The organism is Paracoccus sp. KR1-242, assembly GCF_049446195.1.
GTDB lineage: Bacteria > Pseudomonadota > Alphaproteobacteria > Rhodobacterales > Rhodobacteraceae > Paracoccus > Paracoccus broussonetiae.
Genome location: NZ_JBMSED010000006.1, coordinates 1 through 55,663, shown reverse-complemented (window position 1 = coordinate 55,663; position 55,663 = coordinate 1). Strand labels below are relative to the sequence as shown.

Genomic DNA, 55,663 nt, shown 5'->3' with positions numbered 1-55,663 from the left:
GGGCCAAGGTCAAGCTCGACCGGCAGGCGCGTTTCGCGCGGGTCGGCCTGCATGTCGCCGAAATAGGCATAACCGGTCAATCCGCCCAGCAGCAGAATCACCAGCACGACCACAACCCACAAAAGCTTCATAGCCTGTCCTTCTCGCCTCGAAAGCGTTTTCTCTGCCGGTCTGACGCCGGCACGCGCGAAATATATATGGCATTTCCGGAAAGATCACGCCATTCAGTGCCTCCAATATCTTGTCCGGCGGCGATGCGGAACAGGCCGCAGACAAAACCAAGGGAAGATGTGGGGCAGGGAAGTGGCTGACGGGTGGCTGATGCGGCGGAATATCGTTCTGGTCGGGATGATGGGGGCGGGCAAGACCGCGATCGGGGCGGAGCTTTCGCGCCGGCTGGGTCGTCCGTTCTGGGACACCGATGCCGAGATCGAGCGCGCGGCCGCCATGACCATCCCCGAGATCTTTGCCCGCGACGGCGAGGAGTTCTTCCGCGCCCGTGAAACCGAGGTGCTGGCACGCGTGCTGGCCGGAGGGGACAGCATCGTCTCGACCGGCGGTGGATCGTGGATGCGCGAGGCGAACCGCAGCCGTATCGCCGGGAACGGAGTGTCGGTCTGGTTGGATTGCGATGCGGAGACGCTGTGGCAAAGGGTGCGCAGCCGCCCGACGCGGCCCCTGCTGCAGACCGCCGATCCGCGCGGCACGCTTGAACGTCTGCTGGCCGAACGCAGCCCGGTCTATGCGCTGGCCGACATCCACGTCCGAGCCCTGCGCAAGGACGCGGTCGAGGAAACCGCCACACAGGTGATCGCGGCGATCCAGGACCGGCAACCGATCATTCTGGAGGCGAAATGAGCATCGAGACCGTCCGCGTCGAACTGGGCGACAGATCCTATGACGTACGGGTGGGCCGCGGCCTGATCGCCCGTGCCGGTGCCGAGATCGTGGCTCTTGCAGGACGCCGCCGTGTCGCGATCGTGACCGACCGGACGGTGGCATCGCACCATCTGGCCGACCTGCAGGCGGCACTGGCCGCGCAGGGGATCGATGCCCCGGCGCTGGAGCTGCCGCCGGGCGAAGCGACGAAATGCTGGGCCGAGCTTGGCCATGCGACCGAATGGCTGATCGCGCAGCGCATCGAGCGCAAGGATCTTGTCATCGCCCTTGGTGGCGGGGTGATCGGCGACCTTGCGGGCTTCGCCGCCTCGGTCCTGAGGCGCGGAGTGCGGTTCGTCCAGATCCCGACCAGCCTGCTGGCGCAGGTCGACAGCTCGGTCGGTGGCAAGACCGGGATCAACAGCCCGCAGGGCAAGAACCTGATCGGCGCCTTTCACCAGCCTGCGCTGGTCCTTGCCGATATCGACGTTCTGGGCACGCTGACGCCGCGCGATTTCCGTGCGGGCTATGGCGAAGTGGCGAAATACGGGCTTCTCGGCGACGAGAATTTCTTCGAATGGCTGGAGGCGAACGGCTTGCGGCTTGCCTCGGACCCCGAGGCGCTTCAGCGCGCCGTGCGCCATTCGATCCAGATGAAAGCGGGCATCGTCGAGCGCGACGAGACCGAGCAGGGCGAACGCGCGCTGCTGAATCTTGGCCACACCTTTGGCCATGCGCTGGAATCCGCGACCGGCTATTCCGACCGGCTGCTGCACGGCGAAGGCGTGGCGATCGGTTGCACCCTGGCGTTCGAGCTTTCGGCACGGATGGGCCTGTGCAGCCAGGAAAGCCCGTCGCGCGTGGCTGCGCATTTCCGCGCCATGGGTCTGCCCGCATGCATCGGGGACATTCCTGGCGATCTGCCCGATGACGAGGCGCTAATCGCGCTGATGGGGCAGGACAAGAAGGTTCAGGACGGCAAGCTGCGTTTTATCCTGGCGCATGGAATTGGCCGCGCCTTCGTCACCGACCAGGTCGATCTGTCAGACCTGCGCGCCGTGCTGGCGCAATCGCGCGGCTAGGCCGGGGTCATTCGCGGGGCTCTGGATCGCGCTCGGGATCATGGGGCGGTGCCTTGCCCAGAAGGCCGCGATCGATCAGCCCCTCGCCATAATTGGACAGGTCGCGGGGCTGGATGGGGCCCGGATCCTCGTGCGGCAAGCGTGGCGGCACGACCTCGTCATGGCCCAGCTTCGTGTCCCGGTCGCGGCGCAATGCCGCCCGGCCCAGCATCAGCAGGCTGATGGGCGTGGTGATCAGCATGAAGACCCCGATGATGATCTCATGCACGACCGGGCGCTTTTCCAGAAGGGAAAACATCGCCATCGAGGCCAGCACGATCAGCAATGTGCCATAGCTGTAGCCCAGCGTCGGCGCGTGCAGCCGTTGGTAGAAGCTTTTCAGCCGCACCAGTCCCAGGCTGCCCAGCAGCGCCAGCGACGAACCGGCCACCACGAACAACGAGATCAGGATGGCGGCGACGGGGGGAAGTCCGGTGACCTGATTCATTCGACCACCTCGCCGCGCATCAGGAACTTGGCCGCGCAAACGGTGGTGATGAAACCCAGCACGGCGATGACCAATGCCGCCTCAAAGAAGAAGACGTTGCCATTTCCCATCCCGATCAGCAGGAACAGCAGCATTGCATTGACATAGATCGTCTCGCTCGCCAGCACGCGGTCCTGCGCGCGGGGTCCGCGTATCATCCGCCAGCAGGACAGCCCCACGGCCACGACCATGGCGATCTGGGCATAGCTCAGCGCGTATTCCAGGATCAGCATCGGGATCATTCGAATATCTCCAGAAGCAGGGCCTCGTACCGGTTGCGGATCAGGTGTTGCCAGTCGTCTTCGCTGCGCAGGTCAAGAACGTGCAGCAGCAGGCGGCCGTCGTCCCGTTCATATTCCAGCCAAGCGGTGCCGGGGGTCGAAGACAGGATGATCGCCAGCAGCGCCAGCGCGTTTTGGTCGCGCAGCCGCAGGTTCAGTTCTACGAAGCCCGAATGATAGGCCGGATGGTTCGGACCCAGCAGCAGGACGCGGGCGACCGTGATATTCGACTTCAGAATGTCCCAAGTGACGATCGCCACAAGTTGCGGAATCGCGCGCCACCGCCGGATACGGGGACGTGCGGGTTGCAGCCTTTCGACAGCCCAGCCAGCGACCAGCGCGATCACGGTCCCAAGGACCAGATGGCCCAGCGAAAAACGGGTCAGGATCAGCCACATCAGAATCAGTGCGGCGGTCATCAGGGGATGCGGAATCATGCGGCTCATTCTGCGTCCTCCTGTTTCTTGCTGTCTTCGGTCGCCACGGGCTCGAAGCTTTGCGGAGGCGTGGCGTCGAGACGTTCTGCGTCCCGCAGGACCGCATCGCGATAGATCGAGGGATCGATCAGCACATGCGCCGTCTGGCGGGTATAGTTCAACACCGCGTCTGCGCGGACAGTCATCATCAGGATCATGCCCAGCAGCATGACGACCGGGATCACCTCAAGCGCAAAGATGCGTGGGGGCGGGTTGTCATCCGCCCAGAAGCGGCGGATGCCGACCCGCACCAGCCCGATCAGCGCGCCAAGCCCTGAAAGGATCAGCATCGCGGCAAAGATCCACAGCATTACCGGCAACTGCCCGTTCAGACCGACATTGTTGCGGATCGCGCCGCTGAGGATCGCGAACTTGCCGATGAAACCGGGCATTGGCGGCAGCCCGGCCAGCATGGCGGCGATCAGCGAAAAGCAGATCCCCATGGTCAACCAGGACACGGTCCGCATGCCTGAGGGGCCGGGCGTGTCCTCGACGGAATCAAGGCCCATCGGGGTCCAGTCCCAACGCTCGGCCAGATGTTCGCGGGCAGCCTCCTCGGTCGGTTCCACCTCGCCGCGGTCATCGCGCGAGACGGGCTCTGCCATCAGGAAAAACGCGGAAATCGCGGCCGTCGACCCGATCAGGTAGTAAAGTGCGCCCCCCAGTATCTCGGGTCCGCCGCCCGCTTGCGCAAAGCCGATGGCCGCAAGCACGGTGCCCGACGAGACGATCGCCAGATACCCGCCCTTTCGCGCCAGTTCGGGTGAACCCAGCACGCCAACGGTGCCGAAGGCCATGGTCATGACACCGCCGATCATCAGCACGGGCGCACCGAACCCGGCCGAGGCCCCGGCCTCGGGCCCCAGGATCAGCAGCGACAGGCGCATGATGACATAGACTCCGACCTTGGTCATGATCGCCATGATCGCCGCCGCAGGGGGCGAGGCCGAGGCATAGGTCGACGGTAGCCAGAAGCACAGGGGCCAGGCTGCCGCCTTGACCAGGAAGGCAACCCCAAGGAAGCCCGCCGCGGCGTGGAACAGCAACCTTTGAGGACCTTGCAGGGTCGCGACTTCGCGCGCGATATCGGCCATGTTCAGCGACCCGGTCGTGCCATAGACCAGTGCTACCCCGATCAGGAAGAACAGCGAGGCGGCAAGGTTGACCGCGATGTACTGCAGCCCGGCCTTGATCCGGTCCGGTCCCGATCCGTGCAGCATGAGACCGTAAGAGGCGGCAAGCATCACCTCGAAGAACACGAAAAGGTTGAACAGGTCGCCCGTCAGGAAGGCGCCGTTGACCCCCGCCAGCAGGAACTGGAACATGCTGTGATAGTGCTGTCCCTTGCCGTGCCAACCCGCCGCGGCATAGATCAGTGACGGGATCGCCAGCAGGGAGGTCAGCATGACCATCATCGCGGCCAGCCGGTCCAGCACCAGCACGATCCCAACCGGCACCGGCCAGTCGCCCAGCCGGTAAAGCTGCACGATGGTCTTGCCCTCACCGGTCAGCGCCTTGGCATCGTTCATCAATTCGGTGGAGCTGAGAAACATCAGGCCCACGGCCACCAAGCCCATCAGCAGCTTGGTCTGGCGGTTGCGGTCGTTGTAGAACAGCATGATCGCGCCCGCGACCAGCGGGATCAGGATGGGCGCGATGATCATGTGATGGGGAAGGGTCTCGGGGTTCATTGGTCGCGCTCCTTCCCATCGACATGGTCGGTTCCGCTGATCCCGCGGGACGCGATCATGACGACAAGAAACAGCGCGGTCGTGGCGAAGCTGATGACGATGGCTGTCAGCACCAGGGCCTGCGGCAAGGGATCGGCATAGGCCGTCGGATCGACGAAGCCGCCTTTTGGCATGATCGGGGCCGCGCCGACGTAAAGCCGGCCCATCGAGAAGATGAACAGGTTCACGCCATATGCAAGCAGGCACAGCCCGATAATGACCTGGTACGAACGGGGCCGCAGCAGCAGCCACACACCGGAACCGGTCAGAACGCCAATTGCCAGGGCAAAGATCAACTCCATCAGGCTTCCCCCTCGCCATCGGTGGAACGGGGACGCGGCGCGACGCGCAGCGACTGGTGGGCGATTGCGATCAACATCAGCACGATCGCGCCCACGACCAGCGAAAAGACCCCAAGATCGAACAGCATCGCGGTCGAGGCAGGCACTTTTCCGATCAGCGGGATTTCCAGATACTGGTAATGCGTCGTCAGGAACGGGACGCCAAAGACCCAGGATCCCGCCCCGACGGCCGCGGCGACGATCAGCCCGGTGCCCATCCACCGCACCGGAAGGATGGTCAGACGCGCCTCGACCCAGCGGACATTTGCCGCGACATATTGCAGCAGGAGGCCCAGGGCAAAGGTCACGCCCGCGGCAAAGCCGCCGCCGGGCAGATCGTGCCCCCTGAAGAACAGATAGGCTGCCAGCGTGATGATCGGCGCGAACATCCATTGCATCAGCACGGCTGGCACGAAGAGATAGGCTTCCAGCGCCTGCTCCTCGGCCTCGACCTGGGGACGGGGACGCTCGGCGCTTTCAAGGGCGGGGCGGAAGCGGCGCAGCAGCGCATAGACGGTCAGCCCGACGATCGCCAGAACCGTGATCTCTCCAAACGTGTCGAAGGCGCGGAAGTCCACAAGGATGACGTTGACGACGTTGGTGCCGCCGCCCTCGACATAGGAATGGCGCAGGAACCAGTCCCCGACCGAGTTGCCGGGTTTGGTCAGAAGGACGGCCAGCGCGATGGCGGTCATGCCCGCGCCGCAGACCACGGCAAGGGCAAGATCGCGCAGTCGCCGCATGCGGGCGGCGCGGTTGCCGTCGCCGACGATTTCCTCATCCCGCTTGGGCAACCAGCGCAGACCCAGAAGCAGCAGGGTCGTGGTCGCCATCTCGACAAGAAGTTGCGTCACCGCAAGATCTGGGGCCGACAGCCAGACGAAGGTCGCGCAGGTGACAAGCCCCACCCCTCCCATCAGGATCAAGGCTGCAAAGCGGTGATACTTGGCCTGCCAGGCAGAACCCAGCGCGCAGCCGCAGCCGATGATCCACAGCAGGCCAAAGACCAGCTCGCGGGAATGGATCTCGGGGAAGGGGATGTTCCAGTCCAGCGGACCCAGCGCAAACGTGGACGCGGCAACGGACATCAGGATCATCACGCGCAACTGGGCCTGAAGGCCCGGCGCCGACAGGATGCGCAGCAACCTTCGCGGCAGGCGCAGGCTGAAGAATTGCAGCAGCCATTCGAAGGCGCGACCGAAATCCAGCGCCCTGATCCCGCGCAGGCCTTCCTCGCCCCGGTCGATCCAGCGCCGTGGTACGAGATAGATCAGGATGCCCAGCGATGTGGCGATGACGCTCATGATCAGGGCCGGATTGACGCCGTGCCAGATCTTCAGGCTGAAATGAGGAAGCTCGGGGCCAAGGATGGCAATGCTGGCGCTTTCCAGCCAGTTGCCCAGCGTGGCCTGCGGCGCTATGCCGACGCCAAGGCAGGCGACCACCAGCACGAAGACCGGCAGGCGCATCAGGGCCGGCGGCTCATGCGGTTCGCGCGGCAGGTCGGTCGCCACCGGGCCAAAGAACACGGTCACGATGAAGCGCAGGGAATAGGCGGCGCTGAACGCCCCGGCCATCACCGCGACATAGGGCGCGGCATTGTCGAGCGGGCTGCCGTTGTTCCAGACATAGGTCGCCTCGAAGAACATTTCCTTGGACAGGAAGCCGTTCAGCAGCGGCACCCCCGCCATCGAGGCCGAAGCGATGATGGCCAGCGCCGCCGTCACCGGCATAGCCTTGGCCAGACCCGACAGGCGGCGCATGTCGCGCGTTCCCGTCTCGTGATCGATGATCCCCGCGGCCATGAACAGCGAGGCCTTGAAGACCGCGTGGTTCACGATGTGAAAGATCGCGGCGATGATCGCCAGCGGTGTGCCGATCCCCGCCAGCGCGGTAATCAGGCCAAGATGGCTGATCGTGGAATAGGCCAGAAGCCCCTTGAGGTCATGCCGGAACAGCGCGACGAAAGCGCCCATCAGCATGGTGATCAGCCCCGCGCCTGTCACGATCTGGAACCAGGCATCCGTCCCGCCAAGCGCCGGCTGGAAGCGTAGCAGGATGAAGACCCCGGCCTTCACCATCGTCGCCGAATGCAGATAGGACGACACGGGCGTGGGCGCGGCCATCGCGTTCGGCAACCAGAAATGGAACGGGAACTGCGCCGACTTGGTGAAAGCGCCCACCAGGAACAGGATCAGGACGACCGGGTAAAGGCGGTGGCCGGTGATCTGGGCACCGGCGGCCAGCACGTCCTCAAGCTGATAGCTGCCGACGATCTGGCCGATCAGGATCATCGCGACCATCAGGCACAACCCGCCCGACGCGGTCACGACCAGCGCCATGCGCGCACCTTCGCGCGCGTCTTGGCGGTGGTACCAGTAGCCGATCAGCAGGAACGACACGAGGCTGGTCAATTCCCAGAACACCACCATCATGATGATGTTGCCCGACAGGATCAGCCCCGCCATCGAACCGGCAAAGGCCAGAAGGCAGGAATACAACCGCGGCACCGGGTCGTCGGCCGCCATGTAATATCGCGCGTAGACAAGCACCAGCATGCCGATCCCGGCGACCAGGATCATGAAAAGCCAAGCAAATCCGTCCAGGCGAAAGGTCAGGTCAAGCCCGGCACTGCTGGCCCATTCAACGGTCTCGACGATCTTGCCGCCTTCGGCGACCGCCGGATAAAGTACGGCAAGGATCGCAAGGGCGACAGCCATCGTCAGCCCGGCCAGCCAAGTTTCGGCATTTCGCGAACCCACGGGAAGCGTGGCTGCCAGCGCGGATGAAACGAATGGCGTCAGAACAAGTAGCAGCAACAGGTTCTGTTCGACCATCGGGATCCTTCGGGAGTTCGGGCTGTGCCCCATCATAGGGCGAGGGGGACGGGAAACACAACCGATCCGGTCGCGAATATCCGGCCTTATCCCACACAAACCAGAGAAAATTTATCGTGATTGAAATGAACTTGCCGCAGCCTTGCGGATCGTGCAGGAACGGATTTTCGGGTCACTCGCCGCGCAGGCGCGTGATGTCCCGAAGCTGGCCATTCGTCACCATTACCTCGACCGGCAAGGGGTGGCTGATGAAGTGAAGCGGGCTGGCGGTCGGGCCATAAGCCCCCCCGGCATGGATCGCGATCAGGTCGCCCTCTTCCAGCCGCGGCAGAAGCACTCCGCTGCCCAGCTTGTCGATCGAGGTGCAAAGCGGTCCGCTCAGGTCATGCTTTTCCTCGGGGCGGGAGCCATCGTCATCCTCGCCGATCCGGTGCATCGCGTAATTGCGCCGCATTACCATGCCGAAGTTGCCCGAAGCGGCAAGGTTGCCGTTCAACCCGCCATCGCAGATCGCGATGCGGCTGCCGCGAGAGGTCTTGATCGACACCACGCGCGTCACGAAATAGCCGGCCGGCCCGATCAGGTAGCGACCCAGTTCGAGCACCAGCCGCGTCCCCGCAAACCTGGGCTCGGCGCGAAAAGCGTCAAGTTCGGCCCCGATCCCGTCGGCGACCTGCTGAAGGTCAAGCTCGGTCTCGCCCGGATGATGGGGGATACCCAGCCCCGATCCGAAGATCAGTTTCCGGGGTTGGATATCGATTTGCGCACAGAGGCGACGGAAAATGTCGATGAAGATGCGCCAATTCTCGCAGATGGCGCCGGGCTTGAGGCTTTGGGTGCCGGAATAGATGTGCAGCCCAATGATCCGCAGGTTCGGCAAGGCGGCGATCCGGGGAAGGATGTCGGCCGCGTCCTCGATGTCGATGCCGAAGGCGCTGGGGCGACCGGCCATCTGGTCGCCGAAGCCCTTGGGCACGTGGTCTGGCGCGATGCGGATCAGGACAGGCTGGACCCGACCAAGCTCTGCCGCGATGGCGTCGGCCAACCGCGCCTCGCGCAGGCTTTCGATTACAAGCTCGCCCAGCCCGGCAGAGATCGCGGGTCGCAACTCGGCTTCCCGCTTGGCCGGTCCGGTGAAGCTGACAAGCGCCGGATCCCATCCGGCCTGCTGGCTCAGGCGGAATTCACCCCCCGATGAGATGTCCAGGTAGTCCAGCCGGTCCCGCATCCAGTCCAGCAGCGCCGGGTTGGGGTTGCTTTTCACCGCATAGCTGATTGCGAACCATTTCCCGAAGGCGGCGCGCAGATCCGACAGGCGCGCTTCGGCAATGTCGGTGAAATAGACATAGGCCGGGGTGCCAAAGCGTTCGGCAGCTTCGGTCAGTCGCAGATCGATATTCTGGGCGTCAGCCAAGTCCAGTGACATAGGCAAGGATCCTGTCCACGGTGTCGAAATTCTCAAGCGTGACATCCGCGGGCTGGATGGCCGAGCCGGTCTGCTCTTCGATGAAGCCGATCAGCCCGACCATCGAAACCGAATCCAGCAGGCCGCTGGAGAACAGTTCGGTTTCGGCCCCGATCGGTTCATGGATGTTCTGGTCGTCCCGCAAATAGGAAATCAGGTCTTCCCGGCTCAGGCTCATACGTCTTGCCTCATGACTGCATCGCAACGGCGGCGGCCCTGGCGGCTGCGATGATCGCGGGCCGGTCAAGTTTCCCGCTGGGCGTTCTGGGCATGAGGCCCTGCCATGCGTGGATCCGTCGAGGCCGCATATAATGCGGCATCGCGCGGGCACAATGCACGACAAGCCCGGACTCGGTCGCCTCTGGCAAATAAGTCACGGCGGCGTGAACGGCCTGGCCAAGATCGTCGTCCTCGACTCCATAGGCGACGACCTCGGCCACGAGGCCGCTTTGGGACAGCGCATCCTCGACCTCGGTCGGGGACAGCCGGAAGCCCAGCGTCTTGATCATCTCGTCCAATCGGCTGACGAACCACAGGTCGCCTTCCTCATCCACGCGGACAAGATCACCGGAATAGACCACGGGCTGATCGCCGATCAGGTGCGAAAGCTCGGGGCAGGGGCGTATCTTCTGAGCTGTCAGGTCGGGCTTTTCCCAATATCCCAGACTGACCAGCGGGCCGGCATGGACCAGCTCGCCCTGTTCGCCCGGACCGGCGACCCCAACGCCGTGCTTGATTGCAAAGACCTGTGCATTCGGGATCTGCCGCCCGATCGAGCCCATCTTCTGCGTGAACTTCCCCGGCGCGAGATAGGTCGAGCGGAACGCCTCGGTCAGGCCATACATCAGGTAGATTTCGGTATCGGGAAAAACCTTCGGCATCAGCGCCAGGATGTTGGGAGGGATCTTGCCGCCGGTATTCGTCACCCGCCGCAATTCGGGAAGCTCCATCGGGCTTTCGTCCAGCAGCCGCACGATCTGGTTCCACATCGGCGGAACACCGGCCATGCCCGTCACGCCCTCGGCCTTGACCATTCGCATGATCTCGGCCGGCATGGTCAGGGGCTGGTGGACGATGGTTCCGCCCTTCAGCAGCATCGTCGTCAACTGGTTCAACCCGGCGTCGAAACTGTAGGGCAGGACCGAGATCAGGCGGTCTTCCTCGGTCAGTTTCAGGTATTGCGCGACCGAGATCGCGCCGATGCGGATGTTGCGATGGCTCAGCATGACGCCCTTGGGCGCGCCGGTCGAGCCCGAGGTATAGATGATCATCGCCAGGTCATCCGGCGCGCATTCGTCGGGCGCGGCGTCCCGGTCCGCCGGAAGGTCGGACCAGGACGCCACACCCTGGACAAGTCCCTCGGACTTGCCCTGAACCAGGAAGGCGGTTTCGGGCGGCAACGCATGGGTGCCGACCAGCCCCTTCATTGCGCCCGCGCCCAGGATGACGGCGCGCGCGCGACAATCCGCGGCCACATAGGCCAGTTGCTGCGCAGTCCAGCGCAGGTTCACGTTCACCGCGACCGCGCCGATCTTCCACGCGGCCAGCATCGCGGCCACCTCGTCGATGCCCTTGCGCAGGTGGACGATGACCCTGTCGCCGGGCCGGATGCCGCGTGAGATCAGCCAGTCCGCCACCCGTCCGGCCTCGGCCGCGAGTTCGGCATAGGTGACGCGCCGGTCGGTGTCGATCGCGGCGATCTTGTCTGCCCGATGGGGCAGGTTGTCTGCGAGCAGCCGCCACATGCAGCGGTCGAAATCCTCCTCAGGCATCAGCCGTCTCGCGCTTGCGGGCGGTCGCGGTCAGGCTGGGATAGATCTTGGCGGGAGAGCCGACCACCACCGAATCCGAGGGCACATTCGTCGTGACCGCGGTATTCGCGCCGATGCGGACCCGGTCCCCGATGCGGATCGGACCCAGCACGGTCGAATTCACGCCGATAAAGACATCATTGCCGATCACGGGCGCGCGACCGCGCATATTGGTGCCGATGGTGACATTATGCATCACCCCGCAGCGATCCCCGATGACGACCTCCGGATGGATGGAAAGCGACCCTTCGGCGTGGATGATGTGGAAATCCTCGCCGATGCGGACCTGCGGCGGGATCCAGATCTTGGTCACGTTCAGGATCAGGAATTTCAGCAGGCCATAGAACCTGCTTGCCACCCGGCGAGCGACGGGATTGCGCAAGCTGACGGCCCAGCGGCCATAGCGATAGATGGCCAGCGAGACGAAGGCAGGTTCGGTCAGGGAACTTCCGTGCCTGTTGTAATCCCCCCGGATTACGTCAAACAACCTCATGTGAGTCACTCAATAAAACCCGGTTGAAACTGAATCTCGAATCGATGATCACGCGTAAGGCAAACAAGTGCAACCTGCCGTTTAAGACGAATTTTTCGCGCCGGACGTGTGTATCAAATCCACCGTCCGCACGAGGTCCTGCCAATCGACGCTGAAGCTGCTGCTGTTGCCATGGGCGATCACCATCGCGAAGCGCTGCTGCCACCGATCGGTCAACAATTTCATTGCAGTGGTCGCGCGGTCGGGAGGCTGGATCGTCAGAAGCGTGCTGCCTGGGGGCATGGCGACAAGCCCGTGGTTCAGCTGGCTTCCCTCGACCCCGGCGACGATAGGTGCGTTCGCGCAGGCGGCCATCAGATCGTCCACGCTGTGATCCTCTGGGAACAGGATGCGGAAGCCCAGGTCCCGCTCAAGCCGCTCGGCGATCTCGCGTTCGTTTTCCAGAATGCGATGATCGCCGGAATGACCACGCAGCAGAAAGACCGATTGCGGCCCGGCCACGGGCAGCGCGCCCAGCAGGCGGCTGCGCATGTCCTGCGCGCGGTCGATGCGATGGCCGTTGTTGGGATGGTCGTCGAACAGGATGGCTTCGTCCAGATGGGCATCGGTCATCCGTCCCGGCGCCATGGACAGAAGCTCCTCGTAGCGCGGAACATGGCCGGCACCGGCCTGCCGGGTGGTGATCGGCTGGCCCGCCGTCTCGGCAAGACGATAGGTCAGACAATCGTCGGTCAACCAGTTGCCGAACCAGCGGTTGCCGACCCAGGATTCGTACATGGCACCGCGGCCCATGTCCCTGAGCTTGCCAAGGCCCAGCTTGCTGCGCCGCTGCCGCAGGTGCAGGGTCATGCCGTTCGAATAGACGACACCGTCCACGACATCGACATCACGCAACCTGTATCCCATCGTCGGGCCGACAAGTTCGGCGGGATCGCCCTTCAGCGATGTCAACAGGTGGGGCATGGTGGTGAATTCCGCGCGGGTGATCCGCTCGGCCTGGCCCGGCAGGATGATCGCGGGCAGGACGCGCCGGATTTCGGCGGGCGCAATCTCCCATCTCTCCTCGGCGGCAAGGGCGATTTCGGGCGTACCCAGCCCCAGCATCAGGCCAAGGCGATAGGTCAAGGGACGCAGTGACAACATGACAAGGGGATTCCCTTGGAATACTCGTTACACAACGGCGGAAAGCATAGCTTGATCCGCCAAAAAGACTCAGGACTTTTTCAGGTCCCGGCGCTGGAGATCGCTGTGGCCAGCCAGTCCGCAATCAGCCTGTGATCCTCCTGCGAGGGATGCCAGAAGCAGGCGTCGCGCTTTAACTTGGGCAGCGTCACCAGAACGACCCTGACACCATCGGCGCGCAAGGCAGCCTCGGCCGCGCGATAGGGGCGCACAAGCCGGTCGCCATATTCGCCAAAGGCCAGCAGGACTTGCACCGCGCCGGGGTTCTCGCGCACGCGGTCGCGCAGGAAGGACAGCAGGGCCGTGCCGAAATCGCGGCTGAGGCTATCATCGTCCTGCCAGATCTCGTCCTTTGCGAATGCGGCGGCGAAGTCGTTCGAGCCGATCCCGGTGACAACCACGTCGGCGGCGCGTTCGGGCAGGCGCATCGCTGCGGGTTCGCTGGGCAGCGCAAGCGCATAGCGGCTGGTCATCGTGGCCAGGGGTGCGGCCCCGTCATAGTTACGCAGCAGCCCTATCCCCGAGCGCGCGATCATCCGGTAATCCGCCCCCAGACGCGACGCGACCTGCGGGCCAAAGCTGCGGCTGGTATCCGTGGCCGAAAAAACCTCTTCCTCGGTACAGTCGCGGGTCGAGGCGGTGTTGGCAAAACCCACCGTGTCGGAATCCCCGATGAACTCGATCATCCGGGGCAGGGCGCGCGGCGCGGGCAAGGGCTGAACGGTCGGGCCGATCAGGATGCCGCCAAAGCTGGCAGGCATCGAGGATTCGCTGATCTTCTCGACGCGGATCCGGTATTCGGCGGGCGCGAGGCCGCTGATATGCAGGTCGGACATGCCGGGACGCGCCACGTCGATCCGGCCAGTCTTGCCGTCGTTCAGCAGGATGCGCCAGCGGTTCAGCCCGTCCTGAAAGCGCACCGTCACCGAAGATCCGCGAAACCGCGCCTCGGCGTGAAACCCGGGCCATTCCTGGATCAGCATGTCCTTTTTCCCGGCCGAAGCGCGCCCGCTGGTCAGCAAAGGCAGCTGCGTCAAGCCATCCTGCGGTTGGACCAGTTCCGCAGCGAACCAGGATTGGCCTTCGTCCAGCGTGACATGGATCGGGGGGACGGGCACTTCAGGCCGTGCGGGTTCGGGCCAGAACCACAGCCCCGCCGCCGCGCAGGCGGTCAGGGCAAGCGAAAGGAACGCAAGTCTTCTCAGCAACCTGCGCATCGATTCCGGCTCCCCCCGCTGGCAGACGGCCGGGATGATGCGGCAGCAAAGCTTCGCCTGTCCACATCACCAAATCGACAGGTTTCGGCAGCGAAAAATGAAAGGGCCGGCGCCGCCATTCTGGCGGGCCGGCCCGGTCACGATGCGCGAGATCAGAAAGCGGCGGCGAAGACCGGCTGGTAGATCTCTTTGACGCGAGCGATGGCTTCCTGGGGCGACAGTTCCACCGACTCGCCGGTCCGGCGCGAGGTCAGCTCGACCTTGTTGTTTGCCAGCCCACGCGGGCCGACGGTGATGCGCCAGGGCAAGCCGACAAGATCCATGGTCGCGAATTTGGCGCCCGCGCGTTCGTCGCGGTCATCATAAAGTGCATCCAGGCCCTGCGTCTTCAGTTCGGCGTAAAGCGCCTCGCATGCGCTGTCGGTCCCGACGTCGCCTTGCTTCAGGTTGACGATGCCGACGTGGTAGGGGGTCACGCCTTCGGGCCAGATGATGCCCTTGTCGTCATGGCTGGCCTCGATGATCGCGCCCAGCAGGCGGCTGACACCGATCCCGTGGCTGCCCATGTGGACGGGCACGCGGTTCCCGTCCGGGCCGACGACGGTGGCGCCCATCGGCTCGGAATACTTGGTCCCGAAATAGAATATCTGCCCGACTTCGATGCCGCGCGCCGTGCGGCGGCGTTCTTCCGGGATCTGGCCGAAAATCGCCTCGTCATGGGTTTCGTCGGTGCGGGCATAGCGGCTGGTGAACTCTTCCAGCACGGCTTTGCATTCGGTGACGCTGTCGTAATCGATCTGGCGATCGCCGAATTTCAGGTCGGTGATCTGGCTGTCATAGAAGACCTCGGATTCGCCGGTCTCGGCCAGTACGAGGAATTCGTGGGTGTAGTCGCCGCCGATCGGGCCACCATCGGCACGCATCGGGATCGCCTGCAGGCCCATCCGCTCATAGGTGCGCAGATAGCTGACGAGGTGGCGGTTATAGGCGTGCAGCGCGTCTTCCTTGGTCAGGTCGAAGTTGTAGCCGTCCTTCATCAGGAATTCGCGCCCGCGCATCACGCCGAAGCGCGGGCGGATCTCGTCGCGGAATTTCCACTGGATGTGATACAGCGTCAGCGGCAGATCCTTGTAGGAGGACACGTGCGAGCGGAAGATGTCGGTGATCATCTCCTCGTTCGTGGGCCCGTACAGCAGGTCGCGCTTGTGGCGGTCGTTGATGCGCAGCATCTCTTCGCCATAATCGTCATAGCGGCCGCTTTCGCGCCACAGGTCGGCCGATTGCAGCGTCGGCATCAGCATCGGGATATGGCCAGCGCGCTGCTGTTCCTCATGCACGATCTGCTGGATGCGGTTCAGCACCTTGAAACCCAGTGGCAGCCAGGAATAGATGCCCGCCGCCTGCTGCTTGATCATGCCGGCGCGCAGCATCAACCTGTGGCTGACAATCTGGGCTTCCTTGGGGTCTTCCTTCAGAACGGGCATGAAATAGCGCGACAGACGCATGGCGTAATCCTCATCATAGGCCGGACGGAGTTACCGCAGAGCGCATGACGGGGCAACGGGCTTCCTTGCAAGCGCCGTCAGGACGTTCCAAATAGACCGTGACGCGCGGTAAAGGAGTTTCACGACCATGCGGCTGCCGGCACAGAAGCAGGTCTGGTATTGGGGTGTGGCGCTGTTGGCGCTGCTCCTGGCGCTTTGGACCCTGGGGAACGCGATCATGCCCTTCATCATGGGGGCCGGGGTCGCCTATCTGCTGGACCCTGTCGCCGACCGGCTGGAGCGGATGGGGCTGACCCGCACGCTGTCGGTCGTGGTCATCACGCTGGCCGTGATCCTGATCGTGGTCGTGGCCTTCCTGGTCGTGGTGCCGGTGCTGGTGCGCCAGACCACGGCGCTGGTCAACACCGCGCCCGAGATGGCCGAACGTCTGCAGCAATTCCTGATGGCGCGCTTTCCGCAGGTCTTTGCCGAGGGCAGCACCGTCAACAACGCGCTGACCGATGCGGCCAAGAACATCAGCGCCCGGGGCGGCGAACTGGTCAGCCGCGTCCTTGGCTCGGTCATGGGCGTCTTCAGCATGCTGGCTCTAGTCGTCATCGTGCCGGTGGTCGCATTCTACCTGCTGCTTGACTGGGACAAGATGGTGGCGCGGCTGGACGACCTTCTGCCGCGTGAACATGCCCCGACGATCCGCCATCTTGCCGGCGAGATCGACACGGCCCTGTCGGGTTTCGTGCGCGGGCAGGGCGTGGTCATCCTGATCCTCGGGACGTTCTATTCGTTGGGACTGGGGCTTGTGGGCCTGCCTTTCGGCGTGGCCATCGGGGTGATGGCGGCGTCCTTGTCCTTCATCCCCTATGTCGGCGTGGTGATCGGCGGGATGACCGCGATCGGGGTCGCGCTTTTCAGTTTCTGGGGCGAGCCATTCTGGATCGCAGCTGTCGTCGGCATCTTCATCGTCGGCCAGATGGTCGAGGGGAACTACCTGCAACCGAAGATCGTGGGCGGCAGCGTCGGCCTGCACCCGGTCTGGCTGATGCTGGCCCTGACCGTTTTCGGCTCGCTTTTCGGCTTTGTCGGGCTGCTGGTCGCGGTGCCGATGGCTGCGGCGCTTGGCGTGCTCGTCCGCTACATGGTCGGCCGCTACAAGGAAAGCGCGCTTTATACAGGGCGCGAGGTTCCCGCGCCTCCGGCCCCGGCGACGCTGATCGAGATCGTGCCGCGTGGAACCGTGGCGCACGAGCGGCGGCTGGCCCAGCTGTCCCACGACGTGCGTGTCGCCGAGCTGAGCCGGCAGGCCGACCTTGCCGACCTGCTGCATGATCGCATGGCCCGCGCGCACGCAGAACCAGCCCGGCAGCATCTGCCCGAAGGACCGCCTTCCCCGGCCGAATTGCACAAAGAGGCCCGGCTGGCCGAACAGCAGGACAAGCAACCCACGGGAAAGGGCGACTGACGTCTTGGCAAGCCAGATGGCCCTGGACCTGACCATTCCCCCCGCCTTGTCGCGGGAGGATTTCCTGACGACCTCGGCCAATCGCGACGCGCTGGCGATGCTGGACGAGCCGATGCGCTGGCCGGGCGGACGCCTGCTGCTGATCGGTGGTGCGGGGGCGGGGAAATCGCATCTGGCGCGGTTCTGGGCCGAGGAGAACGAGGCGCAGATCATCCGCGCCTCGGCCATTTCGCCGGCCGATGTCGATGCGCTGATCGGCTGGGGCGGCGCGCTTGTGGTCGAGAACGCGCACCAGATCGCTGGCATTTCCGAGGCCGAGGACGCGCTGTTCCACCTGTGGAATCTGGCCGGGGCACGGCGCGCCTTGCTGTTGATCACCGCGCGGATGGCGCCACGGGACTGGGGCCTGCGTCTGCCGGACCTGCTGTCGCGCCTGGAATCGGCAGCACAGGCGGTCCTGGGACCGCCCGACGATGCGCTGCTGCCTGCGGTGCTGGTCAAGCTTTTCGCCGACCGCCAGATCCAGGTCGCGCCCGATGTCGTCGATTGGCTTGCAAGCCGGATGGAGCGTGACCTTGGTTTGGCCCGCCACCTTGTCGCCGCCATCGACCGCCAGTCGCTGGCCGACCGCCGGCCCGTGACCCGTCGTCTTGCGGCCGAGCTGCTGGACAAGATCACGCCACCGGACGCATTCTCTGCCTGATGACCGCCTGACCCTTCGCCCGAACCGAGATTCCATGACGCAAGCCGATTACCTCCGGAACGCCTTTCCCACCCCGCGCGAGCTTGACGATGTCACGGCGGACGGGCCCTCGCGCTTCTTCAACCGGGAAATCAGCTGGCTCAGCTTCAATTGGCGCGTGCTGGACGAGGCGCGCAATCCGCGTGTGCCCTTGCTGGAACGCCTGCGCTTCCTGTCGATTTCGGCGACGAATCTTGATGAATTCTATACCGTGCGGGTTGCCGGCCTGCGCGAGCTGGTGCGCGAAGGGAACGCGACGCTGTCCGATGATGGGCTGACGATGGCCGAGCAGCTGGTGCTGGTCAATGCCGACGCCCGCCGCCTGATGGGCGCGCAGCAGGCGGTCTGGAACGGTCTGCGGCGCGAAATGGAACTGGCCGACATCTCGATCCTGTCCCGGTCGCGCGTCACCCGCGCCGAGGAAGAGTTCCTGCACCGGTATTTCCAGGACCAGGTGTTTCCCGTCCTGTCGCCGCTGGCCATCGACCCCGCGCATCCGTTTCCATTCATCCCGAACCTTGGCTTCTCGCTGGCGGTGCAGCTTGCGGCGGAAAGGGACGGGCGTCAGATGCAGGCCCTGCTGCCGATCCCGCAGCAGACGGCGCGCTTTATCCCGCTGCCGGGCGGCAAGCGGTTCCTGCGGCTTGAAGACCTGCTGCTGATGCATCTGCCCAGCCTGTTCCCCGGCTATCGCACCATCGGGCACTGCGCCTTCCGCGTGCTGCGCGACAGCGACCTTGAGGTCGAGGAAGAGGCCGAGGATCTGGTCCGCGAGTTCGAGACGGCGCTGAAGCGCCGCCGCCGCGGCTCGGTCATCCGGCTGAAGATCACCGCGGGCGCGCCCGATCGGATGCGCCACCTGATCATGCAGCAGTTGCACGTCGATCCCGAGGAGGTGGTCGAGGTCGAGGGGTTGCTGGGCATGGCCGATCTCAGCGAACTGGTGCTGGACAGCCGCCGCGATCTGCAATGGCCGGGCTTTACGCCGCGCGTGCCCGAGCGGGTGCAGGATCATGACGGGGACATGTTCGCCGCCATCCGGCAAAAGGACATGCTGCTGCACCACCCCTATGAGACTTTCGACATGGTGGTGCGCTTCCTGAATCAGGCGGCGGTCGATCCGAATGTCGTGGCGATCAAGCAAACCCTGTATCGTACCTCGCGCGACAGCCCGATCGTGGATGCGCTTTGCGAGGCTGCCGAGGCAGGCAAGTCCGTCACCGCGCTGATCGAGCTGAAGGCCCGCTTCGACGAGGCCGCGAATATCCGCCAGTCCCGGCGGTTGGAGCGTGCGGGTGCGCATGTCGTCTATGGCTTCATGCAATACAAGACCCACGCCAAGATCAGCGCGGTCGTCCGGCGCGAAGGCGACCAGCTTGTCACCTATACCCATTTCGGGACCGGCAACTATCACCCGATCACGGCCCGCATCTATACCGACCTGTCGCTGTTCACCTGCGACGCGGCGCTGGGGCGTGATGCGGCCAAGGTGTTCAATTTCCTGTCCGGCTATGTCCAGCCGGAAGGGCTGGAAAATATCGCGATCTCGCCCCTCGATCTCAAGGAACGGCTGGTCCATCTGATCGGGCGCGAGGCCGAATTCGCCCGCCGTGGCCGCCCGGCCGAGATCTGGGCCAAGATGAACAGCTTGATCGAGAAGGACGTGATCGATGCGCTTTACGCCGCAAGCCAGGCGGGTGTGCGGATCAACCTGGTCATCCGTGGCATCTGCGGCCTGCGCCCCGGCATCATCGGCCTGTCCGAGAATATTCGCGTCAAGTCCATCGTCGGTCGTTTCCTGGAACATTCCCGGATCGTCTGCTTCGGGAATGGTCATGGGCTTCCGTCGAAAAAGGCGCGGGTCTTCATCAGTTCCGCCGACTGGATGGGCCGCAACCTGAGCCGCCGGGTCGAGGCGTTGGTCGAATGCCACAACGAGACGGTGAAGGCGCAGATCACCAGCCAGATCATGGCCGCGAACCTTGCGGACGAGGCGCAAAGCTGGCTTCTGCAACCGGATGGCCGTTACCTGCGCTATCTTCCCGCGGGACGGGACGATCTGTTCAACTGTCACCGGTTCTTCATGGAGAACCCCTCTCTGTCCGGTCGGGGAAGCAAGGGCGCCAAGGATGTGCCGGCGCTGACCCATTCGGTGGATTGACGCAGAAACCCGAATCGCCCATGTCGAAAACTGCTGCCTGACCCAGACAACGGAATCGAGAGGAAGCCGATGAACGGTGTGATGACCGCAAGCGGAGAGACCATCGAGCCCTTCGGGCGATCGCTGTTCGAGCGCGCGTCCGAACGGGCGCTAAGCCGGGTCGGGGTCGTGGATGTCGGCTCGAACTCGATCCGCATGGTGGTTTTCGACGGCGCCGCACGGTCGCCCGCCTACTTTTACAACGAGAAGGTCATGGCCGGACTGGGGCAGGGCCTTGCGTCGACCGGTCGGCTGAATCCCGAAGGCGTTCAGCGGGGCATGGCGGCGCTGCGCCGCTTTGCGGCCTTGGCCGACGGCATGGGGATCCGGCCCCTGACTTGCGTCGCCACCGCCGCCGTGCGCGAGGCCGAGGACGGCCCCGAGTTCCGCAAGCGGGTCGAGCAGGAAACCGGGCTGAAGCTTTGGGTCATCGATGGCGAGGAAGAGGCGCGCCTCTCAGCCCAGGGCGTTCTGCTGGGCTGGCCGGACGCCAAGGGGCTGGTCTGCGACATCGGCGGCAACTCGATGGAACTGGCCGAGGTCAGCGATGGCAAGGTCGGCCGCCGCATCTCGACCCCGCTGGGACCGTTCCGGCTGCAACAGGTCAAGGGCGGGCAGGCGGGCCTGCGCGAATTCATCCGATCGGTGCTGGACGAGGCGGCCGACAAGCTGGGTCGGGAACACGACCAGATCTATCTTGTCGGCGGATCGTGGCGGGCGATCGCGCGACTTGATATGGAACGCGTGAACTATCCCATGACGGTCCTGCACGAATACCGCATGTCTCCGGGTGAGGTGGTCGAGACGGTCAAGTGGCTGAACGAGCAGAACCTGTCCGAGATGCGCAGCCAGGTCGGCATCTCCTCCAGCCGGATGGAACTGGTGCCCTTGGCCAGCCAGGTCCTGCGGCAGGTGGTGCTGAGCTTTCAGCCGAAATCGCTGGCCGTATCGTCCTATGGCATCCGCGAGGGGCTGCTTTACGAACAGATGCCGTCCAATCTGCGGCTGCGCGATCCGCTGCTTGAGGCGGCGCGTTTCGCCGAGCAGCAAATGGCCCGGATGCCCGGCTTCGGCAAGCGCCTGCACCAGTTCCTTGAGCCGATCTTCAAAAACGCGGATCCGCAGCTGGAACGTCTGATCCGCGCCGCCTGCCTGCTGCACGACACCACCTGGCGCACCCACCCGGATTATCGCGCGGACGCCTGCTTCGACAATGTCACCCGCGCCAATATGGCGGCGCTGTCCCATCCCGAGCGGATTTTCCTGGGGCTTTCCTTGCTGCACCGCTATCGCAACAGTCGTGCGAACTCGCCGATGGCGCCGCTTTTCGCCCTGCTGAACGAAGAGCAGATCCGCACCGCCGAGGTCCTGGGCAAGGCGATGCGCTTTGGGGCCATGTTCTCGGTCAAGGATCCGGCCGAGGCCGGAGAGCTGAAATACATGGCGAAGAAAAAGATCCTGCAACTGCGTCTGACCAAGGTCGGCGTGGCCTTGATGGGCGAGGTGGCCGAAGCGCGATTCCGGTCGCTTGCCGCCGCGCTGGGGGCCGAGCCGGTCGTCATTTCAGAATAAGCCGCAAAAAGCGGCAGAACCTGTCTTTTTGGATAGTAAGTGACTGTCTAAAAACAGAAAACTGAGCTCCGAACCTGACGGAACAGACAGGTTTTCCCCGAAGCGCTGTCATGGCATACAGGCTTCAAGGGGACGGAAGGTCAATATGTAGTGGTTGATCAGTTCCGTTGTACGGCCAGCCGTCCCCTTGACATCATCTGGATGCAAAGCGCCGGCTGACCCCAATTTCTGGTGGGGCGTCAGGCGCCCCAGGTGCGCTCCAGAACCCCCAGCCAGTTGCGCCAGGCGATCTTTTCGACCAACTCTTGCCCAAAGCCATGATCCAGCATCGCCTGGGTCAGTGATTGCAGCTTCGAGGCGTCGGACAGGTCCTCGGGCATCTGTGCCCCGTCGTAATCCGATCCCAGTGCCACGCCATCCTCGCCCAGCAGGCCGACCAGATGATCCAGATGGCGCAACATCACCTCGAACCCGTGCATCGGGTCGCGGCTGCCTTCGGGGTGCAGGAAGCCAATGGCATAGTTGAGCCCGACCAGCCCACGGCTTTCGGCGATCACCTGAAGCTGGCGATCGGTCAGGTTGCGCGAGCTGGGCGCGACGGCATGGGCACAGCTATGGCTGGCGACCAGCGGTGCGTCGGACAGCGCAGCGACGTCGTCGAAGCCCTTTTCGTTCAGGTGCGACAGGTCCAGCATGATCCGAAGCTGGTTGCATTCGCGCACCAGCGCCTTGCCTTCGGCGGTCAGGCCGGGACCGGTATCGGGTGAGGAGGGGAAGGCAAAGGGAACGCCGTGACCATAACGCGTCGGCCGCGACCAGACCGGCCCCAGCGAGCGCAGTCCCATCGCATGCCAGACATGCAGCCCATCCATGTCCGCGATCGGTTCCGCCCCTTCGATATGCAGGATCGCCGCGACCTTTCCGGCGGCAATTGTCTCGCGGATCTGGGCGGCGCTGCGGCAGATGGCCAGCGTGCCGCTGCGCTCCATCGCCATCAACTGGCCGGCCTGGGCCAGCGCATGGGGCAGGGCGTCGGCAAGCGCGACCTCTGGCGGAAGGGGCACGGAAAAGGGCGGGTTCTGCTTCATCAGTGTCGCCACGACATCGTCCGGGCTTTCGGGCGACGGCGTCCAGATCGCGAAAAAGCCGCCGACCATGCCGCCCGCCTGCATTCTGGGAAGGTCGAGATGACCTTTGCCGTTACCCTCCAGCCAAAGCCGGTCGCGGTTCGGTCCCGCCTCGACCATGCGTTGCAGAAAATCGTTGTGGCCGTCGAATACCGGAATCATGGATCAGTCCCCTTCAAACAGGGCCGCACCATGCGCCCGATGCGAAAGACCTTCAACCTCGGCAATTTCGCGCTAGCATGAATGTCACGCGAGGTAGAGGAGACCCAGCCGTGACTACGATCGCCAAGGAATTTCAGGGCCAGACCGTGATCTGCACCTTCGAGGTGACGCCGGGCACCGCGCATGACGTGCTGGATGCGCTGGCGGACGCCTATGACCAGGTGATCCGCCACCAGGCGGGTTATGTTTCGGGGGCCGTGCATCTGAACGATGCCCAGACCCGGATTGCCACCTATTCGCAATGGCGCGACCGCCGGGATTACCAGGCCATGCTGCGCAGCGACGAGATGCGCAACCGCAACCGCGCCATCCACGCGATGTGCCGCCATTTTGAGCCGGTCATGTACGAGGTGATCGAGACATGGCAGGACTAGGTCTGCCGGGCCTCGCGATGCCGATTTCTGGTGCATGGGCTGCGCGAACGCCCTAGTCTCGGGATCAAGAACGGGGCGGGGCAGCAGGATCATGGCAGGACGCATCATCACCGTTGCGCAGCAGAAGGGTGGATCGGGCAAGACCACCATCGCGGTCAATCTGGCCGTGACGCTGCGCCACCGCGGGCACCGTGTGGCGCTGCTGGATACCGACCCACAGGGCAGCATGGGGCGCTGGTTCCTTGAACGGCTGGAACGACTTGGCGAGGACGAGGCGCTGGATTTCAGCACCTCCTCGGCCTGGGGGGCCAGCTACGAATCGGAAAAGCTGAAGAAGCGCTTCGATTTCGTCATCATCGACACGCCGCCCAAGATCGACAGCGACCTGCGCCCGGCACTGCGCGTGGCGGATCTGGTTGTCGTGCCCGTTTCCGCGAGCCATCTGGATCTTTGGGCGACCGAGGGGGTGCTGGACCTTGCCCGGCGCGAGAAATGCGACACCCTGATCGTGCTGAACCGCACCCGGCCAAACACCCGGCTGGCGCAGGAAATCGCTGGAAAGGCGACCGAACTGGGGGCAGAGGTCGCCATTGCCCAACTCGCCAACCGCGTCGCCTATGCCGAAACGTTGGGGCAGGGGCTGGGCGCTTCGGATGATGCGCGCAGCAAGGCCGCGCGAGACGAGATCGGCGTCCTGACCGACGAGGTCCTGACCTGGATTCCCTGAGCCTTGGGCGGTTTGCCGCCGCAACGGCGCAACCCGGTCAGGACACAAGAAACTTTTCCGGAACTGCCGCGTTCGACCGGGATCCCCGGTCAAGGAGCGTCTCGGATGAAAGCCGTCCTGCCTGTCATGCTGATCGTTCCGCTTCTGGCATCCTGCGTGCCCGAGGCGAGCGATACCGAACCCGTCGCGCCGGCGGGACCGATTGCAGATGATACCTGCGGCGCCAACAACTTTCAGCCGCTGATCGGGCAGACGGCACCGACCATCACCGTTCCGGCCAATACCGCCTATCGCAGCTATCGGACGGGCGACCCGGTGACGATGGACTTCAACATGAAGCGCCTGAACTTCGAACACGACAAGTCGGGCAAGCTGGTGCGCGTCAGTTGCGGCTAGTGCCGGCGCTTTGACCGCTTGTTGCCGCCGCGTTGACCGGCGCGGCCTGCCGTGGAACGGCCCGACGACTTGACCGCTTCTTCGGCCGCTTCTTCGATCACCGATTGACGGGCAAGGGGATCGTCCGCCACTGCAAGCTCGACGGCCTCAAGCCGCTTCACCTCGTCGCGCAGCCGCGCCGCATCCTCGAACTCAAGATTCTCGGCTGCCTTCCGCATCTGCGTGCGCAAGGCGTCAAGATGGGCAGAAAGGTTTGCACCGACCATCGGGCGGTCCACCTTGGTCGTGATCCGCGACTGGTCGGTATCGCCCTGCCAAAGCCCGGCCAGCACATCGTCGACATTCTTCCGCACCGTCTGCGGCGTGATGCCATGCGCGCGGTTATAAGCCATCTGCTTCTCGCGCCGCCGCTCGGTCTCGGCCATGGCGCGTTCCATGCTGCCGGTGATGCGGTCGGCATACATGATGACGCGCCCATCCACGTTCCGGGCGGCGCGTCCCACGGTCTGGATAAGCGAGGTTTCCGAACGCAGGAAGCCTTCCTTGTCGGCGTCAAGGATCGCGACCAGGCCACACTCAGGAATATCAAGGCCTTCGCGCAGCAAGTTAATGCCAACCAGAACGTCGAACGCCCCCAGTCGCAGGTCGCGCAGAATCTCGATCCGCTCGATCGTGTCGATGTCGCTGTGCATGTAGCGCACGCGGATTCCCTGTTCGTGCAGGTATTCCGTCAGGTCTTCGGCCATGCGTTTGGTCAGCGTCGTGACTAGTGTCCGATATCCTGCGGCCGAGACCTTGCGGACCTCGTCCATGACGTCATCGACCTGCGTTTCGACCGGCCGGATCTCGATCACCGGGTCCAGAAGGCCGGTCGGGCGGATCACCTGTTCGGTGAAGACGCCGCCGGTCTGGTCCATTTCCCATTGCGCGGGGGTGGCGCTGACAAAGACCGATTGCGGCCGCATCGCGTCCCATTCCTCGAACTTCAGGGGGCGGTTGTCCATGCAGCTGGGCAGGCGGAAGCCATGCTCGGCCAGCGTGAACTTGCGCCGGAAGTCGCCGCGATACATGCCACCGATCTGCGGCACGCTGACATGGGATTCGTCTGCAAAGACGATGGCATTGTCGGGGATGAATTCGAACAGGGTCGGCGGTGGCTCACCCGGCGCGCGGCCGGTCAAATAGCGGGAATAGTTCTCGATCCCGTTGCAGACACCGGTGGCCTCCAGCATCTCCAGGTCGAAATTCGTCCGCTGCTCAAGTCGCTGGGCCTCCAGCAGCTTGCCTTCATCCGTCAACTGTTTCAGCCGTCCCTGAAGTTCGGCCTTTATCCCTTTGATTGCCTGCTGCATTGTCGGGCGGGGGGTCACGTAGTGGCTGTTCGCATAGATGCGGATCTGCTTGAAGCTGTCGGTCTTCTGTCCGGTCAGCGGGTCGAATTCGGTGATCGCTTCAAGCTCGTTTCCGAAGAAGTCGAAACGCCACGCGCGGTCTTCAAGGTGCGCGGGCCAGACCTCGACCACGTCCCCGCGCACGCGGAATCCACCGCGCTGGAAAGCGGCGTCCAGCCGCCGGTATTGCTGTGCCACCAGCTCGCCCAGAAACTCGCGCTGGTCATACATCTGGCCGACGACCATGTCCTGAGTCATCGCGGAATAGGTCTCGACCGAGCCGATGCCGTAGATGCAGGACACCGAGGCGACGATGATCACGTCGTCACGCTCCAGCAGCGCGCGCGTGGCCGAGTGGCGCATCCGGTCGATGGCCTCGTTGATCTGGGATTCCTTCTCGATATAGGTGTCGCTGCGCGCGACATAGGCCTCGGGCTGGTAATAGTCGTAATAGCTGACGAAATACTCGACGGCATTGTCCGGGAAGAAGCCCTTGAACTCGCCATAAAGCTGTGCGGCCAGTGTCTTGTTCGGGGCAAGGATGATCGCCGGACGCTGCGTTTCCTCGATTACCTTGGCCATTGTGAAGGTCTTGCCGGTCCCGGTTGCGCCCAGCAGGACCTGATCGCGCTCGCCGTCCCGGACGCCCTGCGCCAGTTCGGTGATCGCGGTCGGCTGGTCGCCCGCTGGCTGGAATTCCGACTGCATGACGAAGCGTCGGCCGCCCTCAAGCTTGGGTCGGGTGACCTCGGCAAAGCGCATGACCGGAGCGTTCGTGTTGTTGTGACCCATGGTTTCACCTTTGTTCCGGTGCTGAATCTGGCATGGATTGTTCAGGATGCAAGCTTTCCCGCGGGATTTGACCGCGCTTTCCGCCACATCTTGATCCTGCCCCGCGGTTGGGGGATAAGACCGGCAAGCAAGAACAGAGGTTTCCCGCCCATGCGCGTCCGCATTTACACGCCTGCCCGCAATGCCATGCAGTCCGGCACCGCCCGCACCAGGAACTGGGTTCTTGAGTTTCCGGCGGCGGATGGGCGCGAGATCGATCCCCTGATGGGCTGGACCAGCAGCGACGACACGCAAAGTCAGGTGCGCCTGTCCTTTGAAAGCCGCAAGCAGGCCGAGGATTACGCCCGCGAGAAGGGCCTGGATTTCGAAGTGATCGAACCACATCCCCGCGCAGCGAACGTCCGCCCCCGCGGCTATGGCGAGAACTTCGCCACCGACCGCCGCGCCCCTTGGACGCACTGAGCTGTCAATCGGACCATAGTTACTGTCAATCGGACCAAAGTTACCGCCAAATAGGGTAAGTTACGAACGGTTCGGGGCAAAGGTTTTACAAGTCTTTGAATTTCCATGACCGTCTGCGTGGGCGGTCATGTCGTTTCTCAGGTGGACTGATCTTTCCACTGACGCCCACCGACAGAAAAGTGCCAGTCAGGCGGAGCGCATCACTTTGGCCGCGCACCGTGCGATCCGCATTGCTGGGCGCGACAATGTCGCCAACACTAGATTCACCTGTAGCCCGGCTAGACTGCGCCGCCGCCCAGCACGGGATGTCCCTGAGATCGTCCAGTCAGCATCAACGGCGACGAACATGTGTGCCCCCCGACGGAAGTCGAGCGCTGTCGCTTTAGCCCCAAAGCCGACACTCTCCCGAGACGCTCTGGCTGCGAGCGCAGCATAGTTGCAGCTGCGGAGTAACTGGCAGAGGTCGTGCCCCCTTGGTCAGGCTTTCAACCCGCCGCGGATCGACAACTCTGCACATCAAAGCCCGAGGATCCCGGCCAGAATGACTGACCCATCGTCCTGGTCATGAAGCCCGCGATCCGTATCGGCGTCGGCTGGCGGCGGTTTTGAAGCGGCAGAGGGGATCTGGCACTCGCATGATACACCCGTCGACGGCTCGTGCCCTGGCGGGAAAGGCTGTATGATCCAATGCGAAACAGGATCCTTCCTCAGGAGTCACGCAATGGCCGCACGCATCGAGGACCGGATCGCGATCACTGACTTGATGAACGGTTGGATCCACCGCGACCTGAACGAGTGGGACCAGCTTCGGGCCTTGTTCCACGCCGATGCCACCATCGAAATCACATGGTTAGACGGCCTGGCCACCGATTTTGTCGATGGCTCGGCCCGCATGGGCGAGTCCGATCTGCGCACGAAGCATTTCGTGGGGAATCCATCGATCACCTTCAACGGCGACCGTGCACTGGTGCAGACGAACGCGATGGTCTTCGCCGAGAATGTCGCGCTCGACCTGGGTTCGACCACGCATAACCGGTTCTGGGATCAGGTTGAGAAGCGTGACGGTATCTGGCGCATCGCCCGGCGGCAGAGCATCTACGACATGAGCTATTTCAATTTTCTTGCCAAAGTTCAGGAGGTCGACGAGACGACTGTCCGTCGCTATCCGCGCGAGTATGCCGCCTTGGCCTATTTGCTGGAAAAATCTGGATTTCCTATCGTCCGCGAATTCCCCACCCGCGGCAGTGATCTGGAAACCCAGATCAAGTCCGCCGGCAACGCTTGGCTGAACCCCTCATAACTCGCTTCGGCCATATCCCGGAAAGACACCCGACGGGAGGTTCGCTTGAGGATCCTCATCAGGAGTTTGAGCATGGTCGGCAGACATGAGGAATTTCTGTTCCTACCCTCTGATCCCGCGGAGGATCAAATCGACGCCCGCAGAGAACTGCTCCCTGTCATCATGTTCCGTCAGATTTCCCGCCATGCGCTGAAGGAAAGGGGAACTCTTTTTGTCCTGATGGATTGCCGCCCTCGCAGCCGCTGACAACAGCGTGGCGCGTTGGGCTCCGTCGGCGTGAAGGCGAATGGCCGCCGCTTGTTGCGCCGCAGCGCCCAGGATGAAATTCGTCACAGTCGAGGCCGCATGGAATTGCGCCATATCAGGCACCCCGAGTGCCTGAAGGTTTGCCCCAATTCGATCGAAGATGAGAAGCATGGCGGGCTGCCACGGTGCTCGGGACAGCTCCATGCCTACCCATGGATGTGCGTCGATAATGTCAAAGACATCCAGTGCGACAGCCCGGATCGCGGCACCCGGCGCAAGCTCGTCCCGATTCACGGACAGGGCGGATTGGATCATCACGTCGGCGGCGGCGGCCAGCAGATCCTGCTTGTTCTGCACATGGTTATAGATTGCCCCGGGCCCGGTCGCCAGACGCTGTGCGAGGGTTCGAAAGGTCAGCCCGCTCTCTCCGCTCTCGTTCAGGATGGCGATTGCCGCCGAGATGACCTGATCGCGTGAAAGAGCCTTGTCGCGCCGTTTGCCGTCTTTTTTCTCCATAGCCCTATCTTGACATATTTGGAACATCGTTCCAACTCCAATGCTTGGAACGACATTCCAACCGTCAGGAGATAGCATGAAACACGTAACCATCATTGGTGCGGGGCTCTGCGGCCTTGTCCTTGCCCGCGTCCTCCACCTGCACGGGATTCCCTCCAAGATTTTCGAAGCCGAGGCCTCGATCGATATGCGCGGCCAGGGAGGGCAACTCGATATTCACGTCCATAACGGGCAGGTCGCGCTTGAAGCGGCTGGCCTGTTGGATGAATTCAAAGACATCATTCATCATGGGGCCGCCGCCACCCGTGTCCTTGATCCACAAGGCGTCGTGCTTTTCGAGGAAGCCGACGACGGCATGAACACCCGCCCCGAAGTGCTGCGCGGCGATCTTCGGCGCATTCTGATAGCTTCGCTTCCCGAAGGGACGGTGAACTGGGGTAAAAAGCTTGCCCACATTGCCAAATCAGGTGACGGACAACACAGGCTGACCTTCGCGGATGGCACGCATGCGAGTGCTGATATCATCGTCGGAGCCGACGGTGCCTGGTCCAAAGTCCGGTCGCTTCTGTCAGATGCGCGGCCGGAATTCGCTGGCATGATATTCGTGGAAACCTATCTGCGGGACGTCGACCGGTTGCATCCTGCTTCGGCGCAGGCGGTGGGTCCCGGGGCGATGTATGCACTGACGCCGGGAAAGGGAATCGTCGCTCACCGAGAGGCTGGAAACGTTCTGCACGCCTATATCCAGCTGGTCTGTGACGAGTCCTGGGCGAGCCAGCTCGACCTGAACGATCGGCGCTCCGTGTCGCTGGTCGCGGACCATTTCAAGGGTTGGTCCTCTGCGCTGACCGCGCTGATTACCGAAAGCGAGACCACCCCCGTCAAGCGCATGATTCACCGCCTGCCGGACAGGCATCGCTGGACACGCGTGCCCGGCGTCACCCTGCTGGGGGATGCGGCGCATTTGACGCCACCGGGTGGCGAGGGCGCAAACCTCGCGATGCTGGACGGCGCCGAATTGGCGCTGGCCATCGCGGCGCATCCAGACGACGTTGAGGCGGCATTCGCCCGGTATGAGGATGACATGTTCTCGCGCAGTGAGATTTTAGCCAGGGACGCGCGGGAAGTGGTCGACCTGTGCCTGGGGCAACGCGCGCCATTCGGCCTGATAGACTTCCTCTCCGGTGCCACCGCATCTGGCGTGTAGTTTGACGGATGATCCGCGGGCGAACGCCAGCTTCGCCCGCGCGCAAAATCGCACCACCAAGGGCGGCCGCGACGACCCCAGTCCATCGGGACCATCGATCCTTGGGCTGCCGTCCGGTCACAGTCGCACGACCAGCGGCACGGTCAGGGCGTAGATGGCAGTGACGGCCAACCAGATGGCGCCCGGCCATTGGGCCTGAACGGCGGAATACACGCTGGAGAACACCAGCGGAGCAACAATCGAGGCGAAGCTGACCACCGAGGCCAGCACCCCTTGGAATTGCCCCTGAAAAGCATCATCGACCTGCCGGGTTGCCAAAGACTGCAGCGCAGGCGTTCCAATCCCGCCAAGCGCAAAAAGTGGAAGGATTGCAAAGACCAGCCAACCGTGCGTGGCCAGAGCCATTGTGGTCAGGGCCGTGCAGGCGCAGGCGACTCCGGCAAGGATTGCGCCCCTCTCTCCCAGCAGCATGGCTGCGGGACCGGGAAGGAAAAGCTGCGCCAGGGCCTGAAAGGCCCCGAAGGTGCCAAGCGAAAGACCAATCATCAGGCCGCTCCAGTGAAAGGTATCGCTGCCCCATAACGCCCAGCAAATTGCGTAAGCCTCACCCGTGGCGCTGAACAGAAAGAACAGCAGCAGGATCGGCAAAGCCGATTTCATCCTGAACGCCCACATCAGTGGCCGCAGCGGGTTGAGGGTGGAAAGTGCCACTTTCTCACCACCCGGCTTGCGCGATTCCGGCAGCATGAAAAGCGCCAGTGCAAGGTTGCAGCCGTTCAGGACGGAAGCGACGATGAAGGGCAGACGTAGCCAGTGATCCCCCAGCACACCTCCAATAACCGGGCCGATGACGAAGCCAATGCCGAACATGGCGCTGACCAGGCCAAAGCGACGCGCGCGCTGATCCTCGGCTGAAATGTCGGTGATGTAGGCCATTGCGACGGAAACGTTGGCGCTGGTCTGGCCTGCGATGGCGCGGCCAAGAAAGAGCAGCCAAAGGCTGGGCGCCAAAACCATCAGGATATAGTTGATGGCCGCCCCGCCAAGCGAGACCAGCAATACGGGGCGCCGCCCGATCCGGTCGCTGATTGCGCCCAGCACGGGTGCAAAGACAAGCTGCATGACGGCATAAAGCGCGACCATGGCACCGATATAGGGCACCACGTTTTCGGCATGTGTCACATCGCGCAGCAGTGCTGGCAGGATGGGGAAGATCAGCCCGATGCCAATGGCATCAAGCATGATGGTGATGAAAATGATGACGAGTGATTTGTTCATTTGCGTCCGATCCACGCAAAACGCCCGCAGCTTTTGGCGCGAACGATTGGCGCTGGTGCCCAGCCGATGCGGGGCGATTTCAGGGAGACGCTGACCGAGCCACGCTGAGATGCGCGCTGGCGTGTATTCGACTTTCTTTCCCGTCCGTCTGAATTCTCGACAGGGAAGCCGTCGCTTTTCGCGATCCCGGTCACTTAAGACGGATAAGGCGCCGCGGCAAGTCTTGAGGTATGAAAACTCATCGGTCGTGGCGAGTGACAACCTGCGCGGATTTCTTCCGTGCGCAGCAACTCCGCGCACGGGATTTTCGTGAGGCAGCTTCAGCCGAGAGCGGCTCGCCCCGGCATCGTGCCCATCCGCAGGAACGACGCGTGATCGCCGCCGGTGTGGATCACGTGCCGGCCCCGGTTGTCGGGCATTAGATTCTCGGTTCCCGGCATCGCGCCGCCAAGCGTGTTATATCCGCCGACAGTCAGCCGCAGTTGTTGGCCGGGATAGAGCAGCATACCCATGGGGAAAAGATCGAAATCCAGCGCGACGATCTCGCCGGGGGCCAGCTTTTCCACTTGGTCGAAGCTGTGCACCGGCAGGTCCTCGGTCGATCTCTCGTCGTCGAGATGGCGCATCGACGCCCGCAGCCGTCCGTTCGATCCCTTGTAGTGAAGGATCGACGCACCTTCGCGGGTCATGGCTTGCATCTGGGGACTTTTGTTGGGGATCGTGATCTGCCCCAGCGCGTTCCCGTCCGCATCCAGCTTTTGCAGCAGCACGAAGATGTCCATGTCGTCGGCGCCCTCTGCTTCAGCGAAAAGCCGCAGCCCGGGATAGCCGATGAACGCCGTCTCGCTGTCGACGGTCAGGGTGAACTGCGCATTGCCGTCCCGGGCGGTGGCGTCGTAGCTGGCCTTGGCCGCCGGACGAGCCCCGGTCACCATCGCGCCCGTCCCCGCGTCGAGGCAGAACTGCGTCGTGACTGCCTGGGTGGGCGGGAACTGCGTCGCGGTCAGGTTCACGCGGTCATTGCCCTCCAGATCGTGGAGCGTGTAGCGCACCGCCGGCGTCTTGTCCCAGCCGTTGTCAATGTCCTTCAGGAAGCGATCGAAGAACCGCAGCAGATCGGCCTGATGTTCTTCGACATAGTAGTCGGGCCATTCCATCGTGGCGTGGACGCGCAGCCATTTGCGGGTCGAGCCGATCTCGCGCCAGCCCCGGAACGTTCCCGGCGTGTGGATGGAATTGGAATAGCTTGCGACCACATAGGCCGGCACTTCGATCATCGCGAACTCCGGTGCCCGCTGTTCCCACAGCTCGTCCCGCAGCGGATGGGCCTTGGCGTCAAGGATCAGATCCTCGCGCTGGTTCTTGCCAATGTAAGCATAGCGCAGCGTTTCCGCGAAGCCGTAGTCTGGGATGCCACCGCGCATGATAAGATCGCGGTAGATGTCGGACATCCCCTCCCATGGCGCGATCGCCGCAAGGTGCGGGGTGCGCTCGGCCGCCATGAACCATTGCGAGGCCGTGAGGTAAGAGTTTCCCGAAGCGCCGACCTTGCCGTTGCTCCAGTCCTGCACACCGCACCATTCGACCAGATCATGGAAATCCTCACCCTCAAGGCGGTTCCACCAGCGGGCATCGCCTTCCGAGTTGTAGGTTCCGCGTGGATCGGGATGGCAGATGGCGTAGCCCTTGGCGCACCAATAGGCCGGGTCCGGTCCCTCGAACTTATGCAGGCCCGAAAGCACGCTGGTGTCCATGCCTAACAGGCGGAACAGGTCATCGTATTGCGGCGCGTTGCCGCGGCTTTTGCCATAGGGGCTCCATGCGACGATGACGGGAACCTGCTCATCGGTCACCGGGCGCAGCACATCGGTATAGATGGTCACGCCGTCGCGCATGGTCACGGCGACATCCTTTTCCAGGATGATGTCGACCGGCAGCGGCTTGAATTTCCCGCTGACACGAAAGCCCTTGGGCAGTGTGACGGTGCCCGGAGCAAAGCCACTGAACAGGCCTTGGCGGCCCGGCTCGTCCGCAAGTGCGGGCTGAAGAGCGAAAGTGTAATCTTTCATGGTATCTGGCCTTTCATTCGACGGGGTCCGACCACGTGTGCAACGATCAGGTGATGCTGGAGCCGGTCTCGCGGACAGGAACGGTCCATGCGCGAGCGCAGGGTTCGGGTCTGGTCCTTGTTTATGTCAACGAGTGTTGATATATTTAGCGCCTCCCCACATGTCAACGTTCGTTGATAAAACTTGCAAGGTGCCAATTGAGTTCAAATTCGCCATCGGCCAACGCCAGCCGCGGCAGACGGGCAGGTTACAGCGGCACGCGCGAAACGGTGCTGAACGCGGCCAAGAAGCGGTTCGCGCATGACGGCTATACGGCGACTTCGATCCGCAAGGTGGCCGCGGATGCGGGGGTAGACCCCGCATTGGTCATGCAGTTCTACAAGTCGAAGGATGGGCTGTTCGCCGCCAGCCTCGCCCTGTCGGAGGACTGCCTGGGCCACATCGCTGCGGCTTTTGATGGCCCTGCCGACCGAATGGGAGAAACGCTGACCTACAACTTTCTCCGCCTCTGGGAAGAGGGCGCCGATGCCGAGCCACTAATGGCCACACTGCGCGGTGCCGCGTCGAACGAAGTCGCTGCCGCCCAGTTGAGAGAATTTGTCCAGGCTCGATTGCTGTCGGTCATAGGCCCGAAACTGGGCGAAGGCGTTGGGAATGCACAGCGTGCGGGGATCGTGGTGTCGATGCTGATGGGCCTGGTGCTCTCGCGGAGCATGGTCCAGATCCCTTTGGTTGCGGGCATTTCCCGCGAAGAGCTTGCCCGGTCCGTCGGCCCGTCGATTCAGGCTGTGCTGTGGGGACGCTGGGATCAGTAACTTCGGACGGGGCGGTATCTCGGCTGCACCAGCAGTGGCCCTAGCATTCTTTCCGCCCTCGCCGTTCACTGGCCCCGAAAGGGCATCGATGCCAAGCTGCCGTTCGGCTCCGTCTACTTGGTGCCATATATCACGGACCCAGCGAAAGCGGGCCCTTTCCATTGCCGTAGGCGGACGAACCAGCTACAGACGGGCGGCGAATCCTTTGCCCCAACCGTTCGAACCTTTGCTCCGAGAAGATGTTCAGACATTGATTTTGTTTGGATATTTTCGATCCTAGGCGGCAACTTTGGTCGGATCGTCAAGCAGCTTTCGGCCGCAAGGCGCAATGGTTTGGCAAGTTGTTGAATTACCGTGACCGCCCCGCTGGGCGGTCATGCCATGTCCGGGAGACCGCCATGATGGCCATCCAGTTTCTTGTCACCCATTCCGGTGGTTTCCACGCCGATGAACTTTTGTCCTCGGTCGTCCTGACTCGCCTTTATCCGCATGCGCGGCTGGTTCGCACCCGTGAGGCCGACTGGATCACGCCCGCCGGGGACCGGGTGATCTATGATGTCGGTCGGGACTTCGACGCGGCAGGCCTGATCTTTGACCACCACCAGAAAAATCCGCCGCTGCGCGATGATGGCCAGCCCTACAGTTCGTTCGGGCTGATCTGGCGACATTTCGGGCGCGACTACCTGCGGGCGCTGGACGTGCCGGCGGCGGATGTCGAATCCATCCATGCCTCGTTCGATGCGGGATTCGTCCTGCCGGTCGATCTGATGGATAACGGTGCCCTCAGCCCCTCCGAAGCGGGACCGCTGCTAGCTGACCTGACCTTGCCGATGCTGCTGGAAAGCCTGAAGCCGGTTTTCGACGACCGCTCGCCCGATGCCGATGATCGCGCCTTTGGCCGCGCGATGGAGGTTGCGCGTGCGTTTGTCGAGGCCTCGATCAATCGCAAGGCCGCGAAGCGCAGGGCAGAGGCTGTGGTCCAGACCGCCATTGCCGCCGCGGGCGATGGCCGGGTGCTGGAACTGCCGATGGGCATGCCTTTTCGCTCGGCCGTCGTGCGGGCTGGGGCCGATCACCTGCTGTTCGTCGTCCATCCACGCGACACGGACTGGACCCTGACCGGCATTCGCCGTGACGAAGATGGTTTTGCTTTGCGCGCCGATCTGCCCGCGGCATGGGCTGGCCTGACCGACGCGGCGCTGGAGGCCGCATCCGGCGTCCAGGGCGCGCGCTTCTGCCACAATGGCCGCTTCATCGCCGTCGCAGCGACGCGTGATGCGGCGTTGAAGATGGCGGAACTGGCCGTCAATGAGGCCGAGGGCTAAGAGCCTTGGCCCTGGTCTGGACGCGCCTTTTCGGCGAATCTATTGAAATGGCACCGCATCATTCCAACCCCGGACCTGTGTCATGACCGAACCTTACCGCGTCCCCGATATCTTTGAAACGGACCGCTATGTTGTCCGGCGCGTTCGCGAGACGGATGCAGAGCCGATCTTCTGCAGCTATGCGACAGACCCTGCCGTCACCCGCTTCCTGACCTGGCTGCCCGCGACCAGCCCGGAGGACACGCGCAGCAACGTCATTCAATGCGGCGCAGATTGGGATCAGGGGACGCGCTTTGCCTCGGTCATCACGCTCAGGGCAGAGGAGGGGCGGATTCTGGGGATGATCGACGCGCGTTTGGGGGCCGGCCTGGTCGGCTATGGCTATGTCCTGTGCCGGGCCGCCTGGGGGCAGGGCTGCATGACGGAAATCCTGTCGTGGCAGATTGCCCACGCGCTTGCGCATCCCCGGATCTATCGCACCGAGGCGCTGTGCGACGTCGACAATCTTGCATCGGCCCGCGTGATGGAGAAGGCGGGAATGGTCCGCGAAGGGGTGCTACGCCGCCGCCTGATCTCTCCAGCCGTTTCGGATGAACCGCGGGACTGCTACCTTTACGCGAAAGTCCGGTAAAGGATCACTCTGCTTCGGGGCCGTGGTAAACGATCCCGCGCGCAAGCCAGCATCCCAGCTTCAGACCGCTTACTTTGCCAGTCTCGTCACGGAGGATGCGAAGCGTCCATTCGCCGGGCGGGGCCGCATCCATCGCGCGGCGACAGGTCACGGTCCACAGATCCTGGGCCAAGGGATACATCCGTTCCATCGGACCGGCCCCCAGCATCCCTTCGAAACCGATATAGGCGGCGCCGTCGCGGGCCTCGATCTGAAGCGCAGCGCCGATCTCGTCCGAATGATAGCGTCCGGCAATGGCATGCCCGTCGGCGCGGTCCAGCGGCTTCAGCCGCTTGGCCCGGACGCTCAGGTTTTCGGCCCGCCGATCCATCAGCAGGACGTCTCCTTCGCGCCGAAGGTCAAGATCCACGGTTCCGGCGCGATTTTCGTCGATCACCGGCAGGACCGTCGGAGAGACCGCGTAATGCAGGCGCACGCCACCGGGCACATCGCGTGTCCGCAGGAAAAGGTCATTCTCGGGGTCCAGCCAAAGCCCGTCCCAACCCTGTCCGGGAACTGCCGGCGTGGCGGCGGTCGCGCCAAGGGCGGCGGTCATCAGGCCCTCGGCCGCACGCATGGCGCTGGCTTCGTGATTGAAGATCACGACCACCGATAGCCGCTCGGCTGCGACATGCAGGCGGAATGAGCAGAAACCGCGCAAACCCCCGCCATGTCCCGTCACGGCGTGGCTCTTCAGGCAATAGCGGCGCAGGCCATAGCCATAGGGTGCGGGTCGACCATCGCCAAAGCGGACCGGGGCCGAGATGCGGTTGTAAAGCCCGGCCGGGTCGTCGCGCGTCGCGTCGATATGGCTTTCCCAGGCCAGCATGTCGTCAAGTGAGGCCGCGATGCCCGAATCCCCGAACCAGGTCATCGCGCTTTCGGCAGGAAGGAAGCCGACCTCGTCATTCCCCTCATAGCCGATCACCGCGTCGATGCGCTCGCGCGTGTCGGCGGCCAGGCGGGCGGTGGGCATACCGGCGGGCTGGAAGATCCGTTCGTGCAGAAGCTCGGCGAAATCGCGGCCCGAGGCGCGGCGGATCAGCTCGGCCAGCAGCCGGTAATTGCCGTTCGAATAGGAATAATGCGCGCCCGGCGCGAATTGGCCCGAACGCGCCTGACCCAGCAGGGCAAGGCCGTCCCTTTCGGTGAAACGTCCCTCGGGCGTCGCGCCGTGCAGGACGGTCAACGCCCAATAGTCGCGCAGGCCCGACTGGTTGTGGCAAAGCTGCGAGACGCTGGGCAGGGGGCCCTGAAAATGCGGCAGCAGTTCCGGCAGCAGCGGATCAAGGGCCTCCGGGGCGTCGAAAAGGTCCAGCAGCAGGGCGCAGGTCATCTGCTTCGAGATCGAGCAGATGGGCATTCGCCGCGTCGGGGTCATCGGAACGCGTTGCGCCATGTCGGCATAGCCCCAGGCACGCCGCGCGATCACGCGGCCATCCTTGACCACGCCTGCGACACCGGCGGGACCGCGATATTGGTCGGGCAAAAGGTCCAGCGCGCGTTCCAGCGCCTGCATGTCGATCGCGGCCATGAGATGTGCCCCTATTCGCCGTCCTGAAAGCAAAGCCGGGTGTCTGGCAGCGCCAGCGACAGGAACTCCAGCAGGTCTTCCCGCGTCAGGGCGGCACAGCCGGCGGTAGAGCCATACCCCTCGCTTGCCACATGCAGGAAAACCGCGCTGCCGGCGCCGGGAACAACGGGGTCGTCATTCTGCCCCAGCACGACGACGATGTCGTAAAGGTCGTCCTTGCGCCACATTTCCTCGTGGCTGGCATCGAAGGGCAGCTTCACCGGACTGTTGTAATCCGCATGGTCGGGGGCATCGCACCAGCCGTCATCGGGCGCAATCGGCGCGGTCGGAAAGACGGTGGCGGGCGCGACCCCCAGTTTGTCGGCGCGATACAGGACGCGCCGGATCGGCCAGCAGCCGATCGGGCTGACCCCGTCGCCTTCGGCCTGCTTCACCGCGATGCCGCTGCGCCCAACGGCCGAGCGCCAGGTTTTGCCGCCAAAGCTCGCCTGCCAGGCTTCGCCCTGGCGCTTCACGATCAGGTCCATGCTTGTCCTCTTCAGCCGTCCAGTGGGAAATGGCAGGCCACGGCGCGGTCGCCGCGGCTTTGCAGGGCCGGATCCTCGATCCGGCAGATATCCCGCGCGAACGGGCAACGGGTGTGGAACCGGCACCCCTTTGGCAGGTTCATCGGGCTGGGAATCTCGCCCTGCATCATCGGCCGATCACGCCCGCGCTGGCGCGGATCGGGGCGCGGCACGGCGGACATCAGCAGCATCGAATAGGGGTGCAGCGGCTGGGCGAAGATCTCTTCGGTGGTGCCGACCTCGACCAGCCGACCCAGGAACATGACGCCGACCCGATCCGCGAACTGGCGCACCACGGCAAGGTCATGGGTGATGAAGAAATAGGTCAGCTTCAGCTGGTCCTGCAGATCGGTCAGCAGGTTCAGAACCTGCGCCTGGATCGACACGTCCAGCGCCGAGACGGATTCGTCGCAGACCACGAAATCGGGCTTGTTGGCCAAGGCCCGCGCGATGCCGATGCGCTGGCGCTGACCGCCCGAGAACTGATGGGGATAGTTCCGCAGGTATTGCTTGCGCAGCCCGACCATTTCCAGCAGCTCGGCGCAGCGGTCGCGGATGTCGGCGGGGCTGCCGAAGCCGTGGCTGCGCAGGGGCTCGGCCAGGATCTCCTCAACCCGCATCCGGGGGTTTAGCGAGGCATAGGGGTCCTGGAACACGATCTGCAGCTTCTTGCGCAGGCCGCGCATTGCGTCCTCGCCAAGATCGGTCAGCTCGGTGCCGCGGTACTGCACCTGACCCGAGGTCGGCTCCTGCAACCGCAGCATGACGCGACCGAGCGTGGTCTTGCCGCAACCGGATTCGCCCACCAGCGCAAAGGTTTCGCGGGCGCGGATGTCCAGCGACACGCCGTCGACGGCGCGCACGGTTCGGGGCGGGCCGTTCAGGAAACCTCCGCCCACGCGGAAATGCTTCGTCAGGTCACGGGTCGACAGCACGATGTCCCGGTCGCCGGAATCCGGCTGTTTCTGTGCGGTCATGCTCATGATGTCCCCTCCTGCGGCAGGGCGTCTTGTGGGGCGTGCAGCCAGCAGCGCGCGGCATGGCCGCTGCCGATCCCGACAAGGTCCGGGGCGCGCTGGCAAATGGGCATCACGTCACCGCAGCGCGGGCTGAAGCGGCAGCCCGGCGGCAGTTTTGCAAGGTTCGGTACCATGCCCGGAATGCTGGGCATCCGTCGCGCCGTCCGCGGCTCGGTCGCGCGCGGGATCGAGGCCAGCAGCCCGCGCGTATAGGGATGCGAGGGGCGCTCGAACAGGTCGAAGACATCGGCCTGCTCGACCATCTGGCCCGCATACATCACGTTCACCTCGTCGCACATCTCGGCGATGATCCCGAGGTCATGGGTGATCATGATGATCGAGGTGCCGACGCGGTCGCGCAGGTCGCGCATCAGCCGCAGGATCTGCGCCTGCGTGGTCACGTCCAGCGCAGTGGTCGGCTCGTCCGCGATCAGCAGCTTCGGTTCGCAGATCAGGCCCATTGCAATCATCGCGCGCTGGCGCAACCCGCCCGACAGTTCGTGCGGATAGGCGTCAAGCCGCGTCTTGGGTTCCGGAATGCCGACCAGTTCGAACATCTCCAGCACGCGGGCACGGATGGCGCGTCGGCCAAGGCCCTTGTGGATTGCCAGCGGCTCGCCCACCTGTTCCCAGACTCGACGGACAGGGTTCAGCGATGTCATCGGCTCTTGGAAGACCATCGCGATGTCGCGGCCCCGGATCCGGCGCATCCCGGCGGCGTCCAGCCTGGATATGTCGGTGCCGTCCAGCAGGATCGAACTTGCGCTGACATGGCCCTGCGGCTTTGGGACCAACCCCATCAGCGACAGGGCCGTCATGCTTTTGCCTGAACCGGATTCGCCCACCAGTCCGACGATCTTGCCCCGGCCCACGTCAAAGGACACATCGTCCAGCACCCGGACATGGCCGCGGTCGCCCTTGAACTCGGTCCGCAGACCACGGACGGAAAGGATGGTATCGGAAGATGCCGTCATGGGGTCAGTCCTTCATCGACGGGTCAAGCGCATCGCGCAGCCCGTCGCCGATGAAGTTGAAGGCCAGCACCGTCAACAGGATCGCGATGCCGGGGGCGATGGCGACGGCCGGGGCCTGGAACATGTATTCCTTGCCCTTGGCGACCAGCAGGCCCCAGCTTGCGCCGGGGGGTTGAACGCCCACCCCCAGGAAGCTGAGGCTGGATTCCCACATGATGGCCTCGGGGATCGACAGCGAGAACAGGACGATCAGCGTCGGTATCACGTTGGGAAAGATGTGGCGGAACATGATGACGCCACGCTTGGTGCCATTGGCGCGGGCGGCCTCGATGAATTCCTTTTCGCGCAGCGCCAGCGTCTGCGAGCGGACCACCCGCGCGACCGACGCCCAGCCAACCAGCGCCAGCGCCAGGAAGATGTTCAGCAGGTTTGCGCCAAGCGTGTACATCACGACCATCGCCAGCAGCAGTGAGGGAAAGGCGATCATCATGTCCGCAAGGCGCATAATCGCGAAATCGGTCTTGCCGCCCAGATATCCGCTGAGGATGCCAAGAACAGTCCCGATGCTGAGCGAGATCAGGCTGGGGACGATGCCCACGACCAGCGAGACCCGCGCACCGTAAAGAATACGCGTCAGCACGTCGCGGCCGAAATTGTCCGTGCCAAGCCAGTAGGTCGTCGAGGATGGCAAAAGCTGTTCGTCCAACGCGACCCGATAGGGGTCGTGCGGGCTGATCCAGGGAGCGAAGGCGGCTGCCAGCACCAGAACCGTGACAAAGATCAGCCCTACCATCGCCATCCGGTTCTTGCGGAAGGCGCGCAAGGTGTCGCGCAGGAAGCTGGCTTCCTCGATGGCCTCGGGGGCGGGGGCCGCGATGTCGGGGGAATGGGTCATCACGACGCTTTCTTCATCTGTTCGCGGATGCGGGGATCAAGCACCGCGTAAAGGATATCGGCGACCAGGTTCCCCAGGATCACCAACGCCGTCGCGAACAACACCGCGCCCTGCAGCAGTGGCATGTCGCGAGAGGAGATGGCGTTCACGGTGATGCGGCCGACGCCGGGGATCGAGAAGATCGCCTCGGTGATGACCGCGCCGGACAGCAGGCTTGCGACCTGGATTGCCATAATGGTCACAACCGGGATCAGGGCGTTCTTCAGTGCGTGGCGGCTGATGACGCCGGTTTCCCGCAGACCCTTGGCGCGCGCCGTGCGGATATAGTCGTGGCGCATGACCTCAAGCAGGCTGGACCGCGTCAGTCGTGCAATCACCCCGGCCGAGGACCAGCCCAGCACGATTGCCGGCAGGATCATGTATTTCCAGCCATAGAAACCCGAGACCGGCAGCAGCTTCAGCTTCATCGCGAAGACATATTGCAGCAGCAGCGCCGACCAGAAGATCGGCATCGACACGCCCAGAAGCGAAAAGCCCATGAAGAAGCGGTCAAGCAGGCTGTCGCGGCGCACGGCCGACAGGATTCCGGCCGGGATGCCGATGATCCAGGACACCAGTGCGGCGCAGACCGCCAGCATCAGCGTGTTCGGGAACGCCTTCAGGATCAGGTCGGTGACGGGCCGGTTCAGCTTGATCGAATTGCCCAGATCGCCCTGCACCGCATTCCACAGGAAGCTTAAATAGCGGGTGATCATCGGGTCATCCAGATGCATCTGGGCGCGGACGCGGGCGATCACCTCGGCGCTGGCGTGTTCCTTCATCATCAGCGCGACCGGGTCTCCGGGGACCACGTTCAGCATGATGAACAGGATAAGGGTGATCCCGATCAGGACCGGAATCGAAACCAGGATGCGTCTAAGCGCAAACATCAACATGGGCGGGATGCTCTTTCTGCGGCGCCCGCGTGGCGCGGGGGGCGTGGCGGAAGGGCGGTCGATCAAAGCGGGACCGGGGCGCGCGGTTGGACACGCCCCGGTCCAGGGGCCTTACTCGACCTCGACCTTGTAATAGCTCATGTCGCTCCAGCCGTTCCACGGAACGGTGAAGTTCTTCACGCGGGACTGGACGACATAGCTGTGGTCAAGGCTGAACAGCGGAACCCAGGCGGCGTCGGTATCGACGATCCGGCTGGTCAGGTCCTGATACAGCTTGCAGCGCGCCTCCTGGTCGGTCATGCCGCGCGCCTTGTCGATGGCGGCAAAGACTTCGGGGTCGTTGTTGTTATAGGCGCGCACCTTCGTCCCGGATTCCGAGAAGAAGGTATAGAAGAAGTTGTCGGGATCGTTGAAATCCGCCGACCAGACCTGGGTATAGTTGTCGCTGTCGCCGACCTTGCGGGCGGCCATGAAGGCAGCTTCGTCACTGGTGACGATGTTGGCCTTGAACCCGGCCTCGGCCACCTGCGCCTGGATGATCTGGTTCATGTCCGACCAGCGCTGCGACCAGTTCGATGCCTGCTGCAGCGTGATCTCGACCCCGTCGGGATATCCGGCTTCGGCCAGCAGCTCCTTGGCCTTGGTCGGGTTGTATTCGATGGGCGTCGCCGCGGCATAGCATGCCAGGCCGCGCGGCATCACGCCGTCTTCCAGCTTGCCCTTGCCGTAGAAGTTCTTGTCCAGAATGGTCTGCCGGTCGATCGACATCTGGAAGGCCTTGCGGACCCGCACGTCGTCGAAGGGCTTCTTCGCCTGGTTGATGTTGTAGTAATACATTCCGACGCGCGGGCCCGAGCGGACCTGAGCCTTCCACTGGTCGCTGCCATAGAAATAGGGCGTCTGCGTGGGTGCATAGTCCAGATCGAAAACGTCCAGCTCATCGGATTCGAACAGCATCCGCAGCGTCTCGGAATCGGTGACAACGCGGATCAGCAGGCGGTCAAGCTTGGGACGGCCGCGCCAGTAGTCGTCATTCGCCTCAAGCATCTGGCTGTCGTTCAGCGTATAGTCGCGCAGGATGAACGGGCCGGTGCCGTTGGTCGTTTCAGGCGTCAGGCCGAACTGATCGCCTGCAGCCTCGGTGAATGCGCGGTTGTAGATCGACGCGCCGGGCGAGGCCAGAAGCGCAAGGAAAGCCGCATAGGGCTGCGTCAGGGTGATCTGGACCGTATGCTCATCCACCGCTTTGAGGCCGGACACGCTGTCGGCCTTGCCGTCCAGCCGGTCCTGCGCACCCGCGATGAAGGTCAGGATGTCGGTGTTCAGCGCCTTGGTCGCCGGGTTCAGCATCCGGTCGAAGGTATAGACGACGTCATCGGCGGTCAGCACCGCGCCGTCATGGAACTTCACGCCGTCGCGCAGATGGAAGGTATAGGTCAGGCCGTCCGCCGAAACCTCCCATTTCTCGGCCAGACCGGGAACCAGCGCCGACTGGCCGGGACCGGTGGTTTCGGATTCGATCAGGCGGTCGAAGACGTTCAGCGGAAGCGTATAGGCATCCGTGGTCATCTGGACATCGGCGGTCTTGGGATCCTCGGGATACGAGACGCGCAGCATGTTCTCGGCCATTGCCGGCGACATCAGCACGAGGCTGGCCAGGCCGGAAGCCAGAAGCAGTTTCATTTTATTGGTCACGTGACACCTCGATGTCGGTTTGGCGGTTCTGCCGTCGGACGGCACCCTGCGACTTTCGTTGCAACGGCAGGGCCTGTCGCACAGCCCGGACGTTCCTCACTCCTCGTCGATCCCATGGGCCGGGACCGACCTGCTTCGGCCGCAGCATCTCGCGGATGTCCACATATGGGCGGATTACCGGAAGTGCCCTTGGTCCACCAGACCCACGGACTCTTATCCCCCGAATTGTGGACGGTCGACGTGGCGGCACGTTGTCTGCGAACCTCTCATGAAGCCAGAAATATTCTTGGATACTGGTGCCAGCGTTCTGATTTTGTGATGGAATGCGCGCTGTTCGTTCATTTCAGAGCAGGCCGGTAATCACGTCCCCCGCCGGAACGAAGCCGGGACGGGATGGATGCGGTGGCGGCCAGATCGACGATCAGCAGCGCGTCACCGCGCGCACCCGCGCTGGCCAGCGGCTCTCCGTCGGGGCCGGCTATTACGGAAAGACCGCCGAAGGTCACGTCGCCTTCGGCCCCGGCAAGGTTGGCATAGGCCACGGTGGCGTCGCTCTCATGTGCCCGCGCAGGGACCAGTCGCCGGGGGACATGTTCGAACCCGACCGGGTTCGCAGTCGGAACAAGGATCAGGTCGATCCCGGCGCGGCTCAGCGCCGCCGCATGGCCAGGAAATTCTATATCATAGCAGACCAGCATCGACACCCGCAGTCCCTCAAGCCGGAATGGAGCGCACAGGCGGTCGCCGGGGGCAAAGCTTGCCTGTTCCATTGCGCCGTAAAGCTGGATCTTGCGGTAGTGGCCAAGGATCGCGCCATCGGGCCCGATCGTCGTCGCGGCATTATGGACTGCCGCACCGTCGCGTTCGGCCCAGCCAAGACAGATCCCGCAACCCGTCCGCGCCGCCACCTCGCGAAGGCGTCCCATCCATTCGCCATCCAGCGGCTGGGCCAGCGTGGCATGCAGATCGGGCCGGTTGTAACCGGGCAGGAACAGTTCGGGTGCCAGCAGCAGATTTGCCCCGGCGCTGGCTGCTGCCTGCACCTGCATGCAAAGTGCATCGAATCCGGCCTCGATCCGTCCATTTGTCGGCGCGGTCTGCCACAGTGCCAGCTTCACTCCTGCCTCCGCAAAAAGCATTATCAGCCACAGGTTTGCGCCTTTTCCCGCCGCCAAGGAAGCCCTGTCGATCATGAGCCAGTCCCGTCCCGTCACCGCCTTCGGCCCCGACTTTCCCTTTGCCTATGACGACTGGCTGGCCCATCCTGCCGGGCTGGGCAGCATACCCGAAAAGTGCCACGGACAGGCGGTGGCAGTGATCGGGGCAGGGGCCGCTGGCATCATCGCGGGGCACGAGCTGATGAAGATGGGCCTGCGCCCGGTGATCTATGAATCAGGAAAATTCGGCGGACGCCTGCGCTCGGAGCTTTTCGAGGGGACCGAGGACGTGATCGCCGAACTGGGCGGGATGCGCTTTCCCGTCTCGTCGCGGGCCTTCTATCATTATGTGGACGCCCTTGGCCTGACGACGCGGCCCTTTCCGAACCCGCTGACAGCGGCCGCCGGCTCGACCGTGATCGACCTTGAGGGCGAGACCCATTTTGCCCGCGGTCTCGGCGATCTGCCGCAGCTTTACCACGAGGTCGCCTTCGCCTATCGCGCCGCGCTGGAGGAGCACGCCGATTTTTCAGCGCTGACGCAGGCGGTTCGGGACCGCGACGCCCATCGGTTGAAAGCGATCTGGGATCCCCTCGTCGAAAAATGGGACGAGCGGACCTTTTATGACTTTGTCGTCTCGTCGCAGGCGTTCCGCAATCTCAGCTTCCGCCATCGCGAGGTCTTTGGGCAGGTCGGCTTCGGCACCGGGGGGTGGGACAGCGATTTTCCGAACTCGATGCTCGAAATCCTTCGGGTCAACCTGCTCGAGCTGGACGACCACCAGCGCTATGTCGTGGGCGGCGTGGAAAATGTCCTGCACCGGCTGTGGCGACAGCCTGCCGCCTGCGCGCATTGGCCACAGGGAACGACGCTGGCCCAATTGAACGGAGGCGCGACGCTGGGGCGGGCCGTCAAGATCGGCCGCAATTCCGGGGGCGGGCTGACGATCACAGACCTGTGGGGCGTGTCGCGGGACTATGCGGCGGTGCTGGTCACCTGCCAGAGCCACCTGCTGACCACCTCGGTTGCGGTGGACGAAGCGCTTTTCGACCAGAAGCTGTGGATGGCGCTGGATCGCACCCGCTATATGCAGGCGGCGAAGACCTTCGTCATGGTGGACCGGCCGTTCTGGAATGACATCGACCCTGCCACCGGGCGTCCACTTCTGTCGATGACGCTGACCGACCGGCATACGCGCGGTACCTATTTCTTCGACAACGGTCCGGATCGGCCGGCAGTGATTTGCCTGTCCTACAGCTGGATGACCGACGCGCTGAAGGTGCTGCCCTATGGCCCCGAGAAACGCGTCGAGCTGGCGCTTTCGGCACTGGAGCGCGTCTATCCCGGCGTCGATATCCGCCAGCATATCCGTGGCAACCCGATCTGCGTCAGCTGGGAATCGGACGAGAATTTCCTGGGCGCCTTCAAGGGCGCGTTGCCCGGCCATTACCGCTATAACCACCGCATGTACGGTCATTTCATGCAAGCGGCGATGCCGTCCGAACAGCGGGGCATCTTCCTGGCGGGTGACGGTATCAGCTGGACCCCCGCCTGGGTCGAAGGCGCGGTCCAGACCGCGCTGAACGCCGTCTGGGGGATCATGACCCATCTGGGTGGCGCCAGCCCTGCCGACAATCCGGGACCGGGCGATCTGTGGGCCGATCTTGGTCCCGTGGCCCTGCCGGATTAGGGGCGGGCGGGGACCACGAAACGTATGCCTAAAGTCCCAGGAACCTGAAGGGTTCGGTTTCCTTGAACTGGTCATTCGCCACGCCCGAAAAGGTGTGGATCTGGTTCGGGCCAAGATCCAGCTTCATCACCTTGGCCCCTTCGGCAAAGTCGAGCGTCTTCAGGTCCACCCAGAACGTGTTGGGGGTCAGCGCGGATTCAAAGAAGTAAAGCTTGCGCTTGTGATCGGCGACCGTCCGCCATCGCGTCGACGAGATGTTCGGCTGGTCCGGCGTCGTGATCCCGAACGGAACCGAGGCATTGCGGATCACGCCAAAAACGCTGGCCAACGTTTCGACGGCATCTTCGGTCTTGGGGATGGCATTCACATAGAACGAGGCCCGCGCGAAGCGGTCCGCGGCACGGTTGGTGCCGGGCAGCATCACCGTGCCGCCGATCTCTTTCCAGTATTCGTTCAGCGCCAGCTGCTTGTCGAAGATCGGCGAGTTGGTCATCACCTGGTAATCGCGGCTGTGATGGATGACCTGCTTGCCATCGATATATTCGACGATGGCACTATCGCCGGTGGAATCCGAAATCGACAGGTGCAGGGTCGCAAGCCTGTCTTCGCCCGGCACGCTGTCGGTGACCAGGGTAAAGGGTTCCTGCTCCAGTGCAGCGACAGCCTCATTCACGGTTGCGAAGTTGTCCAGCACCCATTGCGCCCAAAGCGATATGGCAAGACCCGGTGTCTTGCCGTCATATTCAGGATATTCGGATTCGACGAGCCACAGGATGTTCGCGACCAGCCCGGCTTCGTTCATGCCGTCAGTGGTGGAGACGTCATAGCCAGTGGCGATCACGCTGCCATACTTCGCGGTCCATTCGATCGAGTTCGGCCCCGCCTCTCCGTTGCGCTGGATACCTCGGGGCATGACCCAGAGGTTCGTTCCCACATCCACCTTCCAGTCCATCGAACGGGCCGTGATGATCTGATCGTTCGTGCCCAGATAGACGACGCGGGTGCAGGCATCGGCAATCCCGGCCTGCAGCAGGCACGCGGCTGCAATCAGGGAAATCATCGGTCGGTTCAGTTTCACGCCAGCCTCATCAGTTGAAATCGCCACGAATTCTGCTGGTTGCCGAGGTTCGGGTGCCGAATTTCCGCCAAGACAATCCGATCGAATGACGGCACTATGCGTGCGGGATGCTGGCAGGACAAGCACCCGCATTACGCGAAGATGGGGGACGGTTTGAAATTCATTGCTTTGCCCTTGCTGGGACTGGCCGCTTTGTGGACTGCGCCTGCAATCGCGCAGGACAGTCCCAATGGCTGGATCGTCCAGATCTCGCCCTATCTTTGGGCGACGGGGCTGGATGGCGATGTCTCTCCGTTTCGCAGCGGGCCGACCGTCAGCATCGAGAAGGACTTCTCGGAGGTGATGGACAGCCTGAACCTTGGCGGATTCATCAACTTCTGGGCGCGGAACGGCAGGTTCGTGCTTTCGGGGGACATGATGTTCGTCGACACCACGGACAGCACGGCGGGCACACTTCCCGCGCTGCCGGGACTTCCCGCAGGCCTGCCGGTCAGCGGCGATGTCGACACCACGCAGTTCATGGCGACGGTGCAGGGCGGGTATCGTTTCCACGACGCGCCGGGGCTGACGGTTGACGGTCTGGCGGGGCTGCGGTTCTGGCACATCTCGAACGAGTTGACGGTGCGGGCCCTGGGACAATCCCGCCGGTTCAAGGAAAGCTTCAGCTGGGTCGACCCGGTGATCGGCATGCGCGCCCTTGCCCGGATCAGCGAGCGCTGGTCATTCCAGGCGCAGGCCGATGTCGGGGGCTTTGGCATGGGATCCGACCAGACATGGTCGGCGCTCGGCACCTTCAACTACATCATTACCGACAATGGCTCGGTCTCGTTCGGCTACAAGATCATGGACGTGGATTACGACGATGACGGCCATGTCTTCGACGCCCGGTTGCAGGGGCCCGTGATCGGCGCGACCTGGCGTTTCTGAAACGGAGGAAGGGACATGGCCCGCAAGGATTTCGATCCTGATACCGTGCAACCGGACGGGCGTCCGCCCGCCCGCGCCGTCCTGTTCGATCCGGCCAAGCCGGGGGCGTGGCGTGGCTCGGTTCCGGGCGAGGCGCTTGATGGCCCGGTGACGGTGCTGGCCTATGGCAACGACACGCCCGGAGAGGGGCCACGCCTGCATGTCCATCCCTATGACGAGACTTTTGTCGTCGTCGCCGGCCGCGCGCGGTTCTTTGTCGGGGACGAGGTGATCGAGGCGGGCGCAGGCGAGGTGGTGCTTGGTCCAAAAGGCGTGCCACACCGGTTCGAAAATCTTGGACCCGGCAGGTTGCAGACCATCGACATTCACCATTCACCGCGCTGGATCCAGACCGATCTGGACTACTGACAATATCCGCCCGGTGCCGGGATCGTGACCCCATCGGGAATTCGACGCGCTACAATCGACTGGGCAGATCGTGATCGGGAGGGATCATGGCAGGCGACATTCCGGGGCAGGCTGTGCAGCTTCTTGGCCTCGGAAGCGCGCAGCCCGAACATATCCTGACGCAGGAAGAAGTGCTCGCCGAAGCCCGCGCGGTGCTTCAACCCCGCTTCGCGCAGTTCGACCGGCTGGCCCCGGCCTTTGAGAATACCGGCATCGTCAAGCGCCACTCGGTCGTGCCCTTTTCGTGGTTTCGCGAGCCGCATGGCTGGACCGACCGCAGCGCGGCCTATGTCGCGGGGGCCAGTGCGATGTTCTGCGATGCGGCCAACGCGGCGCTGAACGCCGCCGGGCTGCGGACGGATCAGGTCGACGTGATCGTGACCGTTTCCTCGACCGGGGTGGCGACCCCGACGCTTGAGGCGCTGGTTGCGCGGCGCATGGGGTTTCGCGCGGACGTGATGCGGGTGCCCGTCTTTGGCCTGGGTTGCGCGGGCGGTGTCTCGGGGCTGTCCGTGGCGCGCAGCCTTGCGGCGGCGAGGCCGGGCGCGGTCGTGCTGCTGGTCGCGGTCGAAGCCTGCACCCTGCTGTTCCGGCTGGACCGGCTGACCAAGGCTGACATCATCGCGACGGCCCTGTTCGGTGACGGCGCCGCCGCCTGCGTGCTGCGCACCGGCAAGATTGAGGGCGCGCTTGCACAGGTCGGTTCCGGTCGCCAGCACATGTGGCCCGACACCCTGGCCATCATGGGTTGGTCCGTCGAGGAAACCGGGCTGGGAGTGATCTTCGACCGCGCCATTCCCAGCTTTGCCGAAACGGAACTGCGCCCCGCGCTGGATGCGCTTTGGCCGGATCGGAATGCTGCCGGGCGGCGCTTTGACCGCTATGTCTGCCATCCGGGCGGGGCCAAGGTCATCACCGCGCTGGAAACCTCGCTGGATCTGGACGAGGGGACCCTGCAGGTCGAGCGTGACGTTCTGGCGCGGGCCGGGAACATGTCCGCGCCGACGGTGCTGTTCGTCCTGCAGGATGTGCTGGCATCGGGTCAGCGCGGTCGATTGCTGACGATGGCGCTAGGGCCGGGCTTCACCCTGTCGACCCTGCCGCTGGAGGTGCCATGATGTCCGCGCCGGATGCTGGGGCGTTGGCCTTCATCGCGTTCCTGCTTCTTCAGCGGCTGGGCGAATTGGTGCTGGCACGCCGCAATACCGCGCGGCTTTTGGCGCAGGGCGCGATCGAATACGGCGCGGCGCATTATCCGCTGATCGTGCTGCTGCACGGCGCATGGCTGCTGGCCATTGCGGTTTTCGGATTGAGCCAGCCCCTGCACCTGCCGTGGCTGGCGAGCTTCGCGCTTTTGCAGCTGGCGCGGCTGTGGGTGCTGGCAAGCCTTGGTCCGCGATGGACGACGCGGATCATCGTGCTTGACCGGCCGTTGGTCGCGCGGGGACCGTATCGCCTGCTGCGCCACCCGAACTATGCCGTCGTCGTGGCCGAGATCGCGGTCGCGCCGCTGGTCCTGGGTCTGTGGCCGGTCGCACTGGTCTTTACCGTGCTGAACGGTCTGATGCTTTGCGTCCGCATCCGGGCCGAGAACCGCGCGCTTGCCGGATTGCGCCATGCGCGCCCCACTTAAACTGCGGGCTCCGGAACGGTGGATAGCAACCGCAAATCGTCGCGCAACTGGGTGGGGTCGGACAGCCCGGCCTCGATCTCGGCATGAAGCTGTCGCCAGATGGGCAGGGCACTGGCCAGAACCTCGCGCCCGGAAGGGGTCAGGTGAAGCAGGCGGCTGCGCCGATCCTCGGGATCGGGGCCGGTCGCAACCAGTCCGCGCCGCTCCAGCGGTTTCAGGTTTGCGGTCACGGTCGTGCGGTCCATCGCCAGAACCCCCGCCACCTCTCCCAGTCTGGGCGGGGCGGGGCGGTTCAGGGACATCAGCAAGGAAAACTGCCCGCTGGTCAGTCCCGCGGGCTTCAGCGCGATGTCGAACCTGCGTGCCAACGCGCGCGCCGCGCGCTGCGCATGAAGGCACAGGCAGGTGTCGCGGACCATCAGCGTCGTGGCATGGGTGAGATCGGGCGGGGGCATCGTCGTGCTTGACAGGTAGGGGACAATTAAGTTGATATCAACATAGATACCCCGGCGTCAACCGTACCAGGGTCCCAATCCGATCCGTCGATGCGCGTTGAAGCCAGACCAGAGAGGAGAGGTCGATGAAGATCGTGACAAGCCTGAGCTTTCAGGGCCAGTGCCGCGAGGCGTTCGAATTCTACGCCAGGGTGCTTGGCGGCAAGGTCACCGCGGCGATACCCTACAGCGATGCGCCTCCCGGCATGCCGGTCAGCGGCGAGCAGCACAAGAACTGGCTTCTGCATTGCTGGCTTGAGGTCGGGGATCAGGCGCTGATGGGTGCGGACATGGATTCCGCCTGGGCACCGAACGTGGGCAAGCCGAAGAATGGCTTCGACGTCACCCTGCATACCGATGACATCGCCAAGGCGCGGCGCTGGTATGAGGATCTGTCCGAAGCGGGCCGGCAGGTCATGCCTTTTTCCGAAACCTTCTGGTCGCCGGGTTTCGGTTCGCTGGTCGATTGCTTTGGCGTGCCCTGGATGATCAACACGATCCCTTCGGCGGGCTGGACTCCATCCCAAGGGTGATCCCCGGTCCTCGTGGTCTGACAGGAGCATGCCATGAACCATCCCTATCGCTGGGTGATTGTCGCGGCTGGCGGCCTGTTGGGCTGCGTCGCGGCCGGATCCATGTTCTCGCTGCCCGTGTTCCTGCGCCCGATGGCGCAGGAGACGGGTTGGTCAGTCACCGGGATCTCGACGGCGATGACGATCGGCTTTCTGGCGATGGCCCTGGCCAGCATGGTCTGGGGAGGGTTGTCGGATCGCTTCGGACCGCGCCCGGTCCTGCTGGCGGGTTCCGTGATCCTGGCTGCAAGCCTTGCGCTGGCCAGTCGCGCCGAGACGCTGATCGGGTTCCAGCTGTTGTTCGGACTGCTGGTCGGAACGGCAACGGCCGCCGTCTTCGTCCCGATCATGGCCTGCGTCACCGGCTGGTTTGAAACGCAGCGTGGCCTTGCGGTTTCGCTGGTTTCGGCTGGCATGGGCATGGCGCCAATGACCATGGCGCCGCTGGCGGCGTGGCTGGTCACGGGGCAGGGCTGGCGAGGGGCGATGCTGACCTTGGCGGTCATCGCTGCCGCGCTGATGATCCCCGCCTCGCTGCTGGTGCGGCGGGCACCTGCGCTGGCCCATGACGATTCACACCCCGAAGATGGCGGCCCGCAGGGTGGCATGTCGGTCAGCACGGCCGTCCGCTCGCCCCAGTTCGCAGTCCTGATGCTTGCGAATTTCTTCTGCTGCGCCACACATTCCGGGCCGATCTTCCACACGGTCAGCTATGCCGTGACCTGCGGTATTCCCATGATCGCGGCGGTGACGATCTACAGCGTCGAGGGGCTGGCAGGAATGTTCGGCCGGATCGGCTTTGGCATCGCCGGCGACCGTTTCGGCGCACAGCGCGTGCTTGTCCTTGGTCTTCTTGCGCAGGCCTTCGCAGTGCTGGCCTATGTCTTCGTCGGCAGGCTGGCGGGCTTTTACGCCGTGGCGATGGCGGTGGGCTTCATCTATGCCGGGACCATGCCGCTTTACGCCGTCATCATCCGCGAGAACTTTCCGCTGCGGATGATGGGCACGATCATCGGCGGCAGCGCGATGGCGGGCAGCCTTGGCATGTCGACCGGGCCGCTGCTGGGTGGGTTGGTCTATGACCGCTTCGACAGCTATGCGCTGATGTATATCGGCTCCTGCGCGATGGGACTGGCGGCGATGCTGATCCTGATGACTTTCCGCCCGTTCCCCCGACGCGGAATGCAGATGGCGGCGGCCTAGCGGCGGGGTCAGTCGGCCTTGGGTTCGACGATTTCTCCCTCGCGCACCAGATGCGCGAAAAGCCCGTCCTGCCGCGTCAGTTCGGCAAAGTTGCCGCGTTCGACGATCCGGCCCGCGTCCAGCACCAGGATCTGGTCGGCCGAGGCCACGGTCGAAAGCCGATGGGCGATGATCAGCGTGGTGCGGTTCGCGCGCAGCTTGTCGATGGCGCGCTTGATGCGGGCCTCGGTCGCGGGGTCAAGGGCCGAGGTTGCCTCGTCCATGATCAGGATCGGGGCGTGTTTCAGCACGGCGCGGGCAATCGCAAGGCGCTGGCGTTCGCCCCCCGACAGGGCATTGCCGCGTTCGCCGATGACGAAGCTGTAATTGCCGGGCTTGCGCAGGATGAACTGATGCGCTTCGGCAAGCCGCGCGGCCTGTTCGACCTCGGCATCCGTGGCTTCGGGGCGTCCGACGCGGATATTTTCCGCAATCGAGCGGTTGAACAGCCCCGCTTCCTGAAAGACGACGGCGATATTGTCGCGCAGCGAGGCCAGCGTCAGTCCGGCAATGTCGTGCCCATCGACAAGGATGCTGCCCTGATCGGGCTGGCGCAGGCGCTGCAACAGGGCAAGCGTCGTGGTCTTCCCCGAACCCGTTGGGCCGACCAGCGCGATGGTCTGGCCGGGCAGGGCGGTAAAGGACAGGTCGAACACCCCCTGTTCGCTGCCCGGAAAACGATAGCTTACCTCACGGTACTCGACGTGACCCAGCACAGGCTGGACCAGCCGTACCGCGCGAGGGGTGTCCGTCACCTCGGCAGGCGCGTCCAGCAGTTCGAAATAGCTGCGGATCGTGGGGGTCGAACGAAAGATGCTGCCGACGAACGAGGACAGGCGGTCAAGCTGCCCGACCATCAGCCCCGCAAAGGCGCCGAATGATACGATCTCGCCCACGGTGATCTGGCCCTTCTGCGCCAGCAATGCCCCGGCGGCAAAGATGATGACCATGGTCACGGTCGCCGCCGCGCGGGTCAGGACCGTCAGCAGCCCCCACCAGGTCAGCACCGGATATTGCGCGGCCAGAAGGGACGCGGTCATCTGGCGCATCGCCTGCATCTCGCCCGCCAGGCGGGAATAGCTTTGCACGACGGTGACATTGCCCAGCACGTCTCCGACGCGGCCGTAAAGCCTGCCGGAATGGCTTTCGACGCGAGCCTGCCCCTCGCGGGTCTTGCGGATGACCAGGATGTTCAGTGCCAGATAGACGACGCCCAGCAAGGCCAGAATCGCGGCCATTCGCGGATCGATGCTGATCGCTGTCGGGATCAGCAACAGGATCCCGGCCAGCGCGGTCAGTTGCTCGCGCAGGATGCCCAGCCACAGGACGAACAGCGCATCGGTCCCGGCAAGGATCGCGCGCGTGACCGAGCCGGTGCCGCGCTCGGCATGGTATGAGATGGGCAGCGTGATCGCCCGGCTGAATGCCGCCCCCAGCGCCGCAAGCCGCGCCCGATGGGCCAGCCGGTCCGCTGAAACCGCCGTGATGGCCGACGCAAAGATCCCGACCAGCCCGAATGCGGCCCAGGTGCCGATCAGTGCAAATGCCCCGGTGCCGCGGGCAAGGCTGTCGACCATGCGACCGAACAGGACCGGTTCTGCAAGTTGCACGATCGCAATCGCGACACCGGTTGCCGAAAGCCCGGTCGCAAGCCACCTTTCCCCGCCAAGCAGGCCGACGGTGCGCCGATAGACCTGCGCCGTGCTCATTCCTGGCTGGGACATGCGCGATATCCTCCGCTCAGACGGATGGGACCGCGCGGCGCAGCGGAGGATGCGGCCGGGAACTCGCGCCGCGCCCGCTCAGAACTTCCACCTCATTCCCATGAGGAAAGCGCTCATGTCCTGGTAGTCTGCGTCGGTTTCGTCGTCATATGCGAATTCGCGGTATCCGATATAGGCGTCGATATTCTGCTCGGCGAAGGTCTGGACGGCCTGGACGCCCCATGATTTCGATTCCGAACCCGCGCTGACATAGTCCGAGCCGTCGAAGTAATCGATCGAGACCGCGGTCTTGCCGTAATCCCAGAGATCGCCACTCCAGCCCAGCTTGACATAGCCATAGCTGCCGGCATCGTCCTTGCCGTCGCCGGT

General features: G+C 63.8%; 52 protein-coding genes and 1 pseudogene (1 of these 53 cut by a window edge). 22 read left to right on the top strand and 31 right to left on the bottom strand.

Annotated elements, in window-relative coordinates; all coding sequences use genetic code 11:
- Positions 1–131, bottom strand: partial view of a hypothetical protein gene (locus ACO2Q4_RS10095; protein WP_311758408.1) — the 5' portion only. The gene continues 118 nt to the left of window position 1, outside the view; 131 of the gene's 249 nt are visible here — the first part of the coding sequence; its start codon is at positions 129–131; its stop codon lies off the left edge, out of view.
- Between the two features lie 190 nt (positions 132–321).
- Between ACO2Q4_RS10095 and ACO2Q4_RS10090 the strand changes: the two genes are divergently transcribed.
- Positions 322–858: a shikimate kinase gene (locus ACO2Q4_RS10090; RefSeq protein ID WP_311758409.1), complete on the top strand. Its 537-nt coding sequence runs from the start codon at positions 322–324 to the stop codon at positions 856–858.
- Positions 855–1,961 (top strand): 3-dehydroquinate synthase, encoded by a 1,107-nt coding sequence (aroB, locus tag ACO2Q4_RS10085; protein WP_423319050.1) that lies wholly within the window; start codon positions 855–857, stop codon positions 1,959–1,961. Before ACO2Q4_RS10090 ends, aroB begins: the two co-directional genes overlap by 4 nt.
- Positions 1,962–1,968: 7 nt before the next feature.
- Here the strand turns inward: aroB and mnhG are convergent, their stop codons facing one another.
- From mnhG to proS, 13 genes are all read right to left on the bottom strand, one after another.
- Complete coding sequence (gene mnhG, locus ACO2Q4_RS10080; RefSeq protein WP_395132577.1) at positions 1,969–2,448, bottom strand: monovalent cation/H(+) antiporter subunit G; 480 nt, start codon at positions 2,446–2,448, stop codon at positions 1,969–1,971.
- Positions 2,445–2,729, bottom strand: coding sequence for a K+/H+ antiporter subunit F (locus ACO2Q4_RS10075; protein ID WP_390907989.1), 285 nt, complete (start codon positions 2,727–2,729; stop codon positions 2,445–2,447). Before ACO2Q4_RS10075 ends, mnhG begins: the two co-directional genes overlap by 4 nt.
- Positions 2,726–3,214, bottom strand: a complete 489-nt coding sequence (locus ACO2Q4_RS10070; protein ID WP_423319048.1) for a Na+/H+ antiporter subunit E — start codon at positions 3,212–3,214, stop codon at positions 2,726–2,728. Before ACO2Q4_RS10070 ends, ACO2Q4_RS10075 begins: the two co-directional genes overlap by 4 nt.
- The gene (locus tag ACO2Q4_RS10065; RefSeq protein WP_395132580.1) at positions 3,211–4,935 is read right to left on the bottom strand and encodes a monovalent cation/H+ antiporter subunit D; all 1,725 of its coding nucleotides are present in this window, start codon (positions 4,933–4,935) and stop codon (positions 3,211–3,213) included. Before ACO2Q4_RS10065 ends, ACO2Q4_RS10070 begins: the two co-directional genes overlap by 4 nt.
- Positions 4,932–5,276: a Na+/H+ antiporter subunit C gene (locus ACO2Q4_RS10060; RefSeq protein ID WP_311758414.1), complete on the bottom strand. Its 345-nt coding sequence runs from the start codon at positions 5,274–5,276 to the stop codon at positions 4,932–4,934. The genes ACO2Q4_RS10065 and ACO2Q4_RS10060 overlap by 4 nt, the downstream gene beginning before the upstream one ends.
- Entirely contained in the window at positions 5,276–8,152 is a 2,877-nt protein-coding gene (locus tag ACO2Q4_RS10055) for a monovalent cation/H+ antiporter subunit A (RefSeq protein WP_311758415.1), read from the bottom strand. Before ACO2Q4_RS10055 ends, ACO2Q4_RS10060 begins: the two co-directional genes overlap by 1 nt.
- Positions 8,153–8,324: 172 nt before the next feature.
- Positions 8,325–9,578 (bottom strand): type III PLP-dependent enzyme, encoded by a 1,254-nt coding sequence (locus tag ACO2Q4_RS10050; protein WP_311758416.1) that lies wholly within the window; start codon positions 9,576–9,578, stop codon positions 8,325–8,327.
- On the bottom strand, positions 9,559–9,795 hold the full coding sequence (locus ACO2Q4_RS10045) for an acyl carrier protein (protein ID WP_311758417.1): 237 nt from the start codon (positions 9,793–9,795) through the stop codon (positions 9,559–9,561). The genes ACO2Q4_RS10050 and ACO2Q4_RS10045 overlap by 20 nt, the downstream gene beginning before the upstream one ends.
- 10 nt (positions 9,796–9,805) lie before the next feature.
- Positions 9,806–11,389, bottom strand: coding sequence for an AMP-binding protein (locus ACO2Q4_RS10040; protein WP_311758418.1), 1,584 nt, complete (start codon positions 11,387–11,389; stop codon positions 9,806–9,808).
- Positions 11,382–11,921, bottom strand: a complete 540-nt coding sequence (locus tag ACO2Q4_RS10035) for a serine O-acetyltransferase (RefSeq protein WP_311758419.1) — start codon at positions 11,919–11,921, stop codon at positions 11,382–11,384. The genes ACO2Q4_RS10040 and ACO2Q4_RS10035 overlap by 8 nt, the downstream gene beginning before the upstream one ends.
- A gap of 81 nt (positions 11,922–12,002) precedes the next feature.
- Entirely contained in the window at positions 12,003–13,064 is a 1,062-nt protein-coding gene (locus ACO2Q4_RS10030; protein ID WP_423319043.1) for a glycosyltransferase family 61 protein, read from the bottom strand.
- Positions 13,065–13,144: 80 nt separating this feature from the next.
- A complete protein-coding gene (locus tag ACO2Q4_RS10025; protein ID WP_423319041.1) occupies positions 13,145–14,320 on the bottom strand; it encodes a lipase in 1,176 nt (391 codons plus the stop codon).
- A 152-nt stretch (positions 14,321–14,472) separates the two neighbouring features.
- Entirely contained in the window at positions 14,473–15,825 is a 1,353-nt protein-coding gene (gene proS, locus ACO2Q4_RS10020; RefSeq protein ID WP_423319039.1) for a proline--tRNA ligase, read from the bottom strand.
- A gap of 127 nt (positions 15,826–15,952) precedes the next feature.
- Here proS and ACO2Q4_RS10015 point away from each other — a divergent pair, with 127 nt between their 5' ends.
- The 4 genes from ACO2Q4_RS10015 (at position 15,953) to ppx (ending at position 21,795) form a co-directional block, all read left to right on the top strand.
- Entirely contained in the window at positions 15,953–17,281 is a 1,329-nt protein-coding gene (locus ACO2Q4_RS10015; protein ID WP_311758423.1) for an AI-2E family transporter, read from the top strand.
- Positions 17,282–17,285: 4 nt separating this feature from the next.
- Positions 17,286–17,984 carry a DnaA ATPase domain-containing protein gene (locus ACO2Q4_RS10010; RefSeq protein WP_311758424.1) on the top strand — a complete coding sequence of 233 codons (699 nt, stop codon included), beginning with the start codon at positions 17,286–17,288 and terminating at the stop codon, positions 17,982–17,984.
- Between the two features lie 34 nt (positions 17,985–18,018).
- Positions 18,019–20,184, top strand: coding sequence for an RNA degradosome polyphosphate kinase (locus tag ACO2Q4_RS10005; RefSeq protein WP_311758425.1), 2,166 nt, complete (start codon positions 18,019–18,021; stop codon positions 20,182–20,184).
- 69 nt (positions 20,185–20,253) lie between these two features.
- On the top strand, positions 20,254–21,795 hold the full coding sequence (gene ppx / locus ACO2Q4_RS10000; RefSeq protein WP_395132593.1) for an exopolyphosphatase: 1,542 nt from the start codon (positions 20,254–20,256) through the stop codon (positions 21,793–21,795).
- 239 nt (positions 21,796–22,034) lie between these two features.
- Here the strand turns inward: ppx and ACO2Q4_RS09995 are convergent, their stop codons facing one another.
- The gene (locus tag ACO2Q4_RS09995) at positions 22,035–23,084 is read right to left on the bottom strand and encodes a dipeptidase (RefSeq protein WP_395132594.1); all 1,050 of its coding nucleotides are present in this window, start codon (positions 23,082–23,084) and stop codon (positions 22,035–22,037) included.
- 110 nt (positions 23,085–23,194) lie between these two features.
- Here ACO2Q4_RS09995 and ACO2Q4_RS09990 point away from each other — a divergent pair, with 110 nt between their 5' ends.
- From ACO2Q4_RS09990 to ACO2Q4_RS09980, 3 genes are all read left to right on the top strand, one after another.
- Entirely contained in the window at positions 23,195–23,518 is a 324-nt protein-coding gene (locus ACO2Q4_RS09990) for an antibiotic biosynthesis monooxygenase family protein (protein WP_311758428.1), read from the top strand.
- Between the two features lie 91 nt (positions 23,519–23,609).
- Positions 23,610–24,245, top strand: coding sequence for a ParA family partition ATPase (parA, locus tag ACO2Q4_RS09985; RefSeq protein ID WP_311758429.1), 636 nt, complete (start codon positions 23,610–23,612; stop codon positions 24,243–24,245).
- Positions 24,246–24,350: 105 nt separating this feature from the next.
- The gene (locus ACO2Q4_RS09980) at positions 24,351–24,641 is read left to right on the top strand and encodes an I78 family peptidase inhibitor (protein ID WP_423319035.1); all 291 of its coding nucleotides are present in this window, start codon (positions 24,351–24,353) and stop codon (positions 24,639–24,641) included.
- Here ACO2Q4_RS09980 and uvrB read toward each other — a convergent pair.
- Entirely contained in the window at positions 24,638–26,824 is a 2,187-nt protein-coding gene (gene uvrB / locus ACO2Q4_RS09975) for an excinuclease ABC subunit UvrB (RefSeq protein WP_395132596.1), read from the bottom strand. The genes ACO2Q4_RS09980 and uvrB overlap by 4 nt on opposite strands.
- Before the next feature lie 150 nt (positions 26,825–26,974).
- Here uvrB and ACO2Q4_RS09970 point away from each other — a divergent pair, with 150 nt between their 5' ends.
- Positions 26,975–27,286 (top strand): ETC complex I subunit, encoded by a 312-nt coding sequence (locus ACO2Q4_RS09970; RefSeq protein WP_311758432.1) that lies wholly within the window; start codon positions 26,975–26,977, stop codon positions 27,284–27,286.
- Positions 27,287–28,007: 721 nt separating this feature from the next.
- Entirely contained in the window at positions 28,008–28,586 is a 579-nt protein-coding gene (locus ACO2Q4_RS09965) for a nuclear transport factor 2 family protein (protein WP_423319033.1), read from the top strand.
- 102 nt (positions 28,587–28,688) lie between these two features.
- On the opposite strand, the gene ACO2Q4_RS09960 is transcribed toward ACO2Q4_RS09965, so the two are convergent.
- Positions 28,689–29,348: a TetR/AcrR family transcriptional regulator gene (locus ACO2Q4_RS09960; RefSeq protein WP_311758434.1), complete on the bottom strand. Its 660-nt coding sequence runs from the start codon at positions 29,346–29,348 to the stop codon at positions 28,689–28,691.
- A 76-nt stretch (positions 29,349–29,424) separates the two neighbouring features.
- On the opposite strand from ACO2Q4_RS09960, the gene ACO2Q4_RS09955 reads away from it, so the two are divergent.
- On the top strand, positions 29,425–30,555 hold the full coding sequence (locus ACO2Q4_RS09955; RefSeq protein ID WP_423319031.1) for an FAD-dependent oxidoreductase: 1,131 nt from the start codon (positions 29,425–29,427) through the stop codon (positions 30,553–30,555).
- Positions 30,556–30,672: 117 nt separating this feature from the next.
- Here ACO2Q4_RS09955 and ACO2Q4_RS09950 read toward each other — a convergent pair whose 3' ends face one another.
- Positions 30,673–31,833, bottom strand: a complete 1,161-nt coding sequence (locus ACO2Q4_RS09950) for a TCR/Tet family MFS transporter (protein WP_423319277.1) — start codon at positions 31,831–31,833, stop codon at positions 30,673–30,675.
- Between the two features lie 320 nt (positions 31,834–32,153).
- The gene (locus ACO2Q4_RS09945) at positions 32,154–33,902 is read right to left on the bottom strand and encodes a CocE/NonD family hydrolase (RefSeq protein ID WP_423319029.1); all 1,749 of its coding nucleotides are present in this window, start codon (positions 33,900–33,902) and stop codon (positions 32,154–32,156) included.
- A gap of 269 nt (positions 33,903–34,171) precedes the next feature.
- Here ACO2Q4_RS09945 and ACO2Q4_RS09940 point away from each other — a divergent pair, with 269 nt between their 5' ends.
- The 3 genes from ACO2Q4_RS09940 to ACO2Q4_RS09930 all read left to right on the top strand — a co-directional run bounded on the left by ACO2Q4_RS09940 (position 34,172) and on the right by ACO2Q4_RS09930 (position 36,673).
- Positions 34,172–34,717, top strand: a complete 546-nt coding sequence (locus ACO2Q4_RS09940; protein ID WP_423319027.1) for a TetR family transcriptional regulator — start codon at positions 34,172–34,174, stop codon at positions 34,715–34,717.
- Positions 34,718–35,118: 401 nt separating this feature from the next.
- A complete protein-coding gene (locus tag ACO2Q4_RS09935; RefSeq protein ID WP_423319275.1) occupies positions 35,119–36,042 on the top strand; it encodes an MYG1 family protein in 924 nt (307 codons plus the stop codon).
- 82 nt (positions 36,043–36,124) lie between these two features.
- Positions 36,125–36,673, top strand: coding sequence for a GNAT family N-acetyltransferase (locus ACO2Q4_RS09930; RefSeq protein WP_423319025.1), 549 nt, complete (start codon positions 36,125–36,127; stop codon positions 36,671–36,673).
- A gap of 4 nt (positions 36,674–36,677) precedes the next feature.
- On the opposite strand, the gene ACO2Q4_RS09925 is transcribed toward ACO2Q4_RS09930, so the two are convergent.
- From ACO2Q4_RS09925 to ACO2Q4_RS09890, 8 genes are all read right to left on the bottom strand, one after another.
- Positions 36,678–38,246: a D-aminopeptidase gene (locus tag ACO2Q4_RS09925; RefSeq protein WP_423319023.1), complete on the bottom strand. Its 1,569-nt coding sequence runs from the start codon at positions 38,244–38,246 to the stop codon at positions 36,678–36,680.
- An 11-nt stretch (positions 38,247–38,257) separates the two neighbouring features.
- Positions 38,258–38,773, bottom strand: coding sequence for a L,D-transpeptidase family protein (locus tag ACO2Q4_RS09920; RefSeq protein ID WP_423319022.1), 516 nt, complete (start codon positions 38,771–38,773; stop codon positions 38,258–38,260).
- Between the two features lie 11 nt (positions 38,774–38,784).
- Positions 38,785–39,795, bottom strand: coding sequence for an ABC transporter ATP-binding protein (locus ACO2Q4_RS09915; RefSeq protein ID WP_423319021.1), 1,011 nt, complete (start codon positions 39,793–39,795; stop codon positions 38,785–38,787).
- On the bottom strand, positions 39,792–40,805 hold the full coding sequence (locus tag ACO2Q4_RS09910) for an ABC transporter ATP-binding protein (RefSeq protein ID WP_311758443.1): 1,014 nt from the start codon (positions 40,803–40,805) through the stop codon (positions 39,792–39,794). Before ACO2Q4_RS09910 ends, ACO2Q4_RS09915 begins: the two co-directional genes overlap by 4 nt.
- Positions 40,806–40,809: 4 nt before the next feature.
- Positions 40,810–41,700, bottom strand: a complete 891-nt coding sequence (locus ACO2Q4_RS09905) for an ABC transporter permease (RefSeq protein ID WP_423319019.1) — start codon at positions 41,698–41,700, stop codon at positions 40,810–40,812.
- The gene (locus ACO2Q4_RS09900; RefSeq protein WP_423319017.1) at positions 41,700–42,635 is read right to left on the bottom strand and encodes an ABC transporter permease; all 936 of its coding nucleotides are present in this window, start codon (positions 42,633–42,635) and stop codon (positions 41,700–41,702) included. The genes ACO2Q4_RS09905 and ACO2Q4_RS09900 overlap by 1 nt, the downstream gene beginning before the upstream one ends.
- Positions 42,636–42,746: 111 nt before the next feature.
- Positions 42,747–44,318 (bottom strand): ABC transporter substrate-binding protein, encoded by a 1,572-nt coding sequence (locus ACO2Q4_RS09895; RefSeq protein WP_423319015.1) that lies wholly within the window; start codon positions 44,316–44,318, stop codon positions 42,747–42,749.
- A gap of 350 nt (positions 44,319–44,668) precedes the next feature.
- Entirely contained in the window at positions 44,669–45,448 is a 780-nt protein-coding gene (locus tag ACO2Q4_RS09890; RefSeq protein ID WP_423319013.1) for a carbon-nitrogen hydrolase family protein, read from the bottom strand.
- A 73-nt stretch (positions 45,449–45,521) separates the two neighbouring features.
- Between ACO2Q4_RS09890 and ACO2Q4_RS09885 the strand changes: the two genes are divergently transcribed.
- Positions 45,522–47,177 (top strand): flavin monoamine oxidase family protein, encoded by a 1,656-nt coding sequence (locus ACO2Q4_RS09885; RefSeq protein WP_423319012.1) that lies wholly within the window; start codon positions 45,522–45,524, stop codon positions 47,175–47,177.
- A 28-nt stretch (positions 47,178–47,205) separates the two neighbouring features.
- Here ACO2Q4_RS09885 and ACO2Q4_RS09880 read toward each other — a convergent pair whose 3' ends face one another.
- Positions 47,206–48,255 carry a linear amide C-N hydrolase gene (locus ACO2Q4_RS09880; protein ID WP_423319011.1) on the bottom strand — a complete coding sequence of 350 codons (1,050 nt, stop codon included), beginning with the start codon at positions 48,253–48,255 and terminating at the stop codon, positions 47,206–47,208.
- Positions 48,256–48,351: 96 nt separating this feature from the next.
- Between ACO2Q4_RS09880 and ACO2Q4_RS09875 the strand changes: the two genes are divergently transcribed.
- From ACO2Q4_RS09875 to ACO2Q4_RS09860, 4 genes are all read left to right on the top strand, one after another.
- Complete coding sequence (locus ACO2Q4_RS09875; protein WP_423319009.1) at positions 48,352–49,182, top strand: hypothetical protein; 831 nt, start codon at positions 48,352–48,354, stop codon at positions 49,180–49,182.
- Positions 49,183–49,197: 15 nt separating this feature from the next.
- Complete coding sequence (locus ACO2Q4_RS09870; RefSeq protein WP_423319007.1) at positions 49,198–49,590, top strand: cupin domain-containing protein; 393 nt, start codon at positions 49,198–49,200, stop codon at positions 49,588–49,590.
- An 86-nt stretch (positions 49,591–49,676) separates the two neighbouring features.
- On the top strand, positions 49,677–50,747 hold the full coding sequence (locus ACO2Q4_RS09865) for a type III polyketide synthase (RefSeq protein ID WP_423319005.1): 1,071 nt from the start codon (positions 49,677–49,679) through the stop codon (positions 50,745–50,747).
- Complete coding sequence (locus ACO2Q4_RS09860) at positions 50,747–51,262, top strand: isoprenylcysteine carboxyl methyltransferase family protein (RefSeq protein WP_423319003.1); 516 nt, start codon at positions 50,747–50,749, stop codon at positions 51,260–51,262. Before ACO2Q4_RS09865 ends, ACO2Q4_RS09860 begins: the two co-directional genes overlap by 1 nt.
- On the opposite strand, the gene ACO2Q4_RS09855 is transcribed toward ACO2Q4_RS09860, so the two are convergent.
- Positions 51,259–51,717, bottom strand: coding sequence for a MarR family winged helix-turn-helix transcriptional regulator (locus ACO2Q4_RS09855; protein WP_423319001.1), 459 nt, complete (start codon positions 51,715–51,717; stop codon positions 51,259–51,261). The two genes, ACO2Q4_RS09860 and ACO2Q4_RS09855, sit on opposite strands and share 4 nt — an antisense overlap.
- A gap of 125 nt (positions 51,718–51,842) precedes the next feature.
- Between ACO2Q4_RS09855 and ACO2Q4_RS09850 the strand changes: the two genes are divergently transcribed.
- A complete protein-coding gene (locus tag ACO2Q4_RS09850; RefSeq protein ID WP_311758455.1) occupies positions 51,843–52,289 on the top strand; it encodes a VOC family protein in 447 nt (148 codons plus the stop codon).
- 33 nt (positions 52,290–52,322) lie between these two features.
- A complete protein-coding gene (locus tag ACO2Q4_RS09845; protein WP_423318998.1) occupies positions 52,323–53,531 on the top strand; it encodes an MFS transporter in 1,209 nt (402 codons plus the stop codon).
- An 8-nt stretch (positions 53,532–53,539) separates the two neighbouring features.
- On the opposite strand, the gene ACO2Q4_RS09840 is transcribed toward ACO2Q4_RS09845, so the two are convergent.
- A complete protein-coding gene (locus ACO2Q4_RS09840) occupies positions 53,540–55,294 on the bottom strand; it encodes a glucan ABC transporter ATP-binding protein/ permease (RefSeq protein ID WP_423318996.1) in 1,755 nt (584 codons plus the stop codon).
- Between the two features lie 78 nt (positions 55,295–55,372).
- Positions 55,373–55,663, bottom strand: a pseudogene (locus tag ACO2Q4_RS09835) (porin); the annotation flags it as partial.

What these genes read in the sequence shown, in the direction of transcription:
- ACO2Q4_RS10090 (WP_311758409.1), top strand. Translation starts at nt 322, where the DNA reads ATGCGGCGGAATATCGTTCTGGTCGGGATGATGGGGGCGGGCAAGACC.
- aroB (WP_423319050.1), top strand. Translation starts at nt 855, where the DNA reads ATGAGCATCGAGACCGTCCGCGTCGAACTGGGCGACAGATCCTATGAC.
- mnhG (WP_395132577.1), bottom strand. Translation starts at nt 2,448, where the DNA reads ATGAATCAGGTCACCGGACTTCCCCCCGTCGCCGCCATCCTGATCTCG.
- ACO2Q4_RS10075 (WP_390907989.1), bottom strand. Translation starts at nt 2,729, where the DNA reads ATGATCCCGATGCTGATCCTGGAATACGCGCTGAGCTATGCCCAGATC.
- ACO2Q4_RS10070 (WP_423319048.1), bottom strand. Translation starts at nt 3,214, where the DNA reads ATGAGCCGCATGATTCCGCATCCCCTGATGACCGCCGCACTGATTCTG.
- ACO2Q4_RS10065 (WP_395132580.1), bottom strand. Translation starts at nt 4,935, where the DNA reads ATGAACCCCGAGACCCTTCCCCATCACATGATCATCGCGCCCATCCTG.
- ACO2Q4_RS10060 (WP_311758414.1), bottom strand. Translation starts at nt 5,276, where the DNA reads ATGGAGTTGATCTTTGCCCTGGCAATTGGCGTTCTGACCGGTTCCGGT.
- ACO2Q4_RS10055 (WP_311758415.1), bottom strand. Translation starts at nt 8,152, where the DNA reads ATGGTCGAACAGAACCTGTTGCTGCTACTTGTTCTGACGCCATTCGTT.
- ACO2Q4_RS10050 (WP_311758416.1), bottom strand. Translation starts at nt 9,578, where the DNA reads ATGTCACTGGACTTGGCTGACGCCCAGAATATCGATCTGCGACTGACC.
- ACO2Q4_RS10045 (WP_311758417.1), bottom strand. Translation starts at nt 9,795, where the DNA reads ATGAGCCTGAGCCGGGAAGACCTGATTTCCTATTTGCGGGACGACCAG.
- ACO2Q4_RS10040 (WP_311758418.1), bottom strand. Translation starts at nt 11,389, where the DNA reads ATGCCTGAGGAGGATTTCGACCGCTGCATGTGGCGGCTGCTCGCAGAC.
- ACO2Q4_RS10035 (WP_311758419.1), bottom strand. Translation starts at nt 11,921, where the DNA reads ATGAGGTTGTTTGACGTAATCCGGGGGGATTACAACAGGCACGGAAGT.
- ACO2Q4_RS10030 (WP_423319043.1), bottom strand. Translation starts at nt 13,064, where the DNA reads ATGTTGTCACTGCGTCCCTTGACCTATCGCCTTGGCCTGATGCTGGGG.
- ACO2Q4_RS10025 (WP_423319041.1), bottom strand. Translation starts at nt 14,320, where the DNA reads ATGCGCAGGTTGCTGAGAAGACTTGCGTTCCTTTCGCTTGCCCTGACC.
- proS (WP_423319039.1), bottom strand. Translation starts at nt 15,825, where the DNA reads ATGCGTCTGTCGCGCTATTTCATGCCCGTTCTGAAGGAAGACCCCAAG.
- ACO2Q4_RS10015 (WP_311758423.1), top strand. Translation starts at nt 15,953, where the DNA reads ATGCGGCTGCCGGCACAGAAGCAGGTCTGGTATTGGGGTGTGGCGCTG.
- ACO2Q4_RS10005 (WP_311758425.1), top strand. Translation starts at nt 18,019, where the DNA reads ATGACGCAAGCCGATTACCTCCGGAACGCCTTTCCCACCCCGCGCGAG.
- ppx (WP_395132593.1), top strand. Translation starts at nt 20,254, where the DNA reads ATGAACGGTGTGATGACCGCAAGCGGAGAGACCATCGAGCCCTTCGGG.
- ACO2Q4_RS09995 (WP_395132594.1), bottom strand. Translation starts at nt 23,084, where the DNA reads ATGATTCCGGTATTCGACGGCCACAACGATTTTCTGCAACGCATGGTC.
- parA (WP_311758429.1), top strand. Translation starts at nt 23,610, where the DNA reads ATGGCAGGACGCATCATCACCGTTGCGCAGCAGAAGGGTGGATCGGGC.
- ACO2Q4_RS09980 (WP_423319035.1), top strand. Translation starts at nt 24,351, where the DNA reads ATGAAAGCCGTCCTGCCTGTCATGCTGATCGTTCCGCTTCTGGCATCC.
- uvrB (WP_395132596.1), bottom strand. Translation starts at nt 26,824, where the DNA reads ATGGGTCACAACAACACGAACGCTCCGGTCATGCGCTTTGCCGAGGTC.
- ACO2Q4_RS09970 (WP_311758432.1), top strand. Translation starts at nt 26,975, where the DNA reads ATGCGCGTCCGCATTTACACGCCTGCCCGCAATGCCATGCAGTCCGGC.
- ACO2Q4_RS09965 (WP_423319033.1), top strand. Translation starts at nt 28,008, where the DNA reads ATGGCCGCACGCATCGAGGACCGGATCGCGATCACTGACTTGATGAAC.
- ACO2Q4_RS09960 (WP_311758434.1), bottom strand. Translation starts at nt 29,348, where the DNA reads ATGGAGAAAAAAGACGGCAAACGGCGCGACAAGGCTCTTTCACGCGAT.
- ACO2Q4_RS09955 (WP_423319031.1), top strand. Translation starts at nt 29,425, where the DNA reads ATGAAACACGTAACCATCATTGGTGCGGGGCTCTGCGGCCTTGTCCTT.
- ACO2Q4_RS09950 (WP_423319277.1), bottom strand. Translation starts at nt 31,833, where the DNA reads ATGAACAAATCACTCGTCATCATTTTCATCACCATCATGCTTGATGCC.
- ACO2Q4_RS09945 (WP_423319029.1), bottom strand. Translation starts at nt 33,902, where the DNA reads ATGAAAGATTACACTTTCGCTCTTCAGCCCGCACTTGCGGACGAGCCG.
- ACO2Q4_RS09935 (WP_423319275.1), top strand. Translation starts at nt 35,119, where the DNA reads ATGGCCATCCAGTTTCTTGTCACCCATTCCGGTGGTTTCCACGCCGAT.
- ACO2Q4_RS09930 (WP_423319025.1), top strand. Translation starts at nt 36,125, where the DNA reads ATGACCGAACCTTACCGCGTCCCCGATATCTTTGAAACGGACCGCTAT.
- ACO2Q4_RS09925 (WP_423319023.1), bottom strand. Translation starts at nt 38,246, where the DNA reads ATGGCCGCGATCGACATGCAGGCGCTGGAACGCGCGCTGGACCTTTTG.
- ACO2Q4_RS09920 (WP_423319022.1), bottom strand. Translation starts at nt 38,773, where the DNA reads ATGGACCTGATCGTGAAGCGCCAGGGCGAAGCCTGGCAGGCGAGCTTT.
- ACO2Q4_RS09915 (WP_423319021.1), bottom strand. Translation starts at nt 39,795, where the DNA reads ATGAGCATGACCGCACAGAAACAGCCGGATTCCGGCGACCGGGACATC.
- ACO2Q4_RS09910 (WP_311758443.1), bottom strand. Translation starts at nt 40,805, where the DNA reads ATGACGGCATCTTCCGATACCATCCTTTCCGTCCGTGGTCTGCGGACC.
- ACO2Q4_RS09905 (WP_423319019.1), bottom strand. Translation starts at nt 41,700, where the DNA reads ATGACCCATTCCCCCGACATCGCGGCCCCCGCCCCCGAGGCCATCGAG.
- ACO2Q4_RS09900 (WP_423319017.1), bottom strand. Translation starts at nt 42,635, where the DNA reads ATGTTGATGTTTGCGCTTAGACGCATCCTGGTTTCGATTCCGGTCCTG.
- ACO2Q4_RS09895 (WP_423319015.1), bottom strand. Translation starts at nt 44,318, where the DNA reads ATGAAACTGCTTCTGGCTTCCGGCCTGGCCAGCCTCGTGCTGATGTCG.
- ACO2Q4_RS09885 (WP_423319012.1), top strand. Translation starts at nt 45,522, where the DNA reads ATGAGCCAGTCCCGTCCCGTCACCGCCTTCGGCCCCGACTTTCCCTTT.
- ACO2Q4_RS09875 (WP_423319009.1), top strand. Translation starts at nt 48,352, where the DNA reads ATGCGTGCGGGATGCTGGCAGGACAAGCACCCGCATTACGCGAAGATG.
- ACO2Q4_RS09870 (WP_423319007.1), top strand. Translation starts at nt 49,198, where the DNA reads ATGGCCCGCAAGGATTTCGATCCTGATACCGTGCAACCGGACGGGCGT.
- ACO2Q4_RS09865 (WP_423319005.1), top strand. Translation starts at nt 49,677, where the DNA reads ATGGCAGGCGACATTCCGGGGCAGGCTGTGCAGCTTCTTGGCCTCGGA.
- ACO2Q4_RS09860 (WP_423319003.1), top strand. Translation starts at nt 50,747, where the DNA reads ATGTCCGCGCCGGATGCTGGGGCGTTGGCCTTCATCGCGTTCCTGCTT.
- ACO2Q4_RS09855 (WP_423319001.1), bottom strand. Translation starts at nt 51,717, where the DNA reads ATGCCCCCGCCCGATCTCACCCATGCCACGACGCTGATGGTCCGCGAC.
- ACO2Q4_RS09850 (WP_311758455.1), top strand. Translation starts at nt 51,843, where the DNA reads ATGAAGATCGTGACAAGCCTGAGCTTTCAGGGCCAGTGCCGCGAGGCG.
- ACO2Q4_RS09845 (WP_423318998.1), top strand. Translation starts at nt 52,323, where the DNA reads ATGAACCATCCCTATCGCTGGGTGATTGTCGCGGCTGGCGGCCTGTTG.
- ACO2Q4_RS09840 (WP_423318996.1), bottom strand. Translation starts at nt 55,294, where the DNA reads ATGTCCCAGCCAGGAATGAGCACGGCGCAGGTCTATCGGCGCACCGTC.